The organism is Nitrosovibrio sp. Nv6, from assembly GCF_900110495.1.
Lineage (GTDB): Bacteria > Pseudomonadota > Gammaproteobacteria > Burkholderiales > Nitrosomonadaceae > Nitrosospira.
This window is the reverse complement of record NZ_FODX01000002.1, coordinates 286904-344574: the sequence shown is the minus strand read 5'-3', so window position 1 is coordinate 344574 and position 57671 is coordinate 286904. Positions and strand designations below refer to the sequence as shown.

The 57671-nt window shown below is 53.4% G+C and carries 55 protein-coding genes and 1 riboswitch (2 of these 56 running past the window's edge); of the genes, 32 read left to right on the top strand and 23 right to left on the bottom strand.

Going from position 1 to position 57671, the window contains the following annotated elements; genetic code table 11:
- The 4 genes from hslV to dapF all read right to left on the bottom strand — a co-directional run.
- Window positions 1-179 carry the 5' end (the start) of an ATP-dependent protease subunit HslV gene (gene hslV / locus BMX66_RS08255; protein ID WP_090880759.1) on the bottom strand. 361 nt of this gene lie to the left of the window's left edge, so 179 of the gene's 540 nt are visible here — the first part of the coding sequence; its start codon is at window positions 177-179; the stop codon falls past the left edge of the window.
- Window positions 180-257: 78 nt separating this feature from the next.
- Window positions 258-1187 (bottom strand): tyrosine recombinase XerC, encoded by a 930-nt coding sequence (gene xerC, locus BMX66_RS08250; RefSeq protein WP_090880756.1) that lies wholly within the window; start codon window positions 1185-1187, stop codon window positions 258-260.
- Complete coding sequence (locus BMX66_RS08245) at window positions 1174-1875, bottom strand: DUF484 family protein (protein ID WP_090880753.1); 702 nt, start codon at window positions 1873-1875, stop codon at window positions 1174-1176. The genes xerC and BMX66_RS08245 overlap by 14 nt, the downstream gene beginning before the upstream one ends.
- A gap of 19 nt (window positions 1876-1894) precedes the next feature.
- Complete coding sequence (gene dapF / locus BMX66_RS08240) at window positions 1895-2722, bottom strand: diaminopimelate epimerase (protein ID WP_090880749.1); 828 nt, start codon at window positions 2720-2722, stop codon at window positions 1895-1897.
- A 133-nt stretch (window positions 2723-2855) separates the two neighbouring features.
- On the opposite strand from dapF, the gene metK reads away from it, so the two are divergent.
- The 3 genes from metK (at window position 2856) to metF (ending at window position 6839) form a co-directional block, all read left to right on the top strand.
- On the top strand, window positions 2856-4058 hold the full coding sequence (metK, locus tag BMX66_RS08235; protein WP_090880746.1) for a methionine adenosyltransferase: 1203 nt from the start codon (window positions 2856-2858) through the stop codon (window positions 4056-4058).
- A 27-nt stretch (window positions 4059-4085) separates the two neighbouring features.
- A riboswitch (S-adenosyl-L-homocysteine riboswitch) is annotated at window positions 4086-4163 on the top strand.
- 17 nt (window positions 4164-4180) lie between these two features.
- Window positions 4181-5656 carry an adenosylhomocysteinase gene (gene ahcY, locus BMX66_RS08230; protein ID WP_090880743.1) on the top strand — a complete coding sequence of 492 codons (1476 nt, stop codon included), beginning with the start codon at window positions 4181-4183 and terminating at the stop codon, window positions 5654-5656.
- A 337-nt stretch (window positions 5657-5993) separates the two neighbouring features.
- Window positions 5994-6839, top strand: a complete 846-nt coding sequence (gene metF / locus BMX66_RS08225; protein ID WP_090880740.1) for a methylenetetrahydrofolate reductase [NAD(P)H] — start codon at window positions 5994-5996, stop codon at window positions 6837-6839.
- A gap of 217 nt (window positions 6840-7056) precedes the next feature.
- Here metF and BMX66_RS08220 read toward each other — a convergent pair whose 3' ends face one another.
- The 7 genes from BMX66_RS08220 to BMX66_RS08190 form a co-directional block, all read right to left on the bottom strand.
- Window positions 7057-8301, bottom strand: coding sequence for a pyridoxal-phosphate-dependent aminotransferase family protein (locus BMX66_RS08220; protein WP_090880737.1), 1245 nt, complete (start codon window positions 8299-8301; stop codon window positions 7057-7059).
- 189 nt (window positions 8302-8490) lie between these two features.
- Window positions 8491-9609 carry a septal ring lytic transglycosylase RlpA family protein gene (locus BMX66_RS08215; protein ID WP_255398866.1) on the bottom strand — a complete coding sequence of 373 codons (1119 nt, stop codon included), beginning with the start codon at window positions 9607-9609 and terminating at the stop codon, window positions 8491-8493.
- Between the two features lie 26 nt (window positions 9610-9635).
- Window positions 9636-10736: a rod shape-determining protein RodA gene (gene rodA / locus BMX66_RS08210; RefSeq protein ID WP_090880734.1), complete on the bottom strand. Its 1101-nt coding sequence runs from the start codon at window positions 10734-10736 to the stop codon at window positions 9636-9638.
- The gene (mrdA, locus tag BMX66_RS08205; RefSeq protein WP_090880731.1) at window positions 10729-12639 is read right to left on the bottom strand and encodes a penicillin-binding protein 2; all 1911 of its coding nucleotides are present in this window, start codon (window positions 12637-12639) and stop codon (window positions 10729-10731) included. Before mrdA ends, rodA begins: the two co-directional genes overlap by 8 nt.
- Window positions 12636-13157, bottom strand: a complete 522-nt coding sequence (gene mreD / locus BMX66_RS08200) for a rod shape-determining protein MreD (RefSeq protein ID WP_090880728.1) — start codon at window positions 13155-13157, stop codon at window positions 12636-12638. The genes mrdA and mreD overlap by 4 nt, the downstream gene beginning before the upstream one ends.
- A 3-nt stretch (window positions 13158-13160) precedes the next feature.
- Complete coding sequence (gene mreC, locus BMX66_RS08195) at window positions 13161-14039, bottom strand: rod shape-determining protein MreC (RefSeq protein ID WP_369826971.1); 879 nt, start codon at window positions 14037-14039, stop codon at window positions 13161-13163.
- Between the two features lie 79 nt (window positions 14040-14118).
- Window positions 14119-15177: a rod shape-determining protein gene (locus tag BMX66_RS08190; RefSeq protein ID WP_090880722.1), complete on the bottom strand. Its 1059-nt coding sequence runs from the start codon at window positions 15175-15177 to the stop codon at window positions 14119-14121.
- A 111-nt stretch (window positions 15178-15288) separates the two neighbouring features.
- On the opposite strand from BMX66_RS08190, the gene gatC reads away from it, so the two are divergent.
- The 4 genes from gatC to BMX66_RS08170 all read left to right on the top strand — a co-directional run bounded on the left by gatC (window position 15289) and on the right by BMX66_RS08170 (window position 19511).
- Window positions 15289-15576 carry an Asp-tRNA(Asn)/Glu-tRNA(Gln) amidotransferase subunit GatC gene (gene gatC, locus BMX66_RS08185; RefSeq protein WP_090880718.1) on the top strand — a complete coding sequence of 96 codons (288 nt, stop codon included), beginning with the start codon at window positions 15289-15291 and terminating at the stop codon, window positions 15574-15576.
- An 84-nt stretch (window positions 15577-15660) separates the two neighbouring features.
- A complete protein-coding gene (gene gatA, locus BMX66_RS08180; RefSeq protein ID WP_090880712.1) occupies window positions 15661-17115 on the top strand; it encodes an Asp-tRNA(Asn)/Glu-tRNA(Gln) amidotransferase subunit GatA in 1455 nt (484 codons plus the stop codon).
- A gap of 262 nt (window positions 17116-17377) precedes the next feature.
- Entirely contained in the window at window positions 17378-18871 is a 1494-nt protein-coding gene (gatB, locus tag BMX66_RS08175; RefSeq protein ID WP_090881098.1) for an Asp-tRNA(Asn)/Glu-tRNA(Gln) amidotransferase subunit GatB, read from the top strand.
- Window positions 18872-18977: 106 nt separating this feature from the next.
- On the top strand, window positions 18978-19511 hold the full coding sequence (locus BMX66_RS08170) for an REP-associated tyrosine transposase (RefSeq protein ID WP_090880709.1): 534 nt from the start codon (window positions 18978-18980) through the stop codon (window positions 19509-19511).
- A gap of 155 nt (window positions 19512-19666) precedes the next feature.
- Here the strand turns inward: BMX66_RS08170 and BMX66_RS08165 are convergent, their stop codons facing one another.
- Window positions 19667-20407 carry a pteridine reductase gene (locus tag BMX66_RS08165; RefSeq protein WP_090880706.1) on the bottom strand — a complete coding sequence of 247 codons (741 nt, stop codon included), beginning with the start codon at window positions 20405-20407 and terminating at the stop codon, window positions 19667-19669.
- Between the two features lie 79 nt (window positions 20408-20486).
- Between BMX66_RS08165 and BMX66_RS08160 the strand changes: the two genes are divergently transcribed.
- From BMX66_RS08160 to coq7, 5 genes are all read left to right on the top strand, one after another.
- The gene (locus tag BMX66_RS08160) at window positions 20487-21677 is read left to right on the top strand and encodes a class I SAM-dependent methyltransferase (protein ID WP_090880704.1); all 1191 of its coding nucleotides are present in this window, start codon (window positions 20487-20489) and stop codon (window positions 21675-21677) included.
- A 188-nt stretch (window positions 21678-21865) separates the two neighbouring features.
- Window positions 21866-22300: a CBS domain-containing protein gene (locus BMX66_RS08155; protein WP_090880701.1), complete on the top strand. Its 435-nt coding sequence runs from the start codon at window positions 21866-21868 to the stop codon at window positions 22298-22300.
- Between the two features lie 23 nt (window positions 22301-22323).
- On the top strand, window positions 22324-22530 hold the full coding sequence (locus tag BMX66_RS08150; RefSeq protein ID WP_090880698.1) for a hypothetical protein: 207 nt from the start codon (window positions 22324-22326) through the stop codon (window positions 22528-22530).
- Between the two features lie 331 nt (window positions 22531-22861).
- A complete protein-coding gene (locus tag BMX66_RS08145; protein WP_090881095.1) occupies window positions 22862-24262 on the top strand; it encodes a (Fe-S)-binding protein in 1401 nt (466 codons plus the stop codon).
- Window positions 24263-24320: 58 nt separating this feature from the next.
- The gene (coq7, locus tag BMX66_RS08140) at window positions 24321-24947 is read left to right on the top strand and encodes a 2-polyprenyl-3-methyl-6-methoxy-1,4-benzoquinone monooxygenase (RefSeq protein WP_090880695.1); all 627 of its coding nucleotides are present in this window, start codon (window positions 24321-24323) and stop codon (window positions 24945-24947) included.
- 27 nt (window positions 24948-24974) lie between these two features.
- Here the strand turns inward: coq7 and BMX66_RS08135 are convergent, their stop codons facing one another.
- The 5 genes from BMX66_RS08135 to ilvD form a co-directional block, all read right to left on the bottom strand.
- The gene (locus BMX66_RS08135; RefSeq protein WP_090880692.1) at window positions 24975-25391 is read right to left on the bottom strand and encodes an OsmC family protein; all 417 of its coding nucleotides are present in this window, start codon (window positions 25389-25391) and stop codon (window positions 24975-24977) included.
- Window positions 25392-25645: 254 nt separating this feature from the next.
- The gene (locus BMX66_RS08130; RefSeq protein ID WP_090880689.1) at window positions 25646-26407 is read right to left on the bottom strand and encodes a YdcF family protein; all 762 of its coding nucleotides are present in this window, start codon (window positions 26405-26407) and stop codon (window positions 25646-25648) included.
- A 158-nt stretch (window positions 26408-26565) separates the two neighbouring features.
- Window positions 26566-26877 (bottom strand): c-type cytochrome, encoded by a 312-nt coding sequence (locus BMX66_RS08125; RefSeq protein WP_090880686.1) that lies wholly within the window; start codon window positions 26875-26877, stop codon window positions 26566-26568.
- A gap of 19 nt (window positions 26878-26896) precedes the next feature.
- Window positions 26897-28981 (bottom strand): thioredoxin domain-containing protein, encoded by a 2085-nt coding sequence (locus BMX66_RS08120; RefSeq protein ID WP_090880684.1) that lies wholly within the window; start codon window positions 28979-28981, stop codon window positions 26897-26899.
- 38 nt (window positions 28982-29019) lie between these two features.
- Window positions 29020-30693: a dihydroxy-acid dehydratase gene (gene ilvD / locus BMX66_RS08115; RefSeq protein ID WP_090880680.1), complete on the bottom strand. Its 1674-nt coding sequence runs from the start codon at window positions 30691-30693 to the stop codon at window positions 29020-29022.
- 336 nt (window positions 30694-31029) lie between these two features.
- Between ilvD and lgt the strand changes: the two genes are divergently transcribed.
- From lgt to BMX66_RS08075, 8 genes are all read left to right on the top strand, one after another.
- Window positions 31030-31881: a prolipoprotein diacylglyceryl transferase gene (lgt, locus tag BMX66_RS08110; protein ID WP_090880677.1), complete on the top strand. Its 852-nt coding sequence runs from the start codon at window positions 31030-31032 to the stop codon at window positions 31879-31881.
- Between the two features lie 15 nt (window positions 31882-31896).
- Complete coding sequence (locus BMX66_RS08105) at window positions 31897-32493, top strand: class I SAM-dependent methyltransferase (protein WP_090880674.1); 597 nt, start codon at window positions 31897-31899, stop codon at window positions 32491-32493.
- A 78-nt stretch (window positions 32494-32571) separates the two neighbouring features.
- Window positions 32572-33216, top strand: a complete 645-nt coding sequence (locus tag BMX66_RS08100) for an SRPBCC family protein (RefSeq protein WP_090880671.1) — start codon at window positions 32572-32574, stop codon at window positions 33214-33216.
- A 194-nt stretch (window positions 33217-33410) separates the two neighbouring features.
- Window positions 33411-33743: a YnfA family protein gene (locus BMX66_RS08095; RefSeq protein WP_090880668.1), complete on the top strand. Its 333-nt coding sequence runs from the start codon at window positions 33411-33413 to the stop codon at window positions 33741-33743.
- A gap of 262 nt (window positions 33744-34005) precedes the next feature.
- The gene (locus BMX66_RS08090; RefSeq protein ID WP_090880665.1) at window positions 34006-34347 is read left to right on the top strand and encodes a DUF4156 domain-containing protein; all 342 of its coding nucleotides are present in this window, start codon (window positions 34006-34008) and stop codon (window positions 34345-34347) included.
- A gap of 141 nt (window positions 34348-34488) precedes the next feature.
- A complete protein-coding gene (locus BMX66_RS08085; protein ID WP_090880662.1) occupies window positions 34489-34722 on the top strand; it encodes a DUF4160 domain-containing protein in 234 nt (77 codons plus the stop codon).
- Window positions 34700-34978 carry a DUF2442 domain-containing protein gene (locus tag BMX66_RS08080; protein ID WP_090880659.1) on the top strand — a complete coding sequence of 93 codons (279 nt, stop codon included), beginning with the start codon at window positions 34700-34702 and terminating at the stop codon, window positions 34976-34978. Before BMX66_RS08085 ends, BMX66_RS08080 begins: the two co-directional genes overlap by 23 nt.
- Window positions 34979-35032: 54 nt before the next feature.
- Window positions 35033-35401: a thiol-disulfide oxidoreductase DCC family protein gene (locus tag BMX66_RS08075; RefSeq protein WP_090880656.1), complete on the top strand. Its 369-nt coding sequence runs from the start codon at window positions 35033-35035 to the stop codon at window positions 35399-35401.
- A gap of 44 nt (window positions 35402-35445) precedes the next feature.
- Here BMX66_RS08075 and recQ read toward each other — a convergent pair whose 3' ends face one another.
- The 3 genes from recQ to BMX66_RS08060 form a co-directional block, all read right to left on the bottom strand.
- Entirely contained in the window at window positions 35446-37281 is a 1836-nt protein-coding gene (recQ, locus tag BMX66_RS08070) for a DNA helicase RecQ (protein WP_090881092.1), read from the bottom strand.
- Window positions 37282-37327: 46 nt separating this feature from the next.
- Window positions 37328-38365 carry a dihydroorotase gene (gene pyrC, locus BMX66_RS08065; RefSeq protein ID WP_090881088.1) on the bottom strand — a complete coding sequence of 346 codons (1038 nt, stop codon included), beginning with the start codon at window positions 38363-38365 and terminating at the stop codon, window positions 37328-37330.
- A gap of 201 nt (window positions 38366-38566) precedes the next feature.
- Window positions 38567-39745, bottom strand: coding sequence for an NAD(P)/FAD-dependent oxidoreductase (locus BMX66_RS08060; RefSeq protein WP_090880653.1), 1179 nt, complete (start codon window positions 39743-39745; stop codon window positions 38567-38569).
- Between the two features lie 324 nt (window positions 39746-40069).
- On the opposite strand from BMX66_RS08060, the gene BMX66_RS08055 reads away from it, so the two are divergent.
- From BMX66_RS08055 to rng, 9 genes are all read left to right on the top strand, one after another.
- Window positions 40070-40723 (top strand): hypothetical protein, encoded by a 654-nt coding sequence (locus BMX66_RS08055; protein ID WP_090880650.1) that lies wholly within the window; start codon window positions 40070-40072, stop codon window positions 40721-40723.
- Window positions 40724-40900: 177 nt separating this feature from the next.
- Window positions 40901-41758 carry a bifunctional methylenetetrahydrofolate dehydrogenase/methenyltetrahydrofolate cyclohydrolase FolD gene (gene folD / locus BMX66_RS08050; protein WP_090880646.1) on the top strand — a complete coding sequence of 286 codons (858 nt, stop codon included), beginning with the start codon at window positions 40901-40903 and terminating at the stop codon, window positions 41756-41758.
- Window positions 41759-41823: 65 nt separating this feature from the next.
- Entirely contained in the window at window positions 41824-44493 is a 2670-nt protein-coding gene (gene aceE / locus BMX66_RS08045) for a pyruvate dehydrogenase (acetyl-transferring), homodimeric type (RefSeq protein WP_090880643.1), read from the top strand.
- Between the two features lie 252 nt (window positions 44494-44745).
- Window positions 44746-46119 carry a dihydrolipoyllysine-residue acetyltransferase gene (aceF, locus tag BMX66_RS08040; RefSeq protein WP_090880640.1) on the top strand — a complete coding sequence of 458 codons (1374 nt, stop codon included), beginning with the start codon at window positions 44746-44748 and terminating at the stop codon, window positions 46117-46119.
- A 76-nt stretch (window positions 46120-46195) separates the two neighbouring features.
- Window positions 46196-46870: a nicotinate-nucleotide adenylyltransferase gene (gene nadD / locus BMX66_RS08035; protein ID WP_090880637.1), complete on the top strand. Its 675-nt coding sequence runs from the start codon at window positions 46196-46198 to the stop codon at window positions 46868-46870.
- On the top strand, window positions 46867-47334 hold the full coding sequence (gene rsfS, locus BMX66_RS08030; RefSeq protein WP_090880634.1) for a ribosome silencing factor: 468 nt from the start codon (window positions 46867-46869) through the stop codon (window positions 47332-47334). The genes nadD and rsfS overlap by 4 nt, the downstream gene beginning before the upstream one ends.
- 187 nt (window positions 47335-47521) lie before the next feature.
- Window positions 47522-47992, top strand: coding sequence for a 23S rRNA (pseudouridine(1915)-N(3))-methyltransferase RlmH (gene rlmH / locus BMX66_RS08025; RefSeq protein WP_090880631.1), 471 nt, complete (start codon window positions 47522-47524; stop codon window positions 47990-47992).
- Window positions 47993-48100: 108 nt separating this feature from the next.
- Window positions 48101-48742, top strand: a complete 642-nt coding sequence (locus BMX66_RS08020) for a Maf family protein (RefSeq protein ID WP_090880629.1) — start codon at window positions 48101-48103, stop codon at window positions 48740-48742.
- 11 nt (window positions 48743-48753) lie between these two features.
- Window positions 48754-50205 (top strand): ribonuclease G, encoded by a 1452-nt coding sequence (gene rng / locus BMX66_RS08015; RefSeq protein ID WP_090880625.1) that lies wholly within the window; start codon window positions 48754-48756, stop codon window positions 50203-50205.
- 74 nt (window positions 50206-50279) lie between these two features.
- Here the strand turns inward: rng and BMX66_RS08010 are convergent, their stop codons facing one another.
- The 3 genes from BMX66_RS08010 to BMX66_RS08000 all read right to left on the bottom strand — a co-directional run bounded on the left by BMX66_RS08010 (window position 50280) and on the right by BMX66_RS08000 (window position 54507).
- On the bottom strand, window positions 50280-51506 hold the full coding sequence (locus tag BMX66_RS08010) for an ammonium transporter (protein WP_090880623.1): 1227 nt from the start codon (window positions 51504-51506) through the stop codon (window positions 50280-50282).
- Window positions 51507-51859: 353 nt separating this feature from the next.
- A complete protein-coding gene (locus BMX66_RS08005; RefSeq protein WP_090880620.1) occupies window positions 51860-52666 on the bottom strand; it encodes a PEP-CTERM/exosortase system-associated acyltransferase in 807 nt (268 codons plus the stop codon).
- Between the two features lie 1067 nt (window positions 52667-53733).
- Window positions 53734-54507: an outer membrane lipoprotein-sorting protein gene (locus BMX66_RS08000; protein ID WP_090880617.1), complete on the bottom strand. Its 774-nt coding sequence runs from the start codon at window positions 54505-54507 to the stop codon at window positions 53734-53736.
- 55 nt (window positions 54508-54562) lie between these two features.
- Here BMX66_RS08000 and BMX66_RS07995 point away from each other — a divergent pair, with 55 nt between their 5' ends.
- The 3 genes from BMX66_RS07995 to BMX66_RS07980 all read left to right on the top strand — a co-directional run.
- Entirely contained in the window at window positions 54563-55345 is a 783-nt protein-coding gene (locus BMX66_RS07995; RefSeq protein ID WP_090880613.1) for an ABC transporter ATP-binding protein, read from the top strand.
- The gene (locus BMX66_RS07990) at window positions 55329-56966 is read left to right on the top strand and encodes a DUF1302 family protein (protein WP_090880610.1); all 1638 of its coding nucleotides are present in this window, start codon (window positions 55329-55331) and stop codon (window positions 56964-56966) included. Before BMX66_RS07995 ends, BMX66_RS07990 begins: the two co-directional genes overlap by 17 nt.
- A gap of 506 nt (window positions 56967-57472) precedes the next feature.
- Window positions 57473-57671 carry the beginning of a ThiF family adenylyltransferase gene (locus tag BMX66_RS07980; RefSeq protein ID WP_090881085.1) on the top strand. Its footprint extends 659 nt past the window's final position, so only the first 199 of its 858 coding nucleotides appear in the window; its start codon is at window positions 57473-57475; its stop codon lies beyond the right edge, outside the window.

Below are 57671 nucleotides of genomic sequence, written 5' to 3'. Positions count from 1 at the left end.
AAGGCATCAGCCGTTCCCCCCGCGAATCCGGCGAGGATCTTGTCGTGGTAAAGCCTGCGTACCTTGCGGGCGCTAGCCTTTGCTACAACGGCGCCCAAGGTTACCTGGCCATCGCCTCCGAGGGCGACCTGGTTCCCGCGTCGAGCCGAAAGTATGGTTGTACCGTGATGTTCTGGCATGGTTAGCGCGAGATGATTGGAAGCGGGGATTATAACGCTGATTCGCAGAGAAAATACAAACTGTATGGTTACCGGAATTCAGCCCTTTCCATTCTTCCTGGCCCGGGGATGGGCGGCATCGTACACTTTCGACAAATGTTGAAAATCAAGATGAGTATAAATCTGGGTGGTGCTGATGCTGGCGTGTCCCAGCATTTCCTGGACCGCCCGTAAATCCCCGCTGGACTGCAGCAGGTGCGACGCAAATGAATGCCGCAGCACGTGGGGGTGGACATTGACGCTGACGCCCTGCCGTACCGCCAGAATTTTGAGCCGTTGGCTAATGGATCTGTGACTGATATTTTTGCCATATCGGGACAGAAACAGCGCGGCCTCGCCCGGCCTCGCCAGCGTCTCACGGTGTTTCATCCATTCGCGCAAAACCAGCAACGCTTTGCTGCCCACGGGCACGATACGGGCTTTTCCGCCTTTGCCGGTAACACGCGCTGTTCCCTCACACAGACTCACATCTTCAGGTTTCAGGCTGGCAAGCTCTGCCAGCCGTAACCCTGACGAATAGCATAGCTCGAACATGGCCTTGTCTCGCAATGCCAACGGGTCATTGATGGGGAACTCCAGCAGTTTTGCCGCCTCGTCGGGTGAAAGCGTGTGAGGTAGGGTTTTCGGCGACTTTGGAGCGCGTATTCCGGCGCAGGGATTGCATGCGTAACCATGATCCCGTGCCAGGTATTTGTAAAAGCCACGCCACGCCGATAACATTCTGGCCAGACTTTTGCCGGAAAAGCCGGCCGCATGAAGTTGGGCGACAAAACGGCGGATATGATGAATCTGGAGTTGATCGAGCGCTGCTCCTGTTCCCGCTTCCTTCTTCGTTTCCTGTACATGCTCTAACAGCACGCCAATATCGCGTGCGTAGCTTTCGCAGGTGAGCGGTGATAAACGACGCTCCCTGGACAGATGGAAGAGATAGGCGGAGGCAAGTTCGGAATGACCGTTAACGGATGTCATATTTGTTCTTCGCTTCTTCCAGTCCTTCAGCCTGTGTAAAACGTGTCAATGCGGCGCTTACCAGTTCACCGAGTTGCGTCAGGTAAACTGTCCCCATGTTTACATAAAATCGTTGAGGATCCTCGCTGCCCATTACCAGCAGGCCGGCGATTTGATCAGTCCGCAGAGCCACCATCGCGAAAGAACGCAGGCGAGCGGCATCCTCCTCTCCAAACCAGTTTCTAACCTCGTCCAGAATATGTGGACCGCAGTAAGGGCGCGACAGGCCTTCGGTGAGGACTTGAATATCGGGACTGGCTGGCGCTGATTCCGGCAGTGCCGGTCCCTCGGCCGATCTATTCCACAATCGTAGCGCCGTATGAGGTACAGAAAAATCCTCGCGCAGATGAAAATTCAATCCATGCAAAAAATCAGTCAGGCGGTTGAAAGAAAGTAGCGCAACGGCCAAACGGTGCATTTTCTCGGTGATAGCGCTGTTCTCTTCACCAAATCTGATCAATTCGCCCAATTTGTCCTGCAGGATGCGGTTTTTATCCCGAAGTGCGACAATCTGGCGTTCGCTGATAGGAATGGCTCTGCCACCGTGGGGATGGGGCACCTGAATCTCCGCCAGCATATCTGCATATTCCTCGAAGAATTCGGGATGCTGTTGCAGGTATTGGGCTACTTCTTCCGAACTGAATTTCATGTTTCTTCCTGTCTGGATCCTATAAGTCGATCTCTCCATCAAACACGGTGACTGCAGGGCCGGTCATAAAGACTGGTTCATTTTCACCTTCCCATCGGATAAATAAATTTCCGTTGCGAAAGCTGACTTTCACCGATGATTCCAGCAGCCCACGCTGGATTCCCGCCACCACGGCGGCGCACGCGCCAGTGCCGCAGGCGAGCGTTTCACGCGCCCCCCGCTCATAAACCCGCAACCGGATGTGATGGCGGTCGACCACCTGCATATAGCCGGCGTTCACTCGTTGAGGAAAACGCGAGTGGCGCTCAATCAGCGCACCTTCGGTCAATACCGGAGCGCGATCTATGTCAGGCACCAGTTGCACTGCATGCGGGTTGCCCATCGATACCGTACTGATTTCCAACAATTTGCCGTCGATATCGAGTGGATAAGTCAGTGCGCGCTTCTCGGCAACGAAAGGAATTTCCCGCGGCTCAAATCTCGGTACACCCATATTGACGGTAACTTCCCCATTTGGCTCCAACGTGGGAATAATAATGCCGCTCAGTGTCTCTACGCGAATTTCATTCTTGGTTGTCATTCCGCGGTCATGCACATAGCGAACAAAACAGCGCGCGCCATTGCCGCACTGCTCCACTTCCCCGCCATCGGCGTTAAAAATGCGATAGCGAAAATCAGCATCGCCTTCCGCCGTTTCTATCAGCAGGATCTGATCACAGCCGACGCCTAAATGACGGTCCGCAAGATGGCTCAATTGTTTGGCATTGAGGGAAACCGATTGTCGTATGCCGTCAATGACAACGAAATCATTGCCCAGGCCATGCATTTTGGTGAACTTGAATTTCATGAACCAATAGCCGGAAGGAGATCGACGCGAGGCATAAAAAGCGGAATATCACTCACCCCGTTATTTCGTCTTCTTAATACGCGCGTAATTTGGTATTCTACAGTCCTTTACGACTAAAAACGGCTGGGACAACATGAGCGAATATCTTTTTACTTCCGAATCCGTGTCCGAGGGTCATCCCGACAAGGTGGCTGATCAGATTTCCGATTCAATCCTGGACGCCATCCTGGCACAGGACCCCAATGCACGGGTTGCCTGCGAGACGCTGTGCAGTACCGGTTTGATTGTAATGTCGGGTGAAATCACCACCGAGGCCAATGTTGACTATATGCAGGTTGCGCGTGCGGCGGTCAAACGTATCGGATACAACAGTTCCGATATCGGCTTTGATCATCATACCTGCGCGGTGCTGACGGCATTCAATAAACAATCTCCCGATATCGCCCAGGGAGTCAACCGCACGAAGGAAGAAGAGATGGAGCAGGGCGCTGGCGATCAGGGTCTCATGTTCGGCTATGCCTGCGATGAAACCCCGCAATTGATGCCGATGCCCATCTATTATGCACATCGCCTGATGGAGCGACAGGCGGAACTGAGAAAAGACGGGCGCTTGCCGTGGTTGCGTCCGGATGCAAAGTCGCAGGTTTCGGTGCGCTATCTGAATGGCAAACCACAACGGATCGACACGGTGGTGATATCTACCCAGCATCATCCGGACATTTCCCATGAGCAACTGAGTGAAGCGGTAATCGAAGAAATTATCAAGCCGGTGATTCCAAAAAAAATGCTGAATGGGGCGACCCGTTACCTCATCAATCCCACAGGACGCTTCGTTGTGGGTGGGCCGATGGGCGATTGCGGCCTGACCGGGCGCAAGATTATCGTGGATAGCTACGGCGGGACTGCGCATCACGGCGGTGGCGCTTTCTCGGGCAAAGATCCATCCAAGGTAGATCGTTCCGCAGCCTATGCGGGGCGTTATGTGGCCAAGAACATCGTTGCTGCCGGTATTGCCAGCAGATGTGAAGTCCAGATGGCCTATGCTATTGGCGTGGCGCGTCCGGTTTCGCTGATGGTCGATACTTTCGGGACAGGAAAGATTTCCGACCAGGAAATCGTCAGGCTGATCGAGCGTCATTTCGACTTGCGTCCTCGTGGCATTATTCATGGTCTCGATCTTCTGCGCCCGATTTACCAGAAGACCGCCGCATATGGCCATTTCGGACGGGATGAACCGGAATTCACCTGGGAGGCTACAGATAAAGCCGCACAACTGCACGCCGAAGCGGGAATCGAAACTACAATGGAACCGCAGGCAATAAGTCTTCAGGCATGAGTTTTCAAAGTTAGCTTCAATCCCTTCCAGGCCGAGGAGCGCTGCAACGGGCAGAGGCCCGCGAGGCTCGGCAGGGGAGGATCGCAACAACGGCGCTCGTTCATCTTTCAGGAGATTATTTTATGAACGCTGTGCTCAGTTCTATATCCGCATCCACCTCCACCTCCACCTCCGCGGGTAACGAATTTTCCGATTGTAAAGTCGCAGATATGTCGCTGGCGGGATGGGGACGCAAGGAAATTGCCATCGCCGAAACAGAGATGCCCGGTTTGATGGCGTTACGCGAAGAATACGCTGACACAAAGCCTTTGGCGGGCGCGCGTATTGCGGGTTCGCTCCACATGACCATTCAGACGGCGGTGTTGATCGAAACGCTGATCAAACTGGGTGCGCAAGTGCGCTGGGCTTCCTGCAATATTTTTTCTACCCAGGACCACGCCGCGGCAGCCATCGCAGCAGAAGGCATTCCGGTGTTTGCTTACAAGGGCGAATCGCTGGATGACTACTGGGAATATGCCCACCGTATTTTCGAGTGGCCGTCCGAACAGGGTGCGCCGGATGCAGACAGCGCCCCTAACATGATTCTGGATGATGGCGGCGATGCAACATTGCTCATTATTCTCGGTAGCAGAGCGGAAAGCGATTCGTCGGTTATTGCCAATCCCACCAATGAGGAAGAACATGCCTTGTTTGCAGCCATCCGGAAACGACTGAGTACCAGTCCTGGCTGGTATTCCAGCAGGCGTGCTAGCATCCGCGGCGTGACCGAGGAAACCACTACCGGCGTTCACCGTTTGTACGAAATGCAGAAAAAAGGCGAACTGCCGTTTCCGGCATTCAACGTCAACGACTCGGTCACCAAGTCCAAGTTCGATAACCTTTATGGTTGCCGCGAGTCGCTGGTCGATGGAATCAAACGGGCTACCGATGTCATGATCGCCGGCAAGATAGCGCTGGTCTGCGGTTACGGCGACGTAGGCAAGGGTTGTGCCCAATCCCTGCGCGGTCTAGGCGCAACTGTATGGATAACAGAGATAGACCCGATTTGCGCTCTGCAAGCGGCAATGGAAGGCTATCGCGTAGTCACCATGGACGAAGTCTGCGATCAGGCGGATATCTTTGTCACCGCCACCGGGAATCTGCGCGTCATTACCCATGACCACATGCTGAGAATGAAAGATCAGGCTATCGTGTGCAATATCGGCCATTTCGATTCCGAGATAGATATTGCGTCCGTCCAGAAATACCAGTGGGAAAATATCAAGCCTCAGGTGGATCACGTCATTTTCCCGACAGGCCGACGCATCATTGTGCTCGCGCAGGGGCGACTGGTGAATCTGGGCTGCGCGACCGGCCATCCCTCTTTTGTCATGTCCAGTTCGTTCACCAATCAGGTGCTGGCACAAATGGAGTTGTGGCAAAATGGCGCCAGCTATCAGAAGAATGTTTATGTACTGCCCAAGCATCTCGACGAGAAAGTAGCGCGGCTGCACATCAAAAAGCTCGGTGTAAAACTTACCGAATTGACCGAGGAGCAAGCGAGCTACCTGAACCTGGACAAAAACGGGCCGTACAAGCCCGCAATGTATCGGTACTAAGCTTTCAGGTTGCGTAGGCGCCGGAGCAGGTAGATGGCGGATAAAGCTTTTATCTTCTCCGCGCGTGCCGCGGCAGGTCCACGTATTTCATCAGATCAGCCTCGACGACTGCCAATGGCATGAATAAGGGAAATAGGTGGTCGGGCTCAACAGGGCTTGGAATACGAAATCCAGTCTATCTACCCACCTTCGCCGATGCTGGGCTTTCCGGTGTTTTCGCGTCCCTGCTTCGCTTCCAACTCAATCATGGACCTGGGGTGATGACAGATCCGCCAATTGACTGGCGACTCTGCCTTGCCATCATTCACGACCGCGTGAAATATTCGGGCTAGCTAAAATGGAATCACAAAAAAAATTCGCTCCCACTTTCAGCTTCGAGTTTTTTCCACCGCAAACAGTGGAGGGAATCGAGAAGCTGCGCGCCACTCGCAGGCAACTGGCGCAACTTGATCCAAAGTTCTTTTCGGTGACCTTCGGTGCAGGTGGATCGACGCGCGATCGAACCCTTGAGACGGTGCTGGAAATCCAGGAAGAGGGGTATGTTGCCGCACCCCATCTTTCCTGTATTGGCGCGACCAGCGAAAACATTCGCACCATGTTGCAGAAATATCGCGACGGGGGCATTCGCCACGTGATCGCACTGCGAGGTGATCTACCCTCGGGCATGGCACAGGGCGGGGAATTTCGCTATGCCAATGAACTGGTGACATTCATTCGCAAGGAGTTTGACGACGCATTTCATATCGATGTTGCGTCATATCCCGAATACCATCCACAGGCTAATTCCGTGCAGGAAGATTTGCAGAACTTCAAACGCAAGGTTGAAGCTGGAGCTGACTCCGTTATTACGCAATATTTCTACAATGCGGATGCCTACTTCAGTTTTGTTGATGCGTGCGAAGCGATGGGCATCGATATCCCCATTGTGCCCGGTATCATGCCCATCAACAAATTTTCCCAGCTCGCAAGATTTTCGGACGCCTGCGGCGCTGAAATTCCCCGCTGGATCAGAAAAAAGCTGGAAAGTTATGGAGACGACAGTGCATCAATACGCGCATTCGGGCTGGATATCGTAACCGATCTGTGCGATCGATTGCTGAGTGCCGGTGCGCCCGGATTGCATTTTTATACCTTGAACTCGGCAGGGTTGACGACGACAATCTGGCAGCGGCTGGGATTGTAAGACCACTGGATAAGACTTGATGTGACCCAAGAGTTGTAAGAGCTGCAGGAGAGTGCGGGGTGTAATAAGCAAAGCGCATTACACCGTATAGACCAGTCACTCGCGGCCTCGTCTCCGCCTTTGGCTACGCCATGCTTACACAAACCACCATCGCCTCGGCAAGCCCCGCTGGCAAAAGCGGAGGCTTGTTCCGAAGTTCTTTTACCTGCTCAACTAATCAAGCCGCCTTGGCAGAACTTTTACTTTCCACCGGCAGAGGGTTGGAGGCATAGGCGTAATGCGCTGCGGATTCCGCAGCCCCATATTCGATTTTTACGCCCATATCGGAAAATACGGTTTCCAGCGCACCCAGGCAAAGCATCACATTTTCGATCCTGCTCGAATAACCCATCAAGCCGAAACGCCAGATCTTGCCCGCGAAATCGCCCAAGCCAGCGCCGATTTCAAGGTCATAGTCAGCGATCAGCCGACGGCGAACCTCCTTCTCATCTATGCCTTCCGGCACATGTACGGAATTGAGCTGCGGCAGCCGGGACTTTTCTTCCACCAGATATTTCATGCCGAGAATTTCCAGTCCTGCCTTCAGCGCGATGTGGTTGCGCTGATGACGCGCCCAGGAATGCTCCAACCCTTCTTCGTACAGCATCACCAGTGATTCGTGCAATGCGTAAAGCGCATTGGTGGGAGCGGTATGATGGTATGTGCGAGTGGTTCCCCAATACCCCAACAGCAGGTTCAAATCCATGAACCAGCTTTGTACCTTGGTTTTGCGATTCCTGACCAGGTCCACGACCCGCTCGGAAAAACTGATGGGCGACAGGCCGGGCGGGCACGACAGGCATTTCTGGCTGCCGGAATAAATCGCATCTATTTTCCATTCGTCGACCTTGAGAGGGGAACCGCCCAGCGAAGTGACTGTATCCACAATAGTGAGGCAATTGTGGCGATGAGCGATCTCGCAAAGTGTTTTTGCATCAGACAGCGCGCCGGTAGACGTCTCGGCGTGAACAAAAGCGACGATCTTCGCATCAGGATTCTGTTTCAATGCGTCTTCTACCTTCTGCGGGTCAACCGGTGCTCCCCACTTGTCTTCCACGACCACTGCCGTACCGCCGCAGCGCTGCACATTCTCGATCATGCGCCCGCCAAAGACGCCGTTTCGGCATACGATCACCTTGTCGCTAGGGTTGACCATATTGACAAAGCACATTTCCATCCCAACCGAGCCAGGGCCTGAAACCGGGAAGGTCAGCAGATTGGATGTTTGAAAAGCGTAGCGCAGCAGACTTTTCAGTTCCTCCATCATATCCGTGAATACCGGATCGAGATGACCCAGCGTGGGGCGGGCCATGGCGGACAATACCCGCGGATGCGTATCGGACGGACCCGGCCCCATCAAAGTGCGCTGTGGCGGATAAAACGTGCTGATCTTTTTAGCTGGATAGAAATTTTTAGTAGTCATGGATAATCCTGAGAAGAGTGGTGGACGGAATTAATTGAAGAGGACAGGCCGATTCTATCAAGTGAACGCAGATTTTGCTATCCGCCGAACCGTTCCTGTTTTCATTACTAGCTGAATTTCATGCCCAGCGCGTTCTGGATGTACTGCAAGTATTTTGGTCGCCGAGCCGATCGGATCGCCTGAGCATAACTATCGGATCAGTAACACCGGCTTAATGTCGAGAGTCTGAGCAATCCTGTCCGCCGCCTGTCTTGCCCGGATTTGATCGGGATAAGGCCCGGCATGAACTTTGAACATGCCATCTCTTGCTACAATGCCGAGGGAGTTGATCAATGAGGGAAGCTCGTTGCGCATGCGCGCGAGAAAATTATCGGCGTTATCATAGAGACTGAAGGCGCCTAGTTGCAGATAGATTCCGCGGGGCTCCTCTGTAGCAGGCGTGTCAAGGGGAGCGGAAACAGATGTGTCAGATGATGTAGGGTGGTAGGCAGCTTCGATTAAATCCAGCTTGGTATCTCCTTTTTGCGTTCCTATATCAAGCGACCGCGAGAGGTTGTTTTTTTCCGGGATAGAGGCAGGTATTGGGGAAGGAATGGAAGAGGCCGAGGCAGCGGGGGCAGTGGAAACAGTAGAGGCAGCAGCGGAATTACGAGCGGGGCCTGAAGTCGGGACAACTGGAGACGCTTCCGCTATTTGCACGGGAGGTCCGCCAGGCAGGACTGTTTCCACCTCCACCCATGCGCTGCCGCCACCGAGCACATCGAGCTTGTAAGCGGCAGTATAGGAAAGGTCGATCAACCGATCGGAAAGGAATGGCCCACGATCATTGACGCGTACCACCACGGATTTTCCATTCCTGATATTGGTGACGCGGGCGTAGCTGGGTATCGGCAAGGTGGTATGCGCGGCGGTCATCCCATACATGTCATAGGTTTCGCCCGAGGCGGTTTTCTGTCCGTGGTAGCGGCGGCCATACCATGAAGCGATTCCACGCGCTTTGTACGATTCAAGGCCGGCCATCGGTTTGTACCATTTGCCCAACGCGACGTAAGGTCGCATGTTGGCCTGGCGCAAGGGTTCATCGCGGGGAACGGCATCGGGAATGGAAGACAGATCGGCCGGCGGGTTATCGCCGGGTCCATCGTCCAGATAATAGCCGCCTTTTTTTTGCGTAATACCAAATAACGCCGACCCCTTGCCCGCCTTATCCTGTTTCAGGATGGTGCCGCAGCCGCCGGCAAAAACGAGAATTCCCGCCGCGGCGATCCACGTAATCCATCGCCCTGGAAGGAGTGCACGATTCGGCACGTTTCTTGATTCTGAATCAGCGTTCCTCACGTCTTCACCAGCTTGGGATGCATCTGAATGCTCATCAAAATACCAAATCCCAGCAGCATTGTCACCATCGACGTGCCGCCGTAGCTGATCAGCGGCAGCGGTACCCCCACCACGGGAAGGATGCCGATGACCATGCCCATGTTGACAAAAATATAAGTGAAGAATGTCAGCGTGATCGAACCGGCGATGAGACGAGTAAACTGGGTGGAGGCATTGGCCGCGATAACCATGCCGCGGCCTATAACCATCAGGTATAAAAGCAACAGCAACAGGTTGCCGGTCAGTCCAAATTCCTCGGAAAATACCGCAAAGATGAAATCGGTGCTTCTCTCGGGAAGGAAATCGAGATGAGTCTGGGTTCCATGTTGCCACCCCTTGCCGAGAACGCCACCTGATCCGATGGCAATAGTGGACTGAATGGTGTGGTATCCCGCGCCCAGCGCATCCTGTGTCGGATCAAACAGCGTCATCACGCGGCGGCGCTGATAATCATGCATCATCGACCATAGCAGCGGCAGGCTTCCCGCTCCGGCAACGAATAATGTAGCCATGATGCGCCATGACAGTCCGGTTAGAAACAGCACGTAAAAGCCGCTGGACGCGATGAGCAATGCAGTGCCCAAATCCGGCTGACGCAAGATCATCAATAAAGGAAGTAGCAGTAGCAGTGTTGCTATCGCGTAATCTCTCAGCCTCAAGGTGGCCTCATGTTTGTCGAAATACCAGGCCATCATCAGCGGTACCGCTATTTTCATCAGTTCGGAAGGTTGAATACGGGTCACGCCGATGTTCAGCCAGCGCCGGGCGCCGTTGTTGATTTCGCCGAACAGCGCCACGCCAAGCAGCAGGAAAAGACCGGTAACATATAGAGGCAGCGCAATACGCATGATATGCTGTAATGGAATATTGGCGATCAGCCACATGATGCCAAGCGCTATCAGCATATTGATTGCCTGGTTTGTAACGCGGTTGAGGTTCGCATCGGTTGCGCTATAAAGCGTCAGCAGGCCGGTCAACATCAGTAACAATATTCCGCATAGCAGGAAACCGTCCACGTAACGTGTAAGGTAGTTCCACAGGCGCAGAGGTTCAATCATGCTCGCCCTCTTCATTCACCTGCTCGACGGCTGGCGCAGCAGGTTCTGCGGGCAGTGTGCCGAGCAGGTAATAGTCCATCACCAGCCTTGCGATAGGGGCTGCGGTAGCGCCGCCGTGCCCACCATTTTCCACCAGCACCGATAGCGCAATTTTCGGGCTCTCGGCCGGGGCATAGGCAATGAACAGCGCGTGATCACGGAACCGCTCCCGCACCTTGCTTTCTACGTATTTTTCCCCTTGCCTCATGCCGATCACTTGCGATGTCCCGGTCTTTCCTGCGAAAGAATAGGCGGCGCCCTCGCCGGCCAGCGCCGCGGTGCCGCCAGGCCGGGTTACGTCTACGAGCGCGTCCCGCACCGCTCGCAGATTAACGGGATCGAGATCGAGCTTATACAAGGGATGTGTGGCAATTTCGCGCACCACCTCATTATTGTTATTCAGAACCTGCTTCACCACGTGCGGACGAAACGCCGTGCCATTGCCAGCTAATATCGCAGTGGCAAAAGCCAACTGCAGCGGCGTGGCGAGGTTATAGCCCTGGCCTATCCCCACGGAGATGGTATCGCCGGCGTACCATTTCTGCTTGTGCCGCTTCATTTTCCATTCCTGCGAGGGTAGCAGGCCGGACGCCTCGCCCGCGATATCGATCCCCGTTTTTTTCCCCATCCCGAATTTGCTGACGAAATTGAAGATGTTGTCGATGCCCAGGTCGTTGGCAAGCCCATAGTAGTATGTGTCGCATGACACAACCAGGGATTTGTGCAGATCGACGACACCGTGGCCTCCGGCCTTCCAATCACGGAAGCGGTGTGTACTCCCCGGGAGGCTGAAGTACCCCGAGTCATTGATTGAGTGTTCGGGCCAGCGCTTTTTCAGCTCCAGGCCGGCAAGCGCCATAAACGGTTTAAATGTCGAACCTGGTGGATAAAGCCCGCGCAAGGCGCGGTTGTTAAGGGGTCTGTCGATGGAGTTGTTCAGCAAATCCCAGTTTTCGGAGTCGATGCCATCGACGAACAGATTGGGGTCGAACCCTGGTTTGCTCACAAACGCGAGTATGTCACCAGTGGCAGGCTCAATCGCTACCAGCGCACCGCGCCGGTCCCCGAATGCTTTTTCTGCGACCTCCTGCAATCTGGAATCGAGCGATAGCGTCAGGTTGTTGCCCGAGATCGGCGGCGTACGGGATATTACCCTTATCACCCGTCCGGCCGCATCCGTTTCCATTTCCTCGAAGCCGGTCGTCCCGTGTAATTCCTTTTCATAACTCTGCTCGATACCGATTTTTCCCATATATTGGGAACCTCGATAATTGGCCAGGTCATCGTTGGCCTCCAGTTGTTCCAGATCCTTGTCATTAATTCGGCCAATATAGCCCACCACGTGGGATGCACTAGAGCCTTTTGGATATTGGCGGAATAAACGCGCCTTGATTTCCACTCCTGGAAAGCGGTAGCGGTTAGCGGCGAAACGGGCCACTTCCACATCTGATAAACGGGTTCGGATGGGCAGGCTTTCAAATCTCTTGCTCTCCTCCATCAGCTTCTTGAAACGCTTGCGGTCTCTCGCGGCTATCTCGATCACGGTGGATAATTCGTTGATGAGAGTCTCGATGTCACGCACCTTGCTCGGCACGATTTCAAGGGTGTAGGCCGAGTAGTTGTGCGCCAACACTTCACCGTTGCGGTCAAAAATCAGGCCCCGATTCGGCACAATAGGCGCAATGGATATCCGGTTAGCTTCCGCCAGGGTGTGATAATGCTCGCGTTGTGACACCTGCAGGTAAAAAAAACGCGCAAACAGCAGCAGGAACAGTAACAATACGAAACCGGCGCTGACGGCAAGCCGCAACCGAAAGTTGTACTGCTCTCGAGGGTGATTGCGAAGCTCGACTTTACGGTTCATCGTGCATCGGTATCAGACCTTGGCTTCTGCGGTATTCTCAACATGGAAGAGAGAAATGGCCACAGCAAAGTGCCGCTAACACTAGCGAGAAAGAAATCCCATCCGGGAAAATGGGAACCGTCCAACAACCCTGTCAGAAGTATGATGAATTGTCCCGCAATCAATATCAATCCTATCTGCGGAGCTTGTTTCATCGGGCCGAAGTTACTCAAACGCCGGTGAAGCACCAGCGCTACAAAAGCCATTATGCTATACGCCAGGGCATGCTGACCGAATGTACTGGCATCGCCAATATCCATTAACAGGCCCATACCGAAAGCGATACTGATGCCGACAAGCTGCGGCTGGCTGATACACCAGTAAAGTAACGCCAGTGCGATAAAGTCGGGCCACGCCGCCAGCGCGACATTCTGCAGGGGAATCAGATTCAGCACCAGCGCGACGATGAGGGTAAGTGCGATGAACGAGCGTTTGACAGGCAGTAGAATTTCCTGTCTGGGATGATCGGCGTACGCCACTTTTTATCGCTTCCTGCTCTCGGGTTTCAGCTCGATCGCTTCCACCGGGATTTCCGTAACGGGCGTCTGCATGGACAGTATCAGCAGTTGCCGGTTGTGGCCAACTCCCGCAACAGGTATGCAGGTAACGCGCGCAAAGACATTAGTGGAGTTACGGTCGATCTTTGATACGACCGCGACGGGAAGACCAGGTGGGTAAACGCCGTCTATTCCGGAAGTCACCAACGTATCGCCCTCCTGAATATCGGTGTTGACAGCCAGATAACGCAATTCCAGCGCGCCGTCCTTTCCCGTGCCCGAAACCACGGAGCGCAGGCCATTGCGCACTACCTGGACTGGCACGGAATGATCCTTGTCCGTGATAAGTGTAACTTCAGAGGCCCAGGGATAGTCTCGGGTAATCTGTCCCACTACGCCAGTATCGTCCACCACGACCTGACCTGGTTGGATTCCACTTTGGCTGCCCTTGTCAAGCATGACTTTGCGGTTAAACGGATCGTGCGGCACGCGCAGGATTTCAGCCATCACCGCTTTGGTCTCAACTCGCTGCGCGGCTTCCAGGAGCTTGCGCAACTGTGCATTTTCAGCCTCCAGCGCCCGCAACTGCTGGATCTGCCCACGGTCGACCAGATGCTGTTGCTTGAGATGTGCGTTTTCCTCGGCCAGGTGACCGCTGAATAAAAATTCGCTTACTCCGTCATAGAGCGTTTTGGGTACGTTGGCCAGTTTTTGCAGCGGGTAGACCAGGACAGATAAAGTTTGACGAATTTCGGCGAGATATTTAAGTCGGGCATCAACTGCCATCAGCACTAATGACAGCATTACAAAAAACACCAGTCGCGTCAGGAGACTGGGGCCATGCCTGAAAAACCGCGGGGCCATTTCCATCTTGTCCGGGTTTCAGGATTCCCTATTCAGGGCACGTCCGGGCGAGGCCCAGCCGGATGTGTGAAGAAAGCGGTTAATCACTGGCGAATACGCCGACCAACTGGTCCATATTTTCCAGTGCAATGCCTGATCCGCGCACGACACAGGTGAGCGGATCTTCAGCAATGATTACCGACAATCCGGTTTCTTCCATTAACAATCGATCAATGTCGCGCAACAGCGCCCCACCGCCGGTCAGGACCATTCCTTTTTCAGCGATGTCAGCGCCCAGTTCGGGCAGCGTATGCTCCAGTGCGGATTTGACGGCACTGATAATGCTATTGAGGGGATCGGTCAGCGCTTCGAGAATTTCGTTACTGGAAATGGTGAAGCTGCGCGGAATCCCTTCCGCCAGATTGCGTCCCTTGACTTTCATTTCCCGTACTTCCGACCCTGGAAAGGCCGATCCTATTTCCTTTTTGATCAATTCGGCGGTAACTTCGCCTATCAGCATGCCGTAGTTGCGGCGAATGTAGTTGATAATGGCCTCGTCGAACTTGTCGCCGCCGACACGCACCGAGTTCGAATAAACGATCCCGCCCAGCGAAATCACGCCCACCTCGGTGGTGCCGCCGCCGATATCCACCACCATCGAACCCGTGGCTTCTTCCACTGGCAGATTGGCGCCGATAGCCGCGGCCATCGGCTCTTCGATCAATTCCACCTTACGCGCGCCGGCGCCATAAGCCGCCTCACGTATCGCGCGGCGCTCCACCTGGGTGGAGCCATAAGGGACGCAAATGACAATGCGGGGGTTGGCGGAAAACAGTCGCGGGGGATTTACTTTCTTGATAAAGTGTTTCAACATCTGTTCGGTAACGGTGAAGTCAGCGATGACGCCGTCCTTCATGGGCCGGATCGCCGTAATATTACCTGGCGTGCGGCCAAGCATCTGCTTGGCCGCCAGCCCTACCTGCTGAATGACTTTTTTGCCGTTGGGTCCGCCATCCTGACGTATCGCCACCACTGAAGGCTCGTTCAGCACAATGCCCTGACCGCGAACGTAGATCAGGGTATTGGCCGTTCCCAGATCTATCGCCATATCGGTCGAAAAATAGCCTTTCAATACGTTGTTGTTTATAAAATTAAGCATGGTTTGCGGAATCCATTGCAGATGACGATGATTAAAAGCGCGTGAAAAGAATCGGGCTATGATACTCTATTAGCTATTTGAATATAAGGGTTATAAAGGATTTAGTGGCCAATGTCCCTGTCTCTCGATGATGTAAAACGCGTCGCGAACCTGGCACGAATAGAGGTTAGCGAGCAGGAGGCGAATACCGCGCTTGCACAGTTATCGGGTATCTTCAGCCTCATTCAGCAGATGCAGGCAGTGGACACATCGACGATACAACCCATGTCTCACGCCCAGGATGTCATGCAGCGGCTGCGCCCGGACGTCGTAACGGAGATTGATCAGCGCGAGTTATTTCAATCCGTAGCGCCCCAGGTGGAGGCAGGGCTTTACCTGGTGCCGAAAGTGATCGAGTGAAGTCTCGCAGGCGTGTCTGCCGCAGCCGCTGTTTTCCCCGGTTACTGCTATTTTTTCCACGATTTGCTCTTCCCTGCAAACACCATGTTGAACTCCAGCCTCAAGCAACTTTCAGCGCTGCTCGCCGCGAGAAAAATTTCCAGCGCTGAATTGACCAGCGAATTTCTCGAGCGTTCCCGAGCATTAAACCTGGACTACAACGCTTTCATCACCATCAATGAAGAGGCGAGTCTCGCCCAGGCGCGTGCCGCCGATATGATGATCGCATCGGGGCGGGCGCAGCCGCTGACCGGCATTCCGATTGCTCAAAAGGATATTTTCTGTACCAGGGGATGGCTCACCACCTGCGGATCAAGGATGTTGTCGAATTTCATCTCGCCTTACGACGCCGGCGTGGTCGAGCGTTTCAATGTTGCAGGGGCAGTAAACATCGGCAAGACCAACATGGATGAATTTGCCATGGGGTCCAGCAACGAAACTTCCTTTTATGGGCCAGTAAAAAATCCATGGGATATCACGGCCGTGCCGGGCGGTAGTTCTGGCGGCTCAGCATGCGCAGTCGCCGCACGCATGGCTCCCGCCGCTACCGGCACGGATACGGGTGGCTCCATCCGTCAACCCGCCGCCTTATGCGGTATTTCCGGCCTCAAGCCCACGTACGGACTGGTATCGCGCTACGGCATGATCGCGTTCGCCTCCAGCCTGGACCAGGGTGGACCGATGGCGAAGTCAGCGGAAGATCTGGCGCTGATGCTGAATGTCATGGCAGGGTTCGATGAGCGGGATTCGACCAGTCTGCAGCGCGAACCGGAAGATTACACCCGCAATCTGGAAAAGCCGCTCGAAGGCCTGCGCATTGGCCTGCCGAAGGAATATTTCGTCAAGGAAATAAGCGATGATGTGGCGCGTACGGTGGAAGCCGCTATCGCTGAATATCGCAAGCTTGGGGCAAAAACGGTCGAGGTATCGCTGCCCAATACGAAGCTGTCCGTTCCCGTTTATTATGTATTGGCGCCGGCAGAAGCATCGAGTAATCTCTCCCGGTTCGATGGCGTACGCTACGGCTATCGCGCACCCGAATATGCGGACCTCAACGACATGTACCGGAAAAGCCGCGCCCAGGGTTTTGGCGCAGAGGTGAAACGCCGCATTCTGATTGGCACTTACGTACTGTCGCACGGGTATTACGACGCCTACTACATTCAGGCGCAGAAACTGCGCCGGCTGATGGCGCTGGATTTTGCCGAGGCGTTCAAGCAGTGCGATATCATTATGGGACCGGCTTCACCGACTGTTGCATTCAATCTTGGAGAGAAAAGCAGCGATCCGGTACAGATGTACTTGTCCGATGCCTATACCATCGCGGTCAATCTCGCAGGACTGCCCGCAATGTCCATTCCCGCTGGTTTTGGCAAAAATAACAGGCCGGTCGGATTGCAGATTATCGGCAATTATTTTGCCGAAGCGCAAATCCTGAACGTGGCGCATCAATACCAACTGGCAACGGATTGGCATTTGAGGGCGCCTGGTCCGCTCTGAACTCGTTTTGACCAGTTGAGCTGCGCTGGGAAATTTATGCAGTCTTCTAAAACAACAGCTGGCATGTATGACAAGTCCTTGTTATTCCGGGCCTGCACCCGGAATTCAAGTCTAAAACGATCCAGGCGTACGTGATTTGTCTCGTGGCTGGATACCGGCTTTTGCCGGTATGACGTTTACGTTGCCCGCCCGCCAGGCCGGACCGATAGTTCTGCCTTCGGGCGCGTCTGCAATAAAAATCTACCCTGAAAAGGTTCTCGCAATGCAATGGGAAATCGTTATCGGTCTTGAAGTCCATGCTCAACTTTCGACCCAGTCGAAAATCTTCTCCGGCGCTTCGACCGCATTCGGCGCCGCACCCAACGCAGAGGCCTGCGGGGTTGATCTGGCACTGCCGGGCGTGCTCCCGGTATTGAACCGCGGTGCGGTTGACCGCGCGATCAAGCTTGGTCTTGCGGTGGGGGGGAAAATCAACTCGCCATCCATTTTTGCGCGGAAAAATTATTTTTATCCTGATCTCCCCAAAGGCTATCAGATCAGCCAATACGAATTGCCGGTGGTTGAGGGCGGCAGCGTCCGGATTCAGGTTCGTCAGGATGGAGAAGAGCGCGAGAAAATGATCCGTCTTGTCCGGGCACACCTGGAGGAAGATGCGGGCAAGTCCTTGCATGAGGATTTTCACGGCATGACCGGCATTGACCTGAATCGCGCGGGGACCCCTTTGCTCGAGATCGTTTCGGAACCGGATATGCGTAGCAGCGCCGAAGCCGTGGTCTATGCCAAGACATTACATTCGCTGGTGCGCTGGATCGGCATCTGCGACGGCAATATGCAGGAAGGCTCGTTTCGTTGTGATGCCAACGTGTCCGTGCGTCACCAGGGAGCAGACCGCCTCGGTACGCGCTGCGAAATAAAGAATCTCAACTCGTTTCGCTTTCTTGAGAAGGCTATTGATTACGAGGCCAGACGCCAGATCGAGATCCTTGAAGACGGCGGAACCATACAGCAGCAGACCCGTCTCTACGATCCGGACAAGGATGAAACGCGTGCGATGCGAAGCAAGGAAGACGCGCAGGATTACCGGTACTTCCCCGATCCGGATTTGTTGCCCCTTGAAATTTCGGGGAGCTGGATCGCGGAGGTAAAGAGCGGGCTACCTGAACTGCCGCAGCAAATGCGAACCCGCTTTGAGCGCGACTACGGGCTTTCCGCTTATGACGCATCAACTCTGACAGCCGATCGGGACATTGCGGGATACTATGAAGCGGTCGTCGATAAACTTCCTTCCGATCCCAAGCTTTGTGCGAACTGGGTAATGGGCGATATCTCCGGCTATCTCAATGACCAGGGAAAGTTTTTCGATAACTGCCCGCTGTCTCCCTCACAACTCGCGCAACTCTTGACGCGCATCAAGGACGGCACCATCTCCGGAAAAATCGCAAAGGAAGTATTCAGGCAAATGTGGACCAAGGTTCGTGAGCAGTCGGCGACGTGGAAGAGCCGGAATTCGGAACTGGAGGAGAACCTCGCCGATCAAATCATCGAAGCGCAGGGATTGAAGCAGATCTCCGATTCAGGCGCTCTGGAAAAACTGGTCGGCGAGGTAATCGCAGCCAATTCGAAATCAGTGGAAGAATACAAGGCCGGCAAGGAGAAGGCCTTCAACGCCCTGGTCGGGCAGGTGATGAAGGCCGCCAAGGGCAAGGCGAATCCTGCACAGGTGAATGAGATATTGAAGAAAAAATTAGCTGATTGATCAAGTGTAGGTTGGGGTGAGGCACGAACCCCAACATATCTTATCCGTATTAGAAATAAATGTTGGGATTCCTTCCTAATCCCGGCCTGTCCGAAGGATGAGATGCATGCGCTACCGGCGCGCTAATGTGAAAGGTGGGACATACTTCTTCACCGTCAACTTATTGGAGCGACGCCGAACGTTATTGGTGGATCATGTGGATGCGTTGCATGAGGTTATTCGGGAAGTCAGGGCCAGGCATCCATTCCAAATCGATGCAATGGTAATTCTGCCCGATCATCTGCATGCGCTTTGGACGATGACCGAAGGCGATGCAGATTTCTCGATGCGCTGGATGTTAATCAAGGCAGGATTCTCGCGTCTGATCCCGAAAGGGGAACCGTGCAATGCCAGCCGGCAGATGAAAGGGGAACGCGGAATATGGCAAAGACGCTACTGGGAACACTTGATCCGTGACGACAGGGATTTCGCGAGGCATGTAAATTATATTCATTACAACCCCGTCAAACATGGCCATGCGCATAAGGTGGCGGATTGGCGACATTCGACCTTTCACGAGTACGTGCAGCGCGGAATTTATTCGTCGGAATGGGCTGGTGCAATTACCACCGACGCTACGGGTAATGGGTTTGGCGAATAACCGGAGTTGCTGGGGTGCGCTGCGCTTACTTCAATCTACCTCCTGTTTAATGTGATACCCAATAGATTGTTACGCTGGGATGAACGTTGGGGTTCCTTCGTCACCCCAACTTACGGCCCTAACCGCAATCTTCATAATTAGTCTTTGGGAGATATCTATAAATTCACGCTGCGTCCCCCATCCACAGCAATAATCTGACCGGTTATATATGGCGCATCGGCGATGAGGAAGGCTACCGTTCTCGCGATATCATCCGGCTCGCCCGTTCTTTTCAGCAGCGTCCTGTCGATGATGTGCTGACGCGATGCCTCATCCGCCCACTCGCCTTGCTCCGGCCACAGAATAGGGCCTGGAGAGATGCCATTCACCCGGATTTCCGGCGCAAGCTCAAGCGCCAGGGATCGGGTAAGGGAGGCCAGGCCACCTTTTGCGGCATTGTATACCACATATTTTTTCAGCGGCCACTCTGCATGAATATCCACGATATTTACAATGCAGCCGCGTTGTGCGCTGAGCTGTAGCGCCGCGGCCTGCGACAGAAACAGGGGAGCCTTCAGGTTGCTGCCGATAAGATCATCCCACATCTTCTCGGTAATTTCCCCCAATGGAGTGGGAAAAAAGCTGGAAGCATTATTGATAAGTGCATCAAGTTTTCCAAAATGCTGCACGGCCTCATCAATTAAATCGGGTAGTCGTGAAATGTCGAGCAGGTCGGCTTGCACTAATGCTGCCGAGCCGGGCCTGGACTGATTCAGCTCGGCCTGTAACGCCCGCGCTTCCTCCTCGGATGATCGATAGTGTATGGCCAGATTTGCTCCTTGCGCATGCAGTCTACGGCAGGTGGCGGCGCCTACCCGTCTAGCTCCCCCGGTGATGAGTATCACTTTCCCTTGCATCGCTATCTCCTCTACACTTGCTCCCCTAGACTCGTGAATCCATCGATTTTCATAACTTGTACAGAGTAGCATAGAGCCAATGCAGCCACTACCATCACTGCCTTTACCAACTGGAGCCGCCCTCGAGCATAGCCGCGCAGTAAGAGAACTTATTCAAGCTGAAGTCGCTTCTGCTGGCGGCTGGATTTCATTCGAACATTACATGAGGCTGGTGTTATACGCACCCGGGCTGGGTTATTACAGCGGCGGCGCAGCCAAATTTGGCCAGGCGGGAGATTTTGTCACCGCACCCGAAATTTCCCCATTGTTTGGGAGGGCGGTGGCACGGCAGGCCGCGCAGATAATTGAACTCGCGGATGGCAGCGGCGACATTCTGGAATTCGGAGCAGGTACGGGTAAACTTGCGCTCGATTTACTGCTTGAACTGGAAAAACTAGGCAGGTCGCCGAGAAATTATTTTATTCTCGAAACCAGCGCGGAGTTGCAACAGCGGCAGCGGCAAATATTCGAAAATTTCGCACCGCACCTTGCTTCGCGGGTTGGCTGGCTGAAACAACTGCCTACGGAATTCAGTGGACTGATGCTGGCCAATGAGGTACTTGACGCCATGCCTGTGCATCTTGTGGTATGGCGTGGCGCTGATCTGTTCGAGCGAGGCGTGACATCCGATGGCGGCGAATTCAGGTGGAGCGACCAGCCGCTTAAAGCAGGACAGCTTTTCGAGGCGGCGTGCAGACTAAATCCCCAGATTGATTCGGGTAGAGATAATATTAACGAATATCTCAGCGAGATTAACCTTGCCTCCAGGCATTTCATGCTCAGCCTTGCCGATATTTTGCAACGGGGCGCCATCCTCCTGATTGACTACGGCTTTGGACGGGACGAGTATTACCATCCCCAGCGGAAGATGGGAACACTGATGTGCCATTATCGCCATCATGTCCATGACAATCCCTTCTATCTGCCGGGCTTGCAGGATATCACCAGCCATGTCGATTTCAGTGCTGTTAACAGCGCTGCCTCGGATGGAGGGCTGGAGTTGCTGGGGTATACCAACCAGGCATATTTTCTCATCAATTGTGGAATTACCGAAATTCTGGCCCAGACCCCGGCAGAAAATGCAAAGGACTATTTGCCGCTGGCGAATCAGGTGCAAAAGCTGTTGAGTCCGGCAGAAATGGGTGAACTATTCAAGGTTATTGCCTTCGGCAAGAATATCCGCCACGCTCTTACCGGATTCGTCAGTGGAGATAAAAGCCGTATGTTGTAAAACAACCAGCGGTACTCGTCATGGGACAGACGATGGGTGGTTGCAAGAGCGTAGTCGTGGGCGCGCCACAGTTGTGGCGCGATCTGTGCGGCAGCTCACTCGGGTTTTTCCTCCGACGTGCTATTATTGGATGAGCTTGATAAGAGGTTTTGGGAAAATTAGAAACTGAGGTGTGGGAGAGCAATGCTATGGCGACTGTAAGGCAATTACTGGAAGGCAAGGGATTCGAAGTGGCAAGCATCGAGCCGGACAAGTCCGTATATGACGCCATGAAATTGATGGCTGCCAAAAACATTGGCGCATTGCTGGTGCTACAGAATGGAAAATTGGCCGGTATCCTTACTGAAAGGGATTATTCGCGGAAGGCATACCTGCTGGATAAATCCGCGAAAGACATTCAGGTAAAAGAACTCATGACCTCGCAGGTGGCGTATGTGAGTCCTGACTATACGGTCGAGGATTGCATGGCATTGGTTACCGAGATGAGGGTGCGCCATTTGCCCGTGCTTGAGAACAATGAAGTGTTGGGCATTATTTCCATTGGCGATCTGGTCAAGGATGCAATCTCGGGACAGGAATTCATTATTCATCAGCTCGAACGTTACATATATGGAATTCGCTGATTGAAATACCCGGTGCCCGGCATTTGCGATCTTTCTTCCGCCGCATCGCCGCCGACCCGGATGTTGCCGCTGTAATGACGCGCCTCGACTTCTCGGGACTGCTCAATAACGTCCGCAGCGATTTGCCCATCATCGGCGAAGGAGTGGAAGCAAAGCAAGAGGCTGTGCTCGGAAGTTCCGTCTCGATCATGTCATCCGATTCAGCTAGCGTGACAGCGCGGTGGAGGTAAGAAAACTTCCAAACAGAGTCAAAACAAAGCGTAGAGAATTGTAGCTCGATCTCGTTGTCCTACCCTTTCTGAGCGAGATATTCTTGAATCAGGCAAGTTCGATGCGTCGCTGGCCTTCTACAAGTGTCACGTATTACTTAAAATTGCCCGAGTTACCCGAGTCAGGTCAGCACCCATAGAGCGATTCCTGATGTCTGGGAGATGTCCAATTGCCTTCTACCCCCTCTACCTTTTGAATGCTTTAGCGAGTAGACTTTTCGAATGCCACGCGTTCCAACAGAAGTAGAAGTAGGAAAAACAGTCTACGGCTTTTATCAGCGGACACATGATCATGAAGCCTACTGATCTTCCGCCCAATTTTTCTCCCGATTCGCCGAGCGTCGAAATAAGCGCCAAAATAAGCGCGGAAGCGAACCTGTGCGTCTCGTGCGGTCTTTGCCTGCCCCATTGCCCCACCTATCGCATCACACAATCGGAAGCCGATTCGCCTCGTGGGCGCATCGCCCTGATGAGCGGGGTTGCCGGAGGGCGCATTCCGATGAATGAACGCTTTGAACTGCATATGGACCGCTGCCTTACGTGCCGCGCCTGTGAGGCGGTCTGCCCGAATCATGTACGTTTTGGGCAATTGATGGATGGGGCTCGTGCCATGATGGCATCCTCGCCACCCGATCTCCTGAGGGAAAAAACGGGGATGCGGAAACCCTGGTTTCGAAGATGGGTGGAACGGGAACTGGTCGCAAAACCAGAACGCATCGACGCGTTGCGCCCGCTCTTCCGTTTCTACGAGGGAAGCGGTTTGCAGAAATTGGTGCGTAAATCAGGCTTGTTGCGGCAAACAAAACTCGCCCTGCTGGAGGCGCAGTTGCCACATGTCGACAAGCCTTGCTCGTTGTCAAGCGGAACGAGTAATAGTCGATCATGGCAGGGAATTTACCCCTCGATCGGCAAGTCACGCGGAGATGTAGGTTTATTCCTCGGTTGCGTAGCGCGGCTGACGGACGCTCCGACGCTTAACGCGACAATATTGGTACTTAATCGTCTGGGTTATACGGTGCATGTGCCGCCCACGCAAACCTGCTGCGGCGCCCTGCACCAGCACGGCGGTGATATGCAGGCGGCGGCGCAACTGGCGCGTGAGAATACGAAAGCTTTCGATGGGTTGAATTTGGACGCGATTATCAGCACAGCGTCAGGGTGCGGCGTGCAATTGGCGGAGTATTCCTTCTTCCCGGCATCGCAACCGTCAAGAAAATCCACTCCAGTACAACAGCAAGCAAGGCAGGATGACTTGAAAGGCGGACCGCCGCCCAAGGTCATGGATATCAGCGCGTTTCTTGCGGTAGCTGAAGGATGGGATGACGTGAAGCTGGCACCCTTGCCTCACAAAATCTCTGTGCACGAGCCCTGCAGTCTGCGCAATGTGCTACGGGGCGCAGCCCATCCATACACGTTATTGAAACGCGTTCCAGGCGTGCTGATCGAACCGCTTGCCGGGAACGATCAGTGCTGCGGGGCGGCCGGAACCTATTTTCTCGACCAGCCGGAGATGGCGAGCGTGCTGCTGCGTGATAAAATTGGTGCGTTGAACGCGAGCGGCGCGAGGTATCTAGCCACCTCCAACGTGGGTTGCGCCATGCATATTGCAAGTGCATTGCGCGAAGCAGGCTCAGAGATTGAAGTGGTGCATCCAGTGACACTTGTAGCGCGGCAGATGAATATACGATCCTGAAACATCGCTCTTACCGCTCTTATCCGATATTATTTTCATAGTCGCCTGAGGACTTACCATGCCAAATCTGGATAAATTCATCATCAGTTTCGACCATGCATTGCGCACTCTGCTGACGCCGGCACAAACGCTGCGGCCTGTTCCCGGTACTCAATTGCCCGAGGCCGGATTGGATGATTCGGAGAAACATGAGTCTGCCGCTCTGATGCGCATCAATCACACCGGCGAAATCTGCGCGCAAGCGCTGTATCAGGGACAGGCGCTTACCGCGCGTAACGCGGAGGTGCAGCACACGCTGGCGCAAGCTGCGCGGGAGGAAACAGAGCATCTTGCCTGGACCGAGCGGCGCATTGCCGAACTGAGCGGGCGCAAGAGTATACTAAATCCGTTATGGTACGGTGGATCGTTTGCCATTGGCGCCCTGGCGGGCGTACTTGGCGATAAATGGAACCTTGGATTTCTCGCCGAAACCGAACGTCAGGTCACGGCCCACTTGGCTGGGCATTTGAAGCGCTTACCGCATCACGATGAAAAAAGCCGCGCCATCGTCGCGCAGATGCAGATCGACGAAGCCGGTCATGCTACCTCAGCCATGTCGCACGGTGGCGTGGAATTGCCGATGCCTGTGAAGCTGATGATGAACCTGGGATCAAAAGTGATGACGGGAACCGCATATTGGGTTTGAACGAAAAATTTGACCGAAAGAAAATTTTCACGCCTCCACGATTTCAAAGTCGTGGGTCAGTTTCGCGGTTTTTCCCAGCATTATAGAAGCTGAGCAATATTTCTCCGCAGAAAGAGTGATCGCCCGCTCTATCTGTTGAGGATTAAGTTTTTTGCCGGTCAGGATAAAATGGAAATGAATTCGGGTGAATACCTTGGGTTCTTGCGGAGCCCTCTCCGCCTCTATTTCCACCTCGCAATTGCTGATGTCCTGGCGGCTCTTTTTTAGAATCAGCACAACGTCAAAGGCCGCGCAACCGCCGGTCCCCATCAACAACATTTCCATCGGACGCGGACCGGAGTTTTTACCGCCGGCTTCTGGCGGCCCATCCATCAGCACCGTATGACCGCTGCCGGACTCAGCCAGAAAACTCATTCCATCCTTCCATTCAATGCGCGCTTTCATGCTGTTCCTTTCCGAGGATTTGAAGCGTTATTTTAATATCGTTCTGGTGAACAAAGAGTTCGCAGATTAGTTCGTTTTTCCTGGCAGCAAATAGTCAAAAAATAAACGATGGGTATCAATGACTTGCAGGAGAAAGCAGACTACGGTGGTGGCAATTCTCATGATGCACGCAAATTATACAAAGCAATAAATATTTGAAAGTACGTGAAAGTACAAGATGAGAGCGGGTTCCGGGGCCGTGAAGAAGGGAGGTTTCAAAGCTGATCTGAAACGGGAATCAGCCGATACCATAACAGGCCGATGACCTCATGGAAGAATAAACTGCTTCTTAGCAGCGCTCCAGCCGTCGGAATGAATGCGAATATATCCGTCTTATATCGCGTAGTGTATGCAGTCGCCGCGGGAATAACCTTAAACCCCGCCTGCTCGAACTCTCTGGCCGCCCTCGGCATATGCCAGGCATGCGTGACAAGCGCGATACGGCTGACCCCGTCCCTTTTGAGTATCGCAAAAGTCTTGTACGCGTTTTCACGGGTGTTGCGCGAAGCGCCCTCTATCCATTTAACCGGCACCTGAAATTCTCTTTCCAGCACCGTTTTCATTTGAGCCGCTTCAGAAGAGCTATTGCCGACCGGTGCCCCACCCGTCGCCAGTAGAGGTTTGCCTGTGAGGCGATGCAGCCGCGCGGCATAACGGACGCGCTCGAGTGTATAACGGCCCACCGTATCATTGCCATATTCCGGGGCGTTGTAGTATGTACCTCCGCCCAGCACGACAATGGCCTCAACATCATTATCGGCGGGGCTGTGCCTGGGGCGTGTTTCCAGTTTTTGCAACAGCGTGTCAGCCACAATTGGAGTGGACTGGAGATAAAACAGCGCCAGCATCGTGACCATCAGCCCCTTGCCCAGCCCCGGCCGGGTCTTCAGAAGCAGAATCCCCGCGGCGCTCAATAGAATAAGATTGAACGGAGGGAGTAGAAATGCGCTTGTCAGGTTAGTCGCAAACCAGCTCATGATTTGATTCGCGAGTAAGGCCCCAAAACGTACTTTTATTATTCGGCATAAAACTTGTGCGAGGAGACGGTTACCTTCCTGGCATAACGTTTGCGAATGGGGAATAAAAAAGCCGGCGCGGCAATGCGTCGGCTTTTTTCAGATTTAACCCCCAGTTATTATTTGAGCGTTAGAATCCACTGTACCAAAGCTTTGGCATCAGCCTCATTGACCTTTGCGTTCGGTGGCATCGGAACCGGGCCCCAAACTCCCTGGCTTCCTTTCTGCACTTTTACTGCCAGACTGTCCACGGCCTTCGCGTCGCCCTTATACTTGGCTGCGATATCCTTGAGTGCCGGCCCGACCAATTTCTTGTCAACGGTGTGACAATTCAGGCACCCGCTTTTTTTTGCCAAATCGGGGTTCGCTTGCGCGGTACCTACCGTTAGAAGGGCTGATGCCGCAACCATTCCTATCCAGACAGCTTTCATACTTTCTCCTTTTATCCGATTAATTTATAGAAAGGGGACCTATCTTACCTTGAATTTCGCAGACACGCAGCAATTCCCGCAAGTCGGAGATCTCCGGTAGGCATTTAACGCCGTGGCAGACCCAGGCGTTGACAGCATTATTCACTGCTGCTGGTTTACTCAGACTCGGCGGCAGCCCAACAAGTTCCGAGGGCAACACAAGCACAAGGGTGTAGGGGGAACTGCACCGCAACGCATTTTCCCATTCCGTCAGGGCACGCGCTTCTCCACGAAGGATGATAATTTGCGGCGGCGTCAGCGATTGCTCCAGCGCTGCAAGCAGGCTACAAGAGGAACTCGTGTAGCGGGATATGGTGGGAAAGAACAAGCCCAGGGTACGCTCTGCCGCTTCCAGATAACGGGACTCGCCCAGCAGATAACCCAGCCGCTGCAGAGCGTACACCGCCACGCCATTGCCTGAAGGCGTGGCGTTATCATGGCTCGGCTTGGGGCGATGAATCAGCTTTTCATGATCATGGCTGGTAAAGAAAAAACCCCCCGCCTGTTTGTCTTCGAATTGCTCCAGCAACACATCGGCCAGCGCAATGGCAAAATCCAGATCATCCTGGCGGAACTCAGCCTGCATCAGTTCCAGTAAACCGTCCAGCAGAAATGCATGATCGTCCAGATACGCATTGAGATGGGCGTTGCCATCCTTGTAAGTTGCCAGCAGGCGGTCATTCCGCCATAACGTAGCGCGAATGAAATCCACCGCCCGAGCAGCCGATTGTATCCAATCATCGCGTCCGAATACACGACCCGCACGCGCCATTCCCTTGATCATCAGGCCATTCCAGCTGGTCAGAATTTTCTCGTCACGACCCGGATGCACGCGCAGTTCGCGCTCGGCGAACAGTTTTCTGCGCGCCGACGCAAGTCTTTCCCGGGCTTCCTTCTGGCTGATACCAATACCTTTGGCAATTTCCTCCAGCGGTTCGGTCACTACCAGATTCCAGTGCTTGTGTTCGAAGTTTGGACTGCCCATGAGACCGTAATGTGGCGCAATGACGGCATACTCTTCCGGTGACAGAATTTGCGCCAACTGGCTGCGATCCCATACGTAGAACTTGCCTTCCTCGTTTTCCGAATCGGCATCCAGTGTCGAATAGTAACCTCCGCCGGTTCCGGCTCTGCCTTGCGGTTGCATTTCGCGCATTACCCATTCGGCTGTTTCCTCCACGATCCGTTTGAACAAAGGATTGTGAGACGCAAGCCATGCATCGGCATAAAGCCGCAGCAACGGGCCATTGTCATAAAGCATTTTCTCGAAATGTGGAATGTGCCAGTACTGATCCGTACTGTAGCGGCAGAAACCCCCGCCCAACTGGTCGTAGATGCCCCCCTCCGCCATCTTTTGCAGGGTATGGGTTGCCATTCGCAAGGCTTCGTCATTACCTGTCGCAAAGTAACGGCGCAAGCAAAATTCCAGTTCCGTGGGGTGAAGGAATTTTGGCGCATCACCAAAACCGCCATTTGCGGAATCGAACCGGTTCTTCAACTCCGTTAGCGCCTGATCAAACGGCTGCACCGAAAATTCCGGCGTCACCGTGCTTTTTGATGGCAGCATGTTGGCAAACGACTTCAGCAGCGACGCGCTTTGACGCTCGATCTCTGTACCGCGAACATGATAGGTCTGGGCCACGCGCGGCAACAAATCGAGAAAGCCGGGCAAACCATGGCGCGGTGTTTTGGGGAAATACGTGCCGCCGAAGAACGGCTTTTGATCGGGCGTCAGAAACAGGGTCAGCGGCCAGCCACCGCTGCGTTGGGTCAGCATGTAAAGGGCTATCTGGTAAATCTGATCAATATCAGGGCGTTCCTCTCGATCCACCTTGATGTTGACGAAATTCTGGTTCATCGCAGCAGCGACTTCCGCGTCTTCGAAGCATTCGTGCGCCATGACATGACACCAGTGGCAGGCTGAATAGCCGATGGAAAGCAGTATCGGCCTATTCCGAGAACGAGCCAGCGCCAGCGCTTCCTCCCCCCATGGATACCAGTCCACAGGGTTGTCGACGTGCTGAAGCAGGTAGGGGCTGGTTTCGGTGGCGAGATGGTTGGGCATGGGCGATAGTGACTGAAATAGTATTTGTACAGGTACTATTAATCCGTGATGGCTCCCCGGCTGGCGCTCGATACGGACTTCGCATATTTTGCCAATACGCCACGCGTATAGCGCGGGTGAGGCGGCTTCCATTCAGCGCGGCGCCGCGCCAGTTCATCTCCTCGAACATTAAGCTGCAGCAGCCGTTGCTCGGCATCGATGGTTATCGAATCCCCTTCATGTACAAGCGCGATAGTGCCGCCCACGAAAGCTTCGGGTGCGACATGGCCCACCACCATCCCGTAAGTGCCGCCGGAAAAGCGGCCATCGGTGATGAGTCCCACCGAATCCCCAAGGCCCTCTCCGATAAGGGCGGATGTGGGGGAAAGCATTTCCCGCATTCCGGGACCCCCTTTGGGGCCTTCATAACGTATTACAACCACGTCGCCAGGCTGGATTTCGCGAGCAAGGATAGCAGCCATGCAGGTTTCTTCCGACTCGAATACCCGTGCCGGGCCCGTAATTCTTGGTGTTGTTACCCCGGTAATTTTGGCCACACAACCCTCAGTGGCAAGATTACCTTTAAGTATGGCAAGATGGCCCTGCGCATACATTGGATTTTCCCATTGCCGGATGACATCCTGATCCTTGCGGGGTATCGGGGGAATATCCTTTAATACTTCCGCCACTGTCGCGCCGCTTATGGTCATGCAATCGCCATGCAGCAGGCCGTGTTCGAGCAGCATTTTCATCACTTGGGGAATACCACCCGCTTTATGCAGATCGGTAGCCACATACCGTCCCGAGGGTTTCAGATCGCACAGCACGGGCACCTTGCCCCGTATCCGTTCAAAATCGTCGATGGTTAATGTCACTTCCGCCGCGTGGGCAATAGCCAGAAAGTGCAGGACGGCATTGGTGGAACCGCCTACCGCCATAATGACCGAAATCGCATTTTCTATGGATTTTCTCGTGATGATGTCGCGTGGGCGGATCTGTTTTCTGATTGCATCAACCAGCACTTCCGCAGAGCGGATGGCGCTCTCGTGCTTCTCGTCATCCTCCGCTGCCATTGTGGAAGAGTAAGGCAGGCTCATTCCCATCGCTTCGAACGCCGAAGACATGGTATTGGCGGTAAACATGCCGCCGCAGGAGCCGGCCCCCGGACAGGAATGGCGTTCCACTTCGAGCAATTCCTTTTCATCTATTTTGTGCGACGTATATTGCCCAACGGCTTCGAAAGCGCTGACGATGGTGAGGTCTCTTCCTTTGTAGCGGCCGGGCTTGATGGTTCCGCCATAAACGAAAATGGCGGGAACATTCATCCGGCCCATCGCGATCATTGCACCCGGCATGTTCTTGTCACAGCCGCCAATTGCAATGACGCCATCCATGCTTTCCGCCTGCACGGCCGTCTCGATCGAGTCCGCGATCACTTCGCGCGAAACCAGTGAGTATTTCATGCCTTCCGTCCCCATGGAGATGCCATCGGACACAGTGATGGTGCCAAACATCTGTGGCATTGCGCCGGCTTCTTTCAACGCCTGCTCGGCGCCCATCGCCAGTTCATTCAGTCCCTTGTTGCAGGGCGTAATGGTGGAAAAGCCGTTTGCCACGCCGACGATGGGTTTGTCGAAATCGTTGTCGCTGAAACCTACCGCCCGCAGCATGGCGCGGTTGGGGGTGCGTTGCGCCCCCTGTGTGATAGCCCGGCTGCGCTGATTATCTGCCATGAATACTCCTTGAGAACGTGGAAAAAACTTTGGAAGGTACTTGAATCACGGAGAAGATGAAGGAAGTGCTATTAATCTTGAGCCGTCATATAGAAAGAAGAGCGGCTGGCAGCTGCTTTTCCATCCCCTCAGCGGCGGATGGAGGTTGCCATATGTATAATCACTGTCTGGCGAAGAAATATTTCAATTCGTCATTTGGACTTGACCCCGAGTCCAGTCTAAACCAACAATTGAATGCGTATTTCTGCACGCCACAGGTTCCTGGTTTTCGCCGGCATGGCGTTTGTCCCGTTTGTTCGTTGACTATTATTATTTTACCTCAAAAAGCCGAATCCCATGCTCGTTCACCCGCAGTTCGATCCCATCGCCATCCACCTCGGACCTCTCGCTGTGCGATGGTATGGGCTCATGTATCTCATCGGATTTGCGCTGTTCATACTGATGGGGCGCTATCGCATCAAGCAAAATCCGCAAGGGGCGTTTACCATCAGCATGCTCGACGATATGCTGTTTTACGGCGTGCTGGGAGTAATATTGGGTGGCCGCCTGGGCCACGTGTTATTTTATCAGTTCGGCTACTATCTTCAGCACCCGTTGGAAATCCTTGCGGTCTGGCAGGGCGGCATGTCATTTCACGGCGGTTTTCTTGGTGTGATAAGCGCCATGGCGCTGCTGGCCCGAAAGTACAAATTGCAGTGGCTCGCTGTAACGGACTTTATCGCGCCACTCGTACCGCTGGGGCTGGGCGCGGGACGCATCGGTAACTTCATCAATGCCGAGTTATGGGGGCGTCCAACCGATGTGTCCTGGGGCATGATCTTTCCCAATGTGGACGGCCTCGCACGGCACCCTTCCCAGCTTTATGAATTTGCACTGGAAGGGCTGGCATTTTTTGCGTTGATGTGGATTTATTCCGCGAAACCCAGACCGGTGGGAGCGGTCTCGGGCATGTTTCTTATCGGTTACGGCGTATTCCGCTCGGTCTCGGAATTTTTTCGTGAGCCCGAGGATGGTTTTATGGGCGTGCTAACGTTGGGCATCAGCATGGGCCAATGGTTGTCGCTGCCAATGATTGTAGCGGGAGTAATCATGATAGCCTGGGCTTACCGTACTCGGGCTGCTCCGTCGTACAAGCCAGACGTGCCGGTTTCAACTGGTAAGCGGAATCGCAATCGCAATCGCAGGTAGAAGCGGCTTTCCCTCATGTCCTTGCGCCATTCCTACACCGTTATCGCCCCGATTTACGATGCCTTGCTGGCAGCCGCGGGGACCGGCGTGCGCGCGGCAAGCCTTGCGCAATTACCGCAGCAGGGTGATCTGAATATCCTCATCAGCGGTATCGGTTCCGGGTTGGATCTACCCTATCTTCCATCATGCCATCGTTATATCGGCTTGGACCTTACCGCCGCTATGCTAAGCCGCGTAAAACCCCGGATTGGAAATCTTGATGTGGATCTCGTCCAAGGGGATAGCATGTCGCTGCCGTTTGCAGATGTGTACTTCGATCATGTGGTGCTGCATTTGATTCTCGCGATAGTTCCCGATGCAACCGCCTGCTTGCGAGAAACCGCACGTGTACTGAAACCGGGTGGAAGCGTGCTGATACTCGATAAATTTCTCAAGCCGGGCGAAACTGCGTGGCTGAGGCGAACCTTGAATCTGTTGTCACAACATCTTGTTACACGATTGGATGTGGTATTCGAGGAAGTGCTCGCGAGCGTTCCGCAATTGAAACTGGAAGCGGATGTGCCGGCGCTGGCAAGTGGCTGGTTTCGCAGTATCCGCCTGATCAAGGACTGAGTCGATGCAGAATGGAAGTAAAATCCCTTACCCGGTTTACCCCGCGTCGAAACCAACCAGATATTTACCGGAAATCCCATGCGCCGCATTGCTGCTTTCGCTGTCGCCGCTGTACTCGCCGTCTCAACTGCGCAGGCACTCGATGTGAAGAGTCCGGGGCCGGATTGGACCGAGGCCCACCGCAGCAGCGAGCTTGTCATTTTCACGAAGGATGTGGAAGAGGATCGGAGCATCGTGGCGGTCTCCGAGGTGGAGGTCCCGCCGGAAGTCGTTTTCAATGTTCTTGTTGATTTCGAGCGCTATCCGGAATTCATGCCGTACGTAAAGGAGTCGCGGGTGCTCAGCCGCGAGGGTGATAGCGAGGTTGTCACTTACGCGCGTATCGCCCCGCCGTTCGTAAACGAGCGCGACTACCCGCTCAAAGTCAGGATGACGCGCGGCATAGCTTTGAATGGCAATGTCTTCAGAATTGACTGGACGGCAAGTCCCGAGGCCCAGCCGGAGGTCGAGGGTGTGGTGCGGGTCAGGCTCAATGAAGGTTCGTGGCTCGCAGAACCTCTCAGCGGAGGCAAGCGCACGCGGCTCACCTATAGGTTGTTAACCAATCCCGGCGGCCTGATTCCAGATTTTGTCGTCAACCTGTCGAATACGATTGCGATACCGGAACTCTTTGAGGCCGTGAAAAAAAGGTCTATCGAGAAGATGGGCGCCCTCGAGAAGTAGATATATCTGGGAAGACCACAATTGGCCGCTGTACAAATTGACGGAACGGCCGGTAGGGATTCAGATCGAATATTTCCAACAATGGGTTATACCGGGTCAGTCATGACAAATGAAGCAAAACGCTGAGAGTCCCTGCAAGAATAACCGCGCAGGACAAGATTGAAGAGCTGGCCAACAATTATTCGCCAATCCAAATGTTTGAGCTGAAAATATTTTTTCTTTTCCTGGCGACGGCAATTGCTGAAATCATCGGTTGCTATCTGCCTTACCTTTGGCTCAGGCAGGGCCATAGCGTGTGGCTTCTTATGCCCGCTGCCGCAAGCCTTGCATTGTTTGCATGGCTCCTCACGCTCCATCCGACAGCGGCAGGCCGGACCTATGCAGCATACGGAGGCGTCTATGTTTTCGTAGCGGTGCTCTGGTTATGGGCAGTGGAGGGTATCAGGCCAACCGCCTGGGATGTGGCCGGTTCTCTGGTGGCGCTTGCGGGCATGGCCATCATCATGTTTGGTCCGAGACATGCATAAGTCGAATGGGCCGACTGATGCCCTAAAATTGTTTGGTCTCGACCGGTTGCCGCTCTGTTGACTTCGCCATCTGAAACCTTACAATCTCTTAAACATTTCTTTTCAGGTTGGTCAGGAGTCAGCCATCAGAGAAAGGGGAGTTCGTCTTTCCCACGGGAATCCAGAGGCTAAACTCCAGAGGTCAAGCCATGGCATCTATTCTGTAGTTCAAAGAGTAATGATTCAAAGAAGATAAAATATAAATTGTCCAGGAGAAAAATAGATGGTCGTGAAAATAGGTGCCGCTGTATCAATTCTTCTTCTTGCTGGCTGTTCAGCGATATCAACGACGCCGGAGGGAAAATCCGTCGAACTCGTAACGGAAAAACCGACGGGTAGTTGCAAACCGCTCGGTGATGTTGTGGGCTCACAGGGCAACTGGTTCACGGGCGACTACACATCAAACAAAAATCTCCTCATCGGCGCCAGGAACGACCTGCGCAACAAGGCTGCTGAAATGGGTGGAAACTATGTCTGGGTGCAAGACTCAAGTAATACCAACGCATGGGGTAGTAAAGGCACGTCAAACACTACTGTCCTCGGTGTTGTCTACCGATGTGAGTAGATTTCAATGAACATTTTAACGCAAAGCTAATAAACTGATTTAACACGACACTAAAGTGCGGGCGCTGGGCGCCGCGCCGCTTAGCTCTGCATTGGGATCTAGGGAGGGCCTGTAAGCCACCGAAACTGCTATGATTTGCGCATGGCTCCCACCGTGTTTCGTCAAGGCCCATTTCGTTTTTTCTTCTTCTCACGTGAGGAATCGCGTATGCATATTCATGTCACCCATACGGATGGAGAAGCCAAGTTCTGGCTGGAGCCAAAAATTGAGCTGGCGCTGAATCAAGGGCTTTCAAACAAACAACTCAATGAGGCGTTGTTATTAGTGCGAGAAAATCATGAGGAGATTATCCATGCCTGGCGCAGCTACTTCTGAAGTGGAAGTTTCTCTGGCATCGAACAAAGGGTTCTGGTTGCTTTTAAAGGACGAAGAACTTTTTGTTCCTTTCGCGGAATTTCCCTGGTTCAGGCAAGCCACATTGGAACAGCTTACTACTGTTGAATGGCCAGCACCTAATCATCTTTATTGGCCTCTGCTAGATATTGATCTGGCAGTAGAATCAATTCGCAACCCTAATCACTTTCCCTTGATTGCCAAGTCTGACCCCTCATTCAATCGGACAGGAAGATAAAGCCTGCGCCAGTTTACTTGCATAACATTTTCGCGGTACAAGCACGAGTGGAACATGGTCAGCAAGGTTTATTACAACAGCGCATGCCCTGTTTGTAATGCAGGTATCCAGGATCAGCGCGAGCGTATGGAAGCATGCGGCATCAAGGACGTTGAATGGGTCGATGTGCATACACATCCGGAAGCCGCGTCTGAGGTAGGCGCTTCACTGGAGCAGGTGCGGGAGCGGTTGTATGTCAAAGACCCGGATGGGCGTCTCAATGTCGGAGCGGATGCTTTCACGCGGTTATGGTCACAAACGCCCGGCCAGCGCTGGCTTGCGAAACTGTTGCGATTGCCCGTCCTAAGGCAGTTTACGCACTTGGCGTACAATATCTTTGCCCGGCTGCTTTACCGCTGGAACCTCGCCAAGAGGCATTGGTAGTGGCCGCGCTTATTTATCCGGCGATAAAGTGCGATAAAAATCCGTCATTCCGGGCCTGATCCGGAATCCAGTCCGAACCGAATAATCTCAAGCAGTTCGACACCATAACTCTCCAGTTTACGGGTACCAATACCGGGTATTTGGCTCAGCCCATCTTCTGTTTGCGGGCGCAAGCGCACTAATTCCATCAGCGTTGCATCGTGAAATACAACATAAGCGGGAACGCCATGTCGCTTTGCCACCTCGGTGCGCCATGCGCGCAGACGCGTCCACAGTGCCTGAGCCGCCGGTTCAAGCGTGACAAACTTTTCTTCGCGCACAGACCGGTTCTTGGCCGCGGTTTTCTTACGCTCACGCTGCAGGCGCAGAAATATTGTTTGACTTCCGTTCAGCACCGCTCGGCTGGCTGCGGTGAGACACAGCGAACCGTGACCCTCGGCATCCGCAGTGAGCAAGCCGAGTGCGGCCAGTTGGCGGAATATCGCCCGCCACGTCTTTTCGTCCAGGTCCCTGCCGATACCGAACGTGCTGACCTTGTCGTGACCCCATTGCCTCACCCGCCCGGTATCATTGCCGCGCAGTACATCAATAAGGTGGCCGGCGCCAAAGCGCTGACCGGTACGGAACGCACAAGATAGCGCCTTTTGCGCTGCTACCGTGCCATCCCACACTTGTGGCGGATTGAGACAGACATCGCAATTGCCGCAAGCAGTGCTTGCTGCAGTCTCGCCGAAATAATCAAGCAGGCGCACGCGACGGCAAGTGGTGGACTCGCACAGCGCCAGCAGTGCTTCAAGCTTGGTTGATGCTATGCGTTTAAACTGCGCTTCCGCCTCGGAACTCTCGATCATGCGCCGCTGCTGCACGACGTCGCCCAAACCGTAAGCCATCCATGCGCTGGCCGCTTGACCATCGCGCCCAGCACGGCCCGTTTCCTGATAGTAGCCTTCCACGCTTTTGGGGAGGTCCAGATGAGCGACGAAGCGCACGTCCGGTTTGTCTATGCCCATGCCGAATGCAATCGTAGCGACCATCACGATGCTGTCTTCGCGCAGAAATTGTTCCTGATTGCGGCTGCGCTCCAACGCGTTCATGCCGGCATGATATGCAAGTGCGCGTATGCCTTTCTCGGCCAGCCATACCGCCGTTTCCTCGACTTTCCTGCGCGACAGGCAGTAGACAATGCCCGCGTCGCCGTTGTGTTCAGCACGGATAAAATCAAGCAATTGCACCTTGCCGTTCACTTTGTCCACGATCTGGTAGTGAATATTGGGGCGGTCGAAGCTGGAAATGAAAATGCGGGCGCCCTCGAGCCCGAGCCGCTCAACGATTTCCTTGCGTGTCACGTTATCCGCAGTTGCCGTCAGCGCAATTCGCGGTACGTTTGGAAAACGCTCATGCAGAATCGAAAGCTGGATGTACTCCGGGCGGAAGTCATGCCCCCACTGGGACACGCAGTGCGCCTCATCAATGGCAAACAGCGAGAGTGGGGTACGGGCGAGCAGATCGAGGAAGCGTGACGTTAACAACCGCTCGGGTGCTACATATATCAGATCGTGCATCCCGGTCAGCATGCCGCGCTCGATTGCTGCGGCTTCCGCCTGTGCCAGGGAAGAATTGAGAAATGCCGCACGCACCCCAACTTCATGCAACGCCGCTACCTGATTCTGCATTAGCGCAATCAGTGGTGATACTACGATTGCAACCCCGTCGCGTAATAACGCGGGAATTTGGTAGCACAACGACTTACCGCCGCCGGTGGGCATCAATACCAGACAATCTCCGCCTCCGGCAACGTGTGGGATCACCTCGTCTTGGCGCCCGCGAAAAGCAGGGTAACCGAAGATGTCTTTGAGAATGGCGAGAGCGCGGGGCGGTATTTCCAAGGAAGCTTCGGAAAGCTTGCGTTCTTGCAGTGTTTGCGCGTTAGCCAATCAATTTCCAGAGCAGGTTTTCTCCCGCGCGCAGCGGGACCAATGTTTCCCCTCCAAATTCCAACTGCGCGGGGACGTTCCAGCTTTCCTTCTTCAGCGTAATACTGTCTCGGTTGCGTGGCAGCTGGTAGAAATCCGCACCATGAAAGCTGGCGAAGGCTTCCAGCTTATTCAGTGCGCCCGCCTGTTCGAAGGCTTCCGCATAGAGCTCGATCGCCGCATGAGCCGTGTAGATACCCGCACAGCCGCAGGCAGTTTCCTTGGTGGATCTGGAATGGGGCGCGCTATCGGTACCGAGGAAAAATTTCGGGTTGCCGCTGGTAGCGGCATCGATCAGTTTCTGGCGATGCGTTTCGCGCTTCAGTACTGGAAGGCAGTAATGGTGTGGCCGGATGCCGCCCTGGAACAGAGCGTTGCGGTTCAGCAGCATATGATGAGCGGTAATGGTGGCGGCGACGTGACTCGACGCGCTTGTTACGAATTCTACCGCCTCGCGGGTAGTGATATGCTCGAGCACCAGGCGCAAGCGTGGAAACCGCTGCGTAATGGGTATCAGCACCCGGTCCAGAAAAACCTGTTCCTTATCGAACACGTCTACGTCGGGGTCGGTAACCTCGCCATGCACCAGCAGCGGCATACCGATATCTTCCATTTTTTCAAGCGTTCCATAACATCTGGTGATGTCGGTAACGCCCGCAGCGGAGTTTGTCGTCGCGCCCGCAGGATAATATTTCACGCCATATATCGCGCCGCTTCCCTGCGCCTCGACAACGTCAGAGGTTGTGGTGTTGTCGGTAAGGTAGAGCGTCATCAGCGGCTGGAAGTGCGTACCCTGCGGCAGCCCGGCAAGAATGCGCTCGCGATACGCCAGCGCCATTTCCGTTGTTATTACCGGCGGCTTGAGATTGGGCATGACAATTGCACGGGCAAAGCGCCGTGCGGTATCAGGCAGAACCGCGCGCATTTGATCGCCATCGCGAAGATGAAGATGCCAGTCGTCCGGACGCGTGAGGGTGAGTGTGCTCAAGATAACGTCTGCCAATAATTCCCTTATCTGCCGGTAAAAAATATGAATTTCGTTCCAGGCCGGACCGGAATCCGAATCAATAGAACTTCCCGCCATGACTGAACGGAATGTCTGAGCTCAAGCTCGCCTTTCTTTCATACTGCAAGAAAACCGCGATGAAATCGCATCCAGTTTAATCAGCCTGCCCGGTCTGCCCTGGTCTGCTTAGTCCGTTATGCGGCCGAGCAGCGTTTCACTGGTGTGCGTAGCCTTTTCCGCAATTAACTGGGTGGCGGCAGCAACTTGTCCCCATGTGTTCCAAAGCAGGACGCCGCGTACGCGTCCTTCACGCAGATAATAAATCACCCCTTTACGGAAAGGTTCCACCCAGTCTTCGATGATATCAAGACTGGAATCCAGTTCTCCTACTGCTTCGTAGCCCAAATCAAACAGGTCGGAATAAAAGAATGGTTGGTGATGATATGGCTCCGATTGTCCGGCCATGTTCCTGCCCGCTGCTTCTCCCATGACATTTGCATTATCTTCATGTTCCACACGCATCCGTTTTTCCAATACGGGACTGTAGAAATTCGCAACGTCGCCCGCCGCGTAAATGTCGGGATTGCTCGTCCGCAGCAATTCGTCCACTACAATGCCATTGTCAATCTTGAGCCCGGCCTGTGCGGCCAATTCCGTGTTGGGGAGAATGCCCAGTCCGGCCACAACCCCATCGGCGGAAACTTCCGTACCGCTCCCCGTGGTCACGACTGCTCTGGCTCCTTCGGTTCGCACGGATTTGACGGTTTCAGACGCCAGCACGGTGACGCCCTTTTCCCTGTAATATGAACTCAGGAATTCAACAAGAGGGGGCGGGTAAACACGCGAGCTGACTCCATTCTCAGGAAAGATCATCGTGACCCGCTTGCTGTTCATTGCAAGTGCAGCAGCGATTTCAGAGCCGATGAAGCCCCCGCCGATAACGACAAAATCCGAACCATGTTCGGTCAATTCCCGCAACTTGCGGTAGTCGTCCGCCGTTCTGTAATAGATTATGTTTCCGTCGAAGTCAGGAAAACGCCGCACGAGACCTCCCGTGGCAAGCAAAAGCTTCTCGTAGGTGTAGATGTTCCCGGCGTCATCCGTAGCAGTTTTCTTTGATGGGTCAATTGCTACCACCTTTTTGCCCAGATGGACGGCGACATTCAGGCCGTGCTCGTTGCGCCAAATGGAATCGTATGGCGTGTCCTTCCACAGTGATTTTGTAAGGGGGGGGCGATCATAAGGCCGGTGCTGCTCTTCGCCTATCATGGCAATGGCGCCGTCCGGGTCGACCTTCCGGATGCCATGAATGGCAGAATCGGCGGTCATTCCGCCGCCGACGATAAGGTATTTGTGATGTTTCATAATGGTTTCCTATGTAGACGCGCGTTAAAAATGACCGATTTATAATATTCCGAAACTTCTCCGGTATTAGTTTGGCAAAGGTTGCGACGTATTGCGGAACTCTATAAAGGTAGCCCCATCCAATGATTCGTGCGCCCACTAATCCTGCTCCCTTTCCGAAAGGTCACCTGATTTCGACTTCATATGGATGAATTGTTAAGCTCACCAGCGCGACCACGCGCTGACCCGGCCGATTCATCCTTATTCAATAAGGCTTATGCCAGTATATAATGGGTTCTTCTACAAATTCAAAGTTAAGGCTGGGCATGGCCCGTAATTTCTACGATGACTGACACGAACACTGAGCCGGCAACGTCTGCAATTGATAGTTGCGTGCAGCATGCGCGCGAGGTGCTGGCGTCGCAGCTCTCGCAAATCAAGGACAAAGGTTACGATTTTGCACCCCAGTTCAGGCAGATGACAATCCAGCTTTATCTGGTCGGTGTTATGTGGCGCAAGGGCGAGAGTCTAGGCTTGTCCAATGCTCGCGATCATGCTTTTGCCGCACTTCAGTCAATGCTCATCAGCGATGGCATGAAAAAAAAGCAGGCTCAACAGCGAATAGAATTTCTGGGAAACATGTCACGAGTCGAAGACGGCGCCGACACCCTTGCCGTGGCCATGGGTTATGAGGCTGCAGTAAACGACGACAGCCTTACCAGGCTCTTTGATGAGTATCGCGATGAAACGCGTGTTTCCGGCGCATTGTGGCGGCTTTTCGAGCGGGGCAAGATGATTATGGCCATAGGTGGCGCGGTAGCCGCTTTTTTGACAATTTGGCTCACTACGATATTCATCCCGAAAAGCGAGGGGATCGATATATTGGCGGCAGGATTGATGGCCGCTGCTTTGGTTGTTATTCCTACTTTTTTGATAGGATTATTGATTTATCGACTGAAGGTCAAGAAGCCAAGCCAGCCAACTCCCCCTCCATCGTGATTCGGAGAACGCTTTGAATAGGGGTTTCCGCTGGTCCCCCGGGTCGGCGCTCGGATACGGCTCTGATTGCGCTTGAAACCGCAAGCTCGGTAATATGTCTCCACGGAGCATGAAAGCTGTGGATGGACAAACTGAACCTGTCCATCTACTCACTTATATCGTCGATTCGAACAAATAATGAGTGCAAAAATCCTGGATGGGAATGTGTTGGCTCGAGAAGTTCGAGCCGAGTGGAAGGTTCGTGCCGTGCGTTTGGCGGAAAAAGGCATGCAACCTGGATTGGCGGTAGTCATTGTCGGGGACAACCCGGCTTCAAGCATATACGTGCGAAATAAAGCCAAGGCTTGCAGCGATACTGGCATTTATTCGGAAGTACATGAGTTCCCGGAAAGCGCGAGCGAGGACGAAGTGATACGGCGCATTCAGGAATTGAACAGAAATCCCGCAATTCATGGCATTCTGGTGCAATTGCCGTTACCACGGCACTTTGACGGCGATAAGGTAATTGCATCGATCGAGGTGGAGAAAGACGTGGACGGCTTCCACCTTTATAATGTCGGCGCGCTTGTCACCGGCAATACCATTTTTCCACCCTGCACACCTCAGGGCGTGATGAAAATGCTGGAGAAGTATAATGTTGTCATAGAAGGACAGCATGCGGTGGTGGTAGGCCGCAGCAATATCGTGGGAAAGCCGATGGCATTGATGCTATTGCAAAAGGGCGCAACCGTTACAATTTGCACATCGAAGACCCGCCAACTGGCCGAACACACAAGTCGTGCCGATATCCTGGTGGTCGCTACCGGAAAACCGCGTATGATTACCGCCAATATGGTGAAGCCTGGCGCGGTGGTGATAGACGTAGGCATCAATCGCATGCCCGACGGTAAGCTCACGGGTGATGTGGATTTCGAGCCGGTCGAGAAAATAGCCGGTTACATTACTCCTGTACCTGGCGGCGTCGGCCCTATGACCATCACCATGCTGCTATGTAATACCATTGAGGCTGCGGAGCGCGCTCAAGCACGGGTTTAGCCGCAGCATAACCCGGTCGCATTGCCGAGCCGCATCGGTACACCCAACAATCTCGAGATGAAAATATGGAACCCATACCCGACATAGACCCATCTGAAACACAGGAATGGCTGGAGGCGCTGGATTCCGTGCTGACGCACGAGGGAACGGAGCGGGCGCATTACCTGCTGGAGCGGCTGGTGGAAAAAGCCCGCCGTTCTGGCGCATACCTTCCTTACAGCGCGACCACCGCGTATATCAATACCATTCCACCAGGGAAGGAAGACCGCTCGCCTGGCAATCATGCGCTGGAACACCGTATCCGTTCCTATGTACGCTGGAATTCCATGGCAATGGTACTGCGTGCCAACAAGAACTCCAATGTGGGGGGGCACATTGCCAGCTTTGCATCGGCCGCGACCCTCTACGACGTCGGCTACAACCACTTCTGGCACGCCAGATCGGAAAATCATGGTGGAGATCTGGTATACGCACAGGGACACTCGTCCCCCGGCCTGTACGCCTATGCCTTTCTGCTGGGGGAGTTGACGGAGGAACAGCTCAATAATTTCCGTCGGGAAGTTGAGGGAAAGGGAATATCCTCGTATCCGCATCCTTGGCTGATGCCCGATTTCTGGCAATTTCCCACGGTATCGATGGGTCTGGGGCCATTGATGGCGATTTACCAGGCCCGCTTCATGAAATATCTGGACAGCCGCGAACTGGTCAAGACGCAGGGACGTAAAGTCTGGGCCTTCATGGGCGATGGCGAAATGGACGAACCTGAATCGCTCGGTGCCATTTCGCTGGCTTCACGCGAGAATCTGGACAACCTGATTTTCGTCATTAATTGCAACCTCCAGCGTCTCGACGGACCGGTACGTGGAAATGGCAAGATCATCCAGGAGCTCGAAGCCGCATTTCGCGGGGCTGGCTGGAATGTCGTCAAGGTGATCTGGGGCTCATACTGGGATCCGCTGTTTGCCAAGGATACCAAAGGTTTGCTGCAGCGACGCATGATGGAGTGCGTTGACGGCGAATATCAGACATTCAAGTCGAGAGATGGGGCCTACGTTCGCGAACACTTTTTCGGCAAATATCCCGAATTACTGGAAATGGTTGCCAGCATGTCCGACGATGATATCTGGCGTTTGAATCGCGGGGGTCACGATCCGCATAAAGTCTATGCCGCATACACGGCTGCGGTAAAGCATACGGGACAGCCCACCGTGATCCTTGCCAAGACCATCAAGGGTTATGGAATGGGGGAAGCTGGCGAGGCGCAGAACATTACCCACCAGCAAAAAAAAATGGGCACCACGTCGTTGAAAGCGTTCCGCGACCGCTTTGCGCTGCCCGTTGCGGACGACACGATAGACAATATACCGTATCTGACATTTGAAAAGGACTCGCCTGAATCCATCTATATGCATCAGCGGCGGCAGGCGTTGGGAGGTTTCATCCATCACCGTCAACGAAAAGCGGAAGCGCTGCAGATACCGCCGCTATCGGCATTCGATACGTTGCTCAAGGCCAGCGGCGAGGGGCGGGAATCTTCCACGACCATGGCTTTCGTACGCATACTCAATATTCTGGTAAAAGACAAGAGTATCGGTAAGCGAGTAGTGCCGATCGTCGCGGACGAATCGCGTACTTTCGGCATGGAGGGGATGTTCCGGCAGTTGGGTATCTGGTCATCGACCGGGCAACTCTACACACCGCAGGATGCCGATCAATTGATGTGGTACAAGGAGGACAAAAACGGTCAGATTCTGCAAGAGGGCATCAACGAGGCAGGAGCCATGTCGTCATGGATGGCGGCGTCAACCGCTTATAGTACCCATGGCGTGCAGATGATCCCATTTTACATTTTCTACTCGATGTTCGGCTTTCAGCGTGTTGGCGACCTGGCATGGGCGGCGGGAGATATGCGCTGCCGCGGGTTTTTGCTGGGGGGCACCGCTGGACGCACGACGCTGAACGGCGAGGGACTGCAGCATGCGGACGGCCATAGTCACCTGGCCGCCTCGACTATTCCTAATTGCATATCCTACGATCCCACATTTGCCTACGAACTCGCCGTTATTATTCGCGAGGGCCTGCGCCGTATGTATGAGGTACAGGAGGACGTTTATTACTATATCACGGTAATGAACGAAAATTATTCGCATCCGGAAATGCCGGCAAATGCGGAGCTAGGCATATTGAAAGGCATGTATCTGTTTCGCGAAGGCAGTTCGGCAGGAGAAAAGGCTCCCGCTTTGCGGGTAAAATTGCTGGGTTCGGGCACTATTCTGCGCGAAGTTATCGCGGCGGCCGAAATACTGGAAAAGGAATATAACGTTGCCGCCGACATCTGGAGCGTCACGAGCTTTAACGAGCTGAGGCGCGAGGCATTGGATGTGGCGCGCTGGAACATGCTGCATCCTACCGCTCCCGCAAGGTTGCCCTACGTGAGCACGTGTCTCAAAGATCGGGAAGGGCCTGTGGTGGCGGCTACTGACTACATGAAAATTTTTGCCGACCAGATACGTGAATTTGTACCGGGGCGTTACAAGGTACTGGGTACAGATGGCTTTGGCCGTTCCGACACGCGTGAACGATTGCGCCAGTTCTTTGAAGTCGATCGCTACTACGTTACCGTAGCGGCACTTAAGGCGCTGGCCGAAGAAGGTGGAATCGCAACGGAAAAGGTGTCGGAAGCGATAGGCAAGTTTGGCATCGATCCGGACAAGCCTAATCCAGTGACCGTGTAAGGAAACGGAATATATGAGGAGTAAGTGCATGCGAAGCGGCTCATGCATATCAGGCGCGTAGACCTGTGCAGTTGGCGCTTCCCTGATCCGTTTTCCGGTTCCTGTAACAGACAGACGAGGCAGCACGGATGAAGCAGCCGGGATCAGGCGCGAACAGCGCGGGCGGTCGGGAGGCAAAAACAAGGCCAGGCAAGTTACCCCGTTTTTATCGCAAATCGGTTCACATGTAAAACACGAGTGAAGGAAGAGGGCGTGGCAGAGACTAAACAGGTATTGATTCCGGATATAGGCGATTTCAAAGACGTTCCCGTGATAGAAGTGCTGGTGAAACCCGGCGATTCGATCAAGGCGGAAGATCCGGTGATCGTGCTGGAATCGGATAAGGCAACTATAGAAGTCCCTTCTCCCTTTGCGGGCGTAGTCAAGGATGTATCCGTACGAGTAGGTGATAAGGTTTCCGAGGGTTCGCCTATTTTATCCATGGAAGTTTCTGAGGCCGAGGAAGCGGCACCTGCTACCCAGACAGTTTCAGCCCCTGCTCCAAAGGTTGTATCCGAGTCTGAACCTTCTCATCAGGGGGGTGCAGATGCCGAGGCTGATGCTGCGCGGCGACCTTCACAACCAGGGCAGCCTTCGGCTCCGCAAACAGCGCCGGCATCGGCTCCGCAGCAGTCCCAACGAGCTACATTTACGTCCCCTCCGATAGACGAAGCCGCCTTCGCAAAGGCCCATGCCGGTCCCTCAGTGAGGCGATTTGCACGCGAACTGGGCGTGAATCTTGGCCTGGTGAAGGGTAGCGGTCCGAAGCAGCGCATCCTCAAGGAAGATGTACAGGCCTATGTGAAATCCGAATTATCAAGGCCGCGCGGGGGCGCCGGGGCCGAACTCAATCTGTTGCCCTGGCCACAGGTTGATTTCGCGAAATTCGGGCCGGTGGAAATGAAACCGCTGTCGCGTATCAAAAAAATATCCGGAGCGAATTTGCATCGGAACTGGGTAATGATCCCTCACGTTACGCAGTTCGATGAGGCCGATATTACGGAACTGGAAGCCTTGCGCAAGGAATCCAATGAGGCGACAAAAGCAGAGGGCGTAAAAGTCACGATACTCGCTTTTCTGATGCGAGCCTCCATATCAGCGTTAAAAAAGTTTCCCGAATTCAACGCCTCGCTTGCCGACGGCGATGAGATGAATCTCGTCATCAAGAACTATTACCACCTCGGGTTTGCAGCGGATACGCCAAATGGGCTGGTGGTACCTGTGATCCGTGATGTGGATCAAAAAGGCGTGATTGCCATCGGCAGGGAGATGGCCAATCTTGCAACGCTTGCTCGCGAGGGCAAGCTGAAACCCGCCGACATGCAGGGGGCAAGCTTTACTATATCCAGTCTGGGAGGCATTGGGGGCACAGCTTTCACGCCCATCATCAATGCCCCGGAAGTCGCCATTCTGGGCGTGTCCCGGACCAGCATGAAGCCTGTCTATCAAGATGGGCAGTTTGTTCCACGATTGATGCTGCCGTTATCCCTGTCCTATGACCATCGCGTAATCGACGGGGCAACTGCCGCGCGCTTCACTTCCCATCTTGTCGAGGTACTGGCCGATCTGCGCCGGGTATTGTTATAGAAAAAGTTGCCTTTGCGAAGACATGAGGATAAAAACATTATAAGTAATTTTTTCCGTGCTCCCAGCCTGATCGGCAATGGATAGGTCCGAATTCTCCCTCATCGGTATTTTGGGCGGTACCTTTGATCCTGTGCATTATGGCCATTTGCGGATAGCGGAGGAAATTGTAGAAATGGCCGGCTTGCGAGAAATGCGTTTTGTTCCCGCCGCACGTCCCCGTCTACGCAGCGTTCCTGTTGCATCACTCCAGGACCGCGCAGAAATGGTTCGTCTGGCCATCCAGGGCAATTCCGGATTTGTACTGGATGAGCGTGAAATCCGACGTGATGACTTAAGTTACAGCGTTGATTCATTGCGCGAACTCAAGCAGGAACTTGGGGAGAACGTCACACTATGCTTTGTTACAGGAGCAGACGCTTTCATGAAACTCGCCGAGTGGCATCGTTGGCGCGAGATGTTCGGCCTATGCCATTTCATCATCGCGGCCCGGCCGGGCCATATGCTGACAATGAACCATGATGCCGTGCCACAGGAATTAAAGGAAGAGTGTGCCCAACGCTGGGCCTCGAGTGTGGACAGTCTCAAACGCGCAACCAGCGGATTGATTTTTATTGCTCCGACAACTTTGCTGGATATTTCCGCAACGATCATTCGTGCGCGCGTCGCAGCCGGGAAAAGCGTCCGTTATCTGATTCCCGATGCCGCTCTCGATTATATTGTTACAAATCACTTATATTCGGAAGAAGGATGACGCTCGCCAAACTCGTAAAAACGATAGTTGCCGCATTGGAAGAAATCAAGGCACGTGATGTCGAAGTGCTGGATGTGCGGAAAATAACAACCTTGTTTGACCGTATGATCATTGCCAGCGGGGAATCCAACCGTCAGACGCGGGCGATTGCGAACAATGTGGCCGAGAAGGTCAAAGCCGCCGGAGGCGCCGTTTATGGCATAGAAGGGGAACAAACCGGCGAATGGATACTGGTAGACCTTGGTGATGTACTGGTACATGTCATGCAGACCGCGGTGCGGGCCCATTACAACCTCGAGGAACTGTGGGCGGAAGCTAAAAACATAAAAAGAACGACGCCCGTTGCAGTCACAGCCAAGACTGATACTGGGTCACCCGCCGCCAAGCCTCGCAAAACCTCAGCTCGAGCTGCCTCCACAGTCAAAAAGAATAAGGTTTCCAAGTCTGATCCGGACAAGGCTTGAACAATGGCAGGAACATCCGAATAGGGCTCCGGCGACTTCCGTCCCTTCGCATTGTGGCAAAATCGGACCAGCACCATGTCGCGCTTCTGGCATTTTCAGCCTGGCCGCAATTTTCATCCTTATGATGGGCCTTCATCCGATTTTGCCACAATGCGTTCCGTGAAGGGATTGTTCACAGGTTTTTGCCATGAGATTCCTTGTTTGTGCAGTTGGTCATAAAATGCCGGAATGGGTCACAACCGGTTTTCAAGAATATGCCAAACGGATGCCTCATGAGGCTGGCATTGAACTGCTTGAAATAAAACCTGAAAAACGTGGCGGTGGCAAAAAACCGGAACAATTGCGAGCGGCCGAGGGCGATCGTATGCGGGCGTTATTACCGTCAAAATGCCGCATCGTGGCAATGGATGAGCGCGGCAGACAATGGACTACCGCCAAGTTGGCCGATTCTATTGTGGGTTGGATGAAGGACGGCGGTGATACGGTTTTCCTCATCGGCGGAGCAGATGGGCTGGACGCCAGCATCAAGAATTTAGCGGATGAGGTTCTGGCGTTATCCGCCTTCACGCTGCCGCATGGTTTGGCACGAATACTGCTGGCGGAACAGTTGTATCGCGCTATGTCGCTCATCAAGGGGCATCCTTACCATCGGGCATAATTACGAGGTCGCGAGTAGGGCCAGTGGGTATTGCCAACATACGAATGCGCCATCGTTCCATATCGACTGCGAGTGAACGCATTCGTACATATTACTGAAACTTCGCATATGACTTCATCCGAAAATCGCATTTACCTTGCTTCCCGGAGTCCGCGGCGACGGGAGTTATTGAAACAGATCGGGGTGAGCTTTGGAACCTTGTTGCTGCGCGAAGCTTTGCCCCGGGCCGCGGATATGGATGAAAGCGTCCTGCCGGATGAAGCGCCGGCGGACTATGTACAGCGCATCGCTCGGACAAAGGCTGAGGTCGGACGCGGCCGGCTTGCAGAACGCAGACTACCCGATCTTCCCGTACTGGCAGCCGACACGACAGTGGTGCTGGGGCCACATATTTTCGGCAAACCTGAAAACCTTGCACACGCGGAAGAGATGCTGCGAGCACTTTCGGGGCAGACCCATCAGGTATTCACAGCAGTCGCTATGGCAACCAAAAATGGGATCGTGGCACGCATATCCAGATCGACAGTGCGCTTTCGCAATATCCGCGAACACGAAATTGGCGCTTATCTCGCTTGTGGCGAAGCACACGACAAAGCGGGGGGATATGCGATTCAAGGGATGGCAGCAGTTTTTATTGAGGAGATTTCCGGCAGCTATAGCGGTGTAGTGGGATTGCCATTATTTGAGACAGCGCAATTGCTTGAAGAGTCCGGTATAGAAATATTTCCCCACACCTGTAATAAATTCTAGCAAATGCCTTTATGAACAGTGAGATTCTCGTCAATGTCACTCCACAGGAAACCCGTGTTGCCTTCGTTGAACAGGGAGCGGTGCAAGAGCTTCATATAGAGCGTACCAGCAGCTGCGGAATTGTGGGCAATATATACAATGGCCGCGTTACCAGGGTACTGCCGGGAATGCAGTCGGCCTTTGTGGACATCGGCCTGGACCGTGCTGCCTTCCTGCACCTTGCCGACATCTGGAGATTGCGCCAGAGTGAAGATGCCGGCAAACCCATCGAGAGACTACTGCATGAAGGACAAAACATTCTCGTTCAGGTTATCAAGGATTCCATTGGCGCCAAGGGAGCCCGGCTATCTACTCAAGTGAGTATCGCAGGCCGAATGCTGGTTTATCTTCCCCAGGTATCTCACATTGGCATCTCTCAGCGTATCGAGGATGAAACCGAGCGAAAGTCATTGCGGGAAAAACTGAAGCATCTGCTGCCGCCTGATGAAAAAGGCGGCTTTATTATCCGCACCATGGCGGAGGCCGCCAGCGAGCAGGATCTACAAACGGATATCGAATATCTGCACAAGCTGTGGCGCGATATCAGCGGGAAATCCTCAACCGCTCAGCCGGGGCTGCTGTATCAGGACCTGACCCTTAGCTATCGTGTATTGCGCGATTTCATAAACGACGACACGGCGCGTATTCTGGTGGATTCGCGCGAAACCTTTCAGAAAATGGCGGGATTTGCCCAAACCTATATGGCCAATATGGCGGGACGGATAGACCACTATGCAGGAGAGCGCCCATTATTCGATCTGTATGGGGTGGAAAACGAAATAGAAAAATCACTGGCGAGACGCGTAGATCTGAAATCCGGCGGTTATCTCATCATCGATCAGACCGAGGCGCTGACCACTATTGATGTCAATACTGGAGGATTCATCGGTATACGCAGCTTTGACGACACTATTTTCAAAACTAATCTCGAAGCGGCCCAAGTCATAGCACGCCAGTTGCGCCTGCGAAATCTGGGCGGCATTATCATTATCGATTTTATAGATATGGAGAACACGGAACACAAAAATGCCGTTCTCACAGAATTCAAGAAATCCCTGATGAGAGACCGCACCCATATGACCGTAAATGGTTTTACCGCGCTCGGGTTGGTGGAAATGACCCGCAAGCGCACGCGGGAGAGCTTGGCTCACATTCTGTGCGAGACGTGTCCGACGTGCCAGGGTCGCAGCAAAGTGAGAACCGCCCAGACGATGTGTTACGAAATCCTGCGCGAACTGCTGCGCGAATCGCGCCAGTTTGCCGCGCGCGAGTTTCGCATTCTCGCTTCGCAACAGGTAATTGATCTGTTTCTCGATGAAGAGTCCCAAAGCCTTGCGCAACTCGCGGATTTCATCGCCAAACCGATTAGTCTGCAGGTGGAGGCAACATATACGCAGGAACAATATGACGTGATTCTGATGTAGCACGTGCTGATGCATACAGAATTGCAACTCACCAGTTTCGCTTATCGACTTCCTTCATTTAATGACAGCAAATCTCAAGCTCGTGTTTCGATTTGGAGACCTGTTATGGCATCTATTTCCGGTGCTTCCGGTGCCTCGATATGGGTAAATTCCTCGCTGTCTTCGTAAGCGAGACGCGTCGTGCCAGTGGCTTTTATCAGCTTGCCGGCAATGAGGCCGGTTACGAAGGCAAACGTTACACTGAAGACGATGCCAGTGAATTGGGCTACTGCTATCCCCGGCACTACCAGGATGGCAATCAGCGCCCCTAATAGTCCGGGCATTCCATGCAAATTGTGGACTCCGCAGGTATCAACAATCTTGAAGCGTGTCTCCAACGCCGGCTGAATGAATACAAACCCGATAACGCTTACAGTTCCAGCTAACAGACCAATTCCAAAAGCACCTGTCGGCGATACGATATTGCACGTCGAGCCGATGGCAACTCCCCCAGCCAGTGCCGCATTCGCCATATCTACCATTGATGTTTTGCCTTTGTGAAAATAAGTACTCAAAAAATAGGTGCTGATGGTAGCTCCGCACAGCGCCAGCACGGTATTGACCACCGTCTGCGGCATCTCTTCGAAAGGAACGATGGCGGTGGCGAAACTCGGCCAGAAAAGCCACAATACCATTGAGCCCAGCATTGCGAAACGATCAGAAGTAGCATCTGATTCAATGGGCTGATTTCGTTGCTGCGCGGTTGTCAGCGCCAGTGATAATCCCAGACCGAAATAGGCGCCAAAGGCGTGAATGATGACCGAGCCCGCAGTATCCTGATAGCCTTCCGTCAAGCCCATACCGTTATCCAGCACCAGCCATTCGTTCATCAGGTACGCGGGAACCAGGAAGAGCGCCAGCAAGGCGTATTGAAAAACCCGTAGACGCCCAAGCACCGCGCCCATGGCAATCAACCCGGTAGCCACGGCGAATTCCGCGTAAAGCAACGCCTTGACTGTATTTGGCGCAATTTCGTGAGCGAAGATTCCGTTCGCACGCAGCAGCATGTAAAGAGGAAGACCCACCGCAACTACCAGATAGGTGCCGGTCGTGGCGCCAAATCCGTATCTTCTGACAAACACCATGAGAAAACCAAAACCTACCAGCAACATGGCCAGAATGTGGATCACGTAGTTGTACTGAGCCACTTGCCTCGCTTCACTCAGCTCGGGGGCGCCGCTGCTCGCGCTCGCCCAGGCACTGAAAGACAGGAGAAACAAGTTGGTTACACCAAACAGCATCGAGCAGAGACTTTTTTTCATTTGATTCGTCCCCCATCTTTAGAGTTATTGGGTACCCACGCAGAGTGTGAACCCCAATAGCCTTAAACACAATAGGGATATAACAAATAATTTGCTCTTTGAGAATATGACTTATTGCGGAAAAAGAAAGAGGCGGGCGGCGTAATTCCGCTGCAAAGACAGGGGAGCCGCGCTATGAGCCTGGTTCGGCATGCATGAGTAACGCCGGCACTATTGAGGACATGGCGTCCGCATAGGAAGGGGACTGCCATACGTTTTTGCTGCTTACGCTCGGGCTGCTGATGTGGCTTCGCAAATGCTCGGAGCGTTACGCGTCTGCGAAAAGCCACAGCGCGGCGTTTCAGTCTTTCGAGCTACGACCGCAAGCCGGCAGGATATAAACTCTGTTTTCCCTGATCACTTTGTTCTTCCAGAATACCGTTGTTCCGGAAGCCTCTCTCTATATCTGCCGCAATGGTTTGGTAGAGCGGCCGCAAATTGCTCCGCATATTATCGATGGTGCCGCTGACGCTCATCATCGAGGGGATGCGCCTGCCATGATGCTCAATTGGACTGCCGATGTGTTGCAGGCTGAAGCCCAACTTGCCGAAGTGATTTGCGAGCCGTTCCTCTGTCAGAACGAATACGGTCTCGATTCCGTTGAGTCGCGCTAGTTCGGTCGTGCCGAGATATAACCCGATAGGAATAAATGGAAAGCGTGCCTGTTTCGAGGTGCCAAAATCCTCACCTGAGATGCTCACCGCACAATTTGCTTCCCCTTTACGTCTGCGATAGCCAGCTATCACGGCAAGACGGGACACCTCCGCGACACGATCGCGCGGCAGGGCCGCCGAATCGATGATCGTTCGATCAAGTGTAGAGGCGCACGTTGCTTCGAAAGGCAAAGGGCGGCCGGGATTTTCCGGCGGAGGCCGGACAATACGGGTACAGCCGACGAACTCGTTTGTTTTTACGCTACGCATCAGGAGATGCAGGGAATTGGCGTCATGCTCATCGGTTTCATGCCCGTTTGATCTCGTCGGTTCGAATTTCAGATCCTCGCAATAAACCTCGTGCCGGATGCGATAGACCTCGTCCTTCAGCGCATCCGAGAATGCAGGTACGATTTCAAAGTACTGTTTGAAGGCATTGCCCAGATTAAATGTTTCAGATAAGAACATATCGGTCTCCTGCGGCCTTTTTTACCCATGGAGCAGTGGTTTTCGGAAGGTTAAGGAATTTGGAATGAATTTTCCCTGGAGTGACTGTTAAAATAATTGGGGAGTGTTTTTGTCGGCAAACTAGAATTTACGCAGCTGAGTCAGGTTCTTTCTCGATGAAGTTATGATGCTTGATACAGCGTCCGGAACCTGATTCGTCAAGACCGTATCCGTAGGCCCTTCTCTGAAAATTTGCCACCCAGCTTGTACTATTACGGTCATCGGTTCTTTATCTTGAGATTCACTCATCAATTTGAGTCGTTTTTTTCATGCTTTGATGATGAGTCAGATGTGATTGCAAGTCGTTTTGGCCAGCTATAGTGGTATTTATATATCATATTTCGTAAGGCAGCAAATTCGAGCACAAGTTGGGGGCGGAACAATCAATTCAAGATTTAAATGTAGCGCAAACGCCATTCGACTGAGCTGGCGTACTGAGGTGTTATCACAGCAGTTTTTATCTGCGGCGTGATTCGATTAAAGGGTAAAAATTGCGGTGGAAAAATGGTCGGTCCTAAAAATAAGTTTCTACCAAAGCATGGATAACAGCGGAATCTTTTCAAAAAAAGAAGTACCGTTTTGATAACGACACGGTTCCTGCCTAATCCGTTGGGTGGAAAGGAGCAGATTGCTTCAACTTGCAAGCGAGCCCGTCGCCGCCGGATTGGGAGGTGGCGGGGGCGGAAACAGGTAACTCGCATAAAAATTGGGAACAAGGCCATACTTGCGGTGCGCAGTGCCAGTAAACGATAATTCGTCCCTGAAAAACTCGTTTTTCAGTCAGTCAATTGTAAGTTTGGTATTTTGCTTGCCGGCTATTGATGGGGACCAACCCCAAAACGAGCACACAAAAGGGTCCAACGGCGCAGAATCTTGCGCGGGTAGCGGCCTTCATCGCACAGCATGCATTCATCGCATCAAACTGCGATGCCTTCAAGGAAGCTTTTTCCTTGAAGGCGATCGTTCTTCATGTTCCCGATCACCGGCTCCATAGCACACACTCATTCTCCTGGCCGCGCTTCAGCTTGTTACTGATCCAGTCTTTTCAAATAATCCTTGGTAAAGATCTTGTCTGGTAGCTCACGCAGTTTCATTCCTGAATATTCAAGCACCGATTCCTCACCCTTATGTAGCGCATCTTCCATGACTAGACGGGTTGGACGCAACTTTCCCAGCGTCATCTCAAAGTCTTCATAGCGGCTGGTTTTGAGCAGGCGGTTGGATAGGGAATAGAACTCGGCACGGTAAGGCCAGAAATTAGATTGCCGTACCCAATATAAGACTTTATGATACGTAACGCTCCGGTCGACACCAATTAATTCCAATACGTAATACTTTTCACCATCAATTTCGTCGGTCCGCAATATCGTGGCGCTGTAGTCCCCTGCGAAGTTCGCGCGCGCCAAGTCACCATTTGCGACTTGGCCGGTCAGACGTTGTGACATCGAAAGGCGTATAGGTTGCGAGATATCGGGCATGAATACCCACAGATCCCGCCCTTTCATCAGTAAGATCTGGCCGCGTTCGGAAGCTGGCTCCGTGGTCATCACTACGCTGTTTTCGTTGCCCTTGGAGAGAACCCGATATTTACGCATATCCGCCGACTCGCCGGGGGCGGTAGTTGTGATATTGACGTCGACCTGGAAGCTCTCTCGAGGGAAGCGTATCTGGTCTGCCTTTTCCAGGATGCTTTGGGCTAATTCTGCATCATTGGACGCGGTGGACGCGGCGGATGCCGCGGTGACAAACAGGAAAATCACTGTGATCACTGTAAACAGGTAATACACTGATATTGTTCGCATTTCAGTCCCTACTGTGGATGCCGTTTACCCTTAGGTTGCATATTTAGGAGTTGTCATGAGCATTGTACAACTTGAGCAAGTTTTCAAAGAGTACACCCTGGGAGAACAGCAAGTCCAGGCACTCAAGGATATTTCGCTGAATATCGAGGATGGCGCTTTCCTTGCTATCGCCGGCCCATCCGGCAGCGGCAAGTCCACGCTACTCAATTTGATTGGTTGCATCGATACTCCGTCGCTTGGGAAAATATTCATCAACGGCAAGGACATCAGTGGGCAGACCCCTGATGAACTAGCAGATCTCAGGGCACGAACCATAGGGTTTATTTTCCAGACGTTCAATCTGTTGCCCGTTCTATCGGCTGAGGAGAACGTCGAGTACCCCCTGCTGCAATTCAAGGAGTTAAGCGCGAAAGAGCGCCGCAGCCGGGTCGAAAAATACCTCGCGATCGTGGGTCTATCCAAGTTTGCCAGCCATCGCCCGAATCAGCTTAGCGGCGGGCAGCGGCAACGCGTGGCTATTGCGCGTGCCCTGGCCACGCAACCGAAAATCGTTTTGGCGGATGAGCCGACTGCTAATCTTGATCATAAGACCGGAGAAGGTATCTTGCAATTGATGAAGGAGATTAACGGCAGTTTCAAGACAACCTTCATTTTTTCGACGCATGACTGGCGTGTCATGGAAATGGCGAACCGATTGGTACATATCGAGGACGGACAGATCGTGCGGCAGGTCGAGGAGCGCGAGAAACTTGATATGGTGATCGAGCGGCGCCGTGCGACCACTAATCCTTTGACCCAGCCTTCTGATCAAAGCCGGACGGATGGAATACAGACGTAAATTTATACTTGTTGCAGCATTGATCGCTGTCGTTTTGCCGCTGCGCAGCTTTGCCGAAGTCGCAGCGAATGGCTCCAACGATACGAAAACATCCGATGCACTGAAAGACGAGACAGATAGGAAGCCTTTGTTTTTGTCCTTGTCTTTATCCATGTCCTCGCCTTCCCTTCGCCGGGCAGACATTCGCACAGGTCCTGCTGTTCAAAATGATGCGAGCTTGCGTGACGAGGCTGAAGGTGAGCCCTTGTTTTTACCTTTGTCCCTATCCCTATCGCTACCTCCAGTTCTTGTTGTCAAAAATAGTGAAGATAATGTAACAGCAAGCGAAAAATTCGACAGTGAAAGTGGACCCACTTCTCGCGAATCGCTATTTGGGGATGATGAACCGCTCAAGGAAACGCCCCCGGAGCCGGCCTGGAAGAAATTGGTCAGCGGCTGGACAGGTTTCTCTCAATTGGAAATCGCTGATAACTATACCAGCCCCGAGCATTTTTCAAAAGCGAAGCTGCGGACCGAATTGTCCAGAAGGGGGCAATTCAATGAAAACATAAAATGGAAAATAAGCGGTCGGTTCGACTATGACGCAGCCTATGACCTATCCAGTTTCTACCCCTCGGCGGTTCGCCAGGATCAACGTTATGACTTCTTTCTTCGTGAAAACTACCTGGATATTTCCGCAGGCGATTTTGACTTTCGCCTTGGCCGCCAGCACGTGATATGGGGGGAGATGGTCGGCCTGTTTTTCGCCGATGTTGTATCCGCCAAGGATCAGCGGGAATTCGTCCTGCCGTCATTCGATATAATACGCATACCGCAATGGGCAATGCGTGCGGAATACTCCAAGAATGATGTGCATGCTGAGGTGCTGTGGATTCCGATTCCGACGCTCGACGAGATCGGACAGCCCGGCTCGGATTTTTACCCCAGTCCGCTACAAGGAACCGCCAACTTTCTGAAAGAAGACCGTTCCGGCCGCAATGTCGGCAACTCGAATTATGGACTGCGTCTGTCGCACCTCAAGAATGGCTGGGATGTTTCAGCTTTCTACTACCATAGCCTGGATGCTTCCTCTACGTTTTACCGTGTCAGTGGCCCCACTGAACCATTGGTCTTTCAGGCGCGGCACGATGAGATAGACCAGGTTGGCGCAACCCTTGCGAAAGATTTCGGTTCAATCGTGCTGAAAGGCGAGTTAGTTTATACGGATGGGCGCAAGTTTAACGTCGCCCGCCCTACTGCTATAGATGGCCTGGTCAGGCAGAACACTCTTGATTACGTACTTGGTCTCGATTTCAGCTTGCCGGCCGAAGCCAGACTGAATCTGCAATTTTTTCAACGCGTTTTTTTTTCGCATGACCCCGGCATCTTTACGGACAGGTTGGAGAACGGTGCGAGCATCCTGCTCTTCGGCAAACTGTCACAGAAGCTTGAGGCGCAGGGCTTGTTGATCCACAGTCTGAACCGCAGCGACTGGATGTTCCGGCCTCGGCTGTCCTGGAATTTCGAGAAGAACTGGCGCTGGGCGCTCGGGGCAGACGTTTTTGGAGGCCAGCCCACGGGGCTATTCGGCCGTTTTGATCAAAGTGACCGTGTTTATACCGAATTGCGTTATTCATTCTGATAGCCGCTCATAATTCCTGACAGAGATAAGCCTTATGGAAGTCAAAAATAACATCCTGATGTTTTGATAATTTGGGGACGAGGAACATTTCCTGCCGAGATATAGCGCGGAACGGTAATGCCGAACCTGCGCTCTCCTTGGAGATGCTCATGCTCACGGCAGAGGTAGCACGTTCACATTCAATAAAAGCCATCTCTTCCTGTGTCAGCTCCTTGTAGCAAAACCTGACAAGTTTATCTGCTCTCTACACACGGAATTGGTTGCGTTGACCCTTTATCCTCTTAAGCGTATATTCTTGTAAAAGGTGCTCGTTGTAACTTCGGTACCCGTACCGGTCGCCCTGTTAAGATTGGCTAAGACTTTCAATGAAGAGGTAATTCGTTTCTGCAAGAAGGCGATACCCGTAGGCAAGAACCGCACTATCCCTACCGTTTCTCAGTGAAGAAGTTCTTTGCGGCACTTGTTTGCGCGGAAAATAAGCCCCGATGGGTTTTCTGATTGATCGTATGCCATCCTTTAATTATGAGGAAGCCTTTTCCAGAAATATTGGTTGGCTGACCCGCCACGAGCAGACTCAACTTCGCCACAAACGGGTTGCCATCGCCGGCCTCGGCGGAGTGGGCGGAGTTCATCTACTAACATTTTGTCGGTTGGGCATAGGCAAATTCCATCTAGCCGATTTCGACACCTTCGCTCTCGCCAACT

Bases quoted from the DNA above. Each gene is read 5' to 3' on its own strand.
- aceE (WP_090880643.1), top strand. From the start codon at position 41,824: ATGGAACCCATACCCGACATAGACCCATCTGAAACACAGGAATGGCTG.
- BMX66_RS08165 (WP_090880706.1), bottom strand. From the start codon at position 20,407: ATGCAAGGGAAAGTGATACTCATCACCGGGGGAGCTAGACGGGTAGGC.
- folD (WP_090880646.1), top strand. From the start codon at position 40,901: ATGAGTGCAAAAATCCTGGATGGGAATGTGTTGGCTCGAGAAGTTCGA.
- BMX66_RS08020 (WP_090880629.1), top strand. From the start codon at position 48,101: ATGACTTCATCCGAAAATCGCATTTACCTTGCTTCCCGGAGTCCGCGG.
- BMX66_RS07995 (WP_090880613.1), top strand. From the start codon at position 54,563: ATGAGCATTGTACAACTTGAGCAAGTTTTCAAAGAGTACACCCTGGGA.
- BMX66_RS08120 (WP_090880684.1), bottom strand. From the start codon at position 28,981: ATGCCCAACCATCTCGCCACCGAAACCAGCCCCTACCTGCTTCAGCAC.
- metF (WP_090880740.1), top strand. From the start codon at position 5,994: ATGGAATCACAAAAAAAATTCGCTCCCACTTTCAGCTTCGAGTTTTTT.
- gatA (WP_090880712.1), top strand. From the start codon at position 15,661: ATGTTGAACTCCAGCCTCAAGCAACTTTCAGCGCTGCTCGCCGCGAGA.
- gatB (WP_090881098.1), top strand. From the start codon at position 17,378: ATGCAATGGGAAATCGTTATCGGTCTTGAAGTCCATGCTCAACTTTCG.
- metK (WP_090880746.1), top strand. From the start codon at position 2,856: ATGAGCGAATATCTTTTTACTTCCGAATCCGTGTCCGAGGGTCATCCC.
- BMX66_RS08220 (WP_090880737.1), bottom strand. From the start codon at position 8,301: ATGACTACTAAAAATTTCTATCCAGCTAAAAAGATCAGCACGTTTTAT.
- nadD (WP_090880637.1), top strand. From the start codon at position 46,196: ATGGATAGGTCCGAATTCTCCCTCATCGGTATTTTGGGCGGTACCTTT.
- dapF (WP_090880749.1), bottom strand. From the start codon at position 2,722: ATGAAATTCAAGTTCACCAAAATGCATGGCCTGGGCAATGATTTCGTT.
- BMX66_RS08000 (WP_090880617.1), bottom strand. From the start codon at position 54,507: ATGCGAACAATATCAGTGTATTACCTGTTTACAGTGATCACAGTGATT.
- BMX66_RS08095 (WP_090880668.1), top strand. From the start codon at position 33,411: ATGTTTGAGCTGAAAATATTTTTTCTTTTCCTGGCGACGGCAATTGCT.
- BMX66_RS08155 (WP_090880701.1), top strand. From the start codon at position 21,866: ATGGCGACTGTAAGGCAATTACTGGAAGGCAAGGGATTCGAAGTGGCA.
- BMX66_RS08135 (WP_090880692.1), bottom strand. From the start codon at position 25,391: ATGAAAGCGCGCATTGAATGGAAGGATGGAATGAGTTTTCTGGCTGAG.
- BMX66_RS08145 (WP_090881095.1), top strand. From the start codon at position 22,862: ATGAAGCCTACTGATCTTCCGCCCAATTTTTCTCCCGATTCGCCGAGC.
- coq7 (WP_090880695.1), top strand. From the start codon at position 24,321: ATGCCAAATCTGGATAAATTCATCATCAGTTTCGACCATGCATTGCGC.
- rsfS (WP_090880634.1), top strand. From the start codon at position 46,867: ATGACGCTCGCCAAACTCGTAAAAACGATAGTTGCCGCATTGGAAGAA.
- BMX66_RS08160 (WP_090880704.1), top strand. From the start codon at position 20,487: ATGCAGCCACTACCATCACTGCCTTTACCAACTGGAGCCGCCCTCGAG.
- BMX66_RS08100 (WP_090880671.1), top strand. From the start codon at position 32,572: ATGCGCCGCATTGCTGCTTTCGCTGTCGCCGCTGTACTCGCCGTCTCA.
- BMX66_RS08130 (WP_090880689.1), bottom strand. From the start codon at position 26,407: ATGAGCTGGTTTGCGACTAACCTGACAAGCGCATTTCTACTCCCTCCG.
- BMX66_RS08075 (WP_090880656.1), top strand. From the start codon at position 35,033: ATGGTCAGCAAGGTTTATTACAACAGCGCATGCCCTGTTTGTAATGCA.
- BMX66_RS08125 (WP_090880686.1), bottom strand. From the start codon at position 26,877: ATGAAAGCTGTCTGGATAGGAATGGTTGCGGCATCAGCCCTTCTAACG.
- BMX66_RS08060 (WP_090880653.1), bottom strand. From the start codon at position 39,745: ATGAAACATCACAAATACCTTATCGTCGGCGGCGGAATGACCGCCGAT.
- BMX66_RS08170 (WP_090880709.1), top strand. From the start codon at position 18,978: ATGCGCTACCGGCGCGCTAATGTGAAAGGTGGGACATACTTCTTCACC.
- BMX66_RS08055 (WP_090880650.1), top strand. From the start codon at position 40,070: ATGACTGACACGAACACTGAGCCGGCAACGTCTGCAATTGATAGTTGC.
- ahcY (WP_090880743.1), top strand. From the start codon at position 4,181: ATGAACGCTGTGCTCAGTTCTATATCCGCATCCACCTCCACCTCCACC.
- rodA (WP_090880734.1), bottom strand. From the start codon at position 10,736: ATGATTGAACCTCTGCGCCTGTGGAACTACCTTACACGTTACGTGGAC.
- rlmH (WP_090880631.1), top strand. From the start codon at position 47,522: ATGAGATTCCTTGTTTGTGCAGTTGGTCATAAAATGCCGGAATGGGTC.
- BMX66_RS08010 (WP_090880623.1), bottom strand. From the start codon at position 51,506: ATGAAAAAAAGTCTCTGCTCGATGCTGTTTGGTGTAACCAACTTGTTT.
- ilvD (WP_090880680.1), bottom strand. From the start codon at position 30,693: ATGGCAGATAATCAGCGCAGCCGGGCTATCACACAGGGGGCGCAACGC.
- xerC (WP_090880756.1), bottom strand. From the start codon at position 1,187: ATGACATCCGTTAACGGTCATTCCGAACTTGCCTCCGCCTATCTCTTC.
- BMX66_RS08105 (WP_090880674.1), top strand. From the start codon at position 31,897: ATGTCCTTGCGCCATTCCTACACCGTTATCGCCCCGATTTACGATGCC.
- mreC (WP_369826971.1), bottom strand. From the start codon at position 14,039: ATGGCCCCGCGGTTTTTCAGGCATGGCCCCAGTCTCCTGACGCGACTG.
- BMX66_RS08005 (WP_090880620.1), bottom strand. From the start codon at position 52,666: ATGTTCTTATCTGAAACATTTAATCTGGGCAATGCCTTCAAACAGTAC.
- mrdA (WP_090880731.1), bottom strand. From the start codon at position 12,639: ATGAACCGTAAAGTCGAGCTTCGCAATCACCCTCGAGAGCAGTACAAC.
- lgt (WP_090880677.1), top strand. From the start codon at position 31,030: ATGCTCGTTCACCCGCAGTTCGATCCCATCGCCATCCACCTCGGACCT.
- BMX66_RS08190 (WP_090880722.1), bottom strand. From the start codon at position 15,177: ATGCTTAATTTTATAAACAACAACGTATTGAAAGGCTATTTTTCGACC.
- gatC (WP_090880718.1), top strand. From the start codon at position 15,289: ATGTCCCTGTCTCTCGATGATGTAAAACGCGTCGCGAACCTGGCACGA.
- BMX66_RS08245 (WP_090880753.1), bottom strand. From the start codon at position 1,875: ATGAAATTCAGTTCGGAAGAAGTAGCCCAATACCTGCAACAGCATCCC.
- BMX66_RS08080 (WP_090880659.1), top strand. From the start codon at position 34,700: ATGCCTGGCGCAGCTACTTCTGAAGTGGAAGTTTCTCTGGCATCGAAC.
- BMX66_RS07990 (WP_090880610.1), top strand. From the start codon at position 55,329: ATGGAATACAGACGTAAATTTATACTTGTTGCAGCATTGATCGCTGTC.
- BMX66_RS08090 (WP_090880665.1), top strand. From the start codon at position 34,006: ATGGTCGTGAAAATAGGTGCCGCTGTATCAATTCTTCTTCTTGCTGGC.
- rng (WP_090880625.1), top strand. From the start codon at position 48,754: ATGAACAGTGAGATTCTCGTCAATGTCACTCCACAGGAAACCCGTGTT.
- BMX66_RS08085 (WP_090880662.1), top strand. From the start codon at position 34,489: ATGGCTCCCACCGTGTTTCGTCAAGGCCCATTTCGTTTTTTCTTCTTC.